General features: G+C 66.9%; 48 protein-coding genes, 1 pseudogene and 1 riboswitch (2 of these 50 cut by a window edge). Of the genes and pseudogenes, 22 read left to right on the top strand and 27 right to left on the bottom strand.

Translation table 11 applies throughout. The features are described 5' to 3' along the window. Positions 1-342, bottom strand: the 5' portion of a protein-coding gene (locus WS46_RS08820; RefSeq protein WP_059690170.1) for an Lrp/AsnC family transcriptional regulator. 120 nt of this gene lie to the left of the window's left edge; 342 of the gene's 462 nt are visible here — the first part of the coding sequence; the start codon lies at positions 340-342; its stop codon lies beyond the left edge, outside the window. A gap of 114 nt (positions 343-456) precedes the next feature. Between WS46_RS08820 and WS46_RS08815 the strand changes: the two genes are divergently transcribed. Beyond that, positions 457-1,095: a LysE family translocator gene (locus WS46_RS08815; protein WP_059690169.1), complete on the top strand. Its 639-nt coding sequence runs from the start codon at positions 457-459 to the stop codon at positions 1,093-1,095. Positions 1,096-1,129: 34 nt separating this feature from the next. Here WS46_RS08815 and WS46_RS08810 read toward each other — a convergent pair whose 3' ends face one another. Both WS46_RS08810 and WS46_RS08805 read right to left on the bottom strand, forming a co-directional pair. Beyond that, positions 1,130-3,058: a TonB-dependent receptor domain-containing protein gene (locus tag WS46_RS08810; RefSeq protein WP_059690168.1), complete on the bottom strand. Its 1,929-nt coding sequence runs from the start codon at positions 3,056-3,058 to the stop codon at positions 1,130-1,132. 315 nt (positions 3,059-3,373) lie between these two features. Further along, positions 3,374-3,567, bottom strand: a riboswitch (cobalamin riboswitch). 108 nt (positions 3,568-3,675) lie between these two features. Continuing rightward, the gene (locus WS46_RS08805; protein ID WP_059690167.1) at positions 3,676-4,719 is read right to left on the bottom strand and encodes an AraC family transcriptional regulator; all 1,044 of its coding nucleotides are present in this window, start codon (positions 4,717-4,719) and stop codon (positions 3,676-3,678) included. A gap of 169 nt (positions 4,720-4,888) precedes the next feature. On the opposite strand from WS46_RS08805, the gene WS46_RS08800 reads away from it, so the two are divergent. Genes WS46_RS08800 through WS46_RS08780 form a run of 5 tightly spaced genes read left to right on the top strand, consistent with a single transcriptional unit; the run spans position 4,889 to position 8,647 of the window. Then, positions 4,889-5,233, top strand: coding sequence for a hypothetical protein (locus WS46_RS08800; RefSeq protein ID WP_059690166.1), 345 nt, complete (start codon positions 4,889-4,891; stop codon positions 5,231-5,233). Continuing rightward, entirely contained in the window at positions 5,223-5,855 is a 633-nt protein-coding gene (locus tag WS46_RS08795; RefSeq protein ID WP_059690165.1) for a Dabb family protein, read from the top strand. Before WS46_RS08800 ends, WS46_RS08795 begins: the two co-directional genes overlap by 11 nt. 54 nt (positions 5,856-5,909) lie before the next feature. Then, positions 5,910-6,902, top strand: coding sequence for an NADP-dependent oxidoreductase (locus WS46_RS08790; RefSeq protein WP_059690164.1), 993 nt, complete (start codon positions 5,910-5,912; stop codon positions 6,900-6,902). A gap of 43 nt (positions 6,903-6,945) precedes the next feature. Beyond that, complete coding sequence (locus WS46_RS08785) at positions 6,946-7,821, top strand: SDR family NAD(P)-dependent oxidoreductase (RefSeq protein WP_059690163.1); 876 nt, start codon at positions 6,946-6,948, stop codon at positions 7,819-7,821. A 1-nt stretch (position 7,822) separates the two neighbouring features. Then, positions 7,823-8,647 (top strand): SDR family NAD(P)-dependent oxidoreductase, encoded by an 825-nt coding sequence (locus tag WS46_RS08780; RefSeq protein ID WP_059690162.1) that lies wholly within the window; start codon positions 7,823-7,825, stop codon positions 8,645-8,647. Between the two features lie 46 nt (positions 8,648-8,693). On the opposite strand, the gene WS46_RS08775 is transcribed toward WS46_RS08780, so the two are convergent. The 4 genes from WS46_RS08775 to WS46_RS08760 form a co-directional block, all read right to left on the bottom strand. After that, entirely contained in the window at positions 8,694-8,942 is a 249-nt protein-coding gene (locus WS46_RS08775; protein ID WP_059690161.1) for a hypothetical protein, read from the bottom strand. Positions 8,943-9,072: 130 nt separating this feature from the next. Beyond that, entirely contained in the window at positions 9,073-10,047 is a 975-nt protein-coding gene (locus WS46_RS08770; RefSeq protein ID WP_059690160.1) for a threo-3-hydroxy-L-aspartate ammonia-lyase, read from the bottom strand. Positions 10,048-10,101: 54 nt separating this feature from the next. Then, positions 10,102-10,740, bottom strand: a complete 639-nt coding sequence (locus WS46_RS08765; protein ID WP_059450358.1) for a transcriptional regulator — start codon at positions 10,738-10,740, stop codon at positions 10,102-10,104. Beyond that, entirely contained in the window at positions 10,737-11,258 is a 522-nt protein-coding gene (locus WS46_RS08760; protein WP_059690159.1) for a YbaK/prolyl-tRNA synthetase associated domain-containing protein, read from the bottom strand. The genes WS46_RS08765 and WS46_RS08760 overlap by 4 nt, the downstream gene beginning before the upstream one ends. Positions 11,259-11,671: 413 nt before the next feature. Between WS46_RS08760 and WS46_RS08755 the strand changes: the two genes are divergently transcribed. Then, the gene (locus WS46_RS08755) at positions 11,672-13,258 is read left to right on the top strand and encodes an isocitrate lyase (RefSeq protein ID WP_059525594.1); all 1,587 of its coding nucleotides are present in this window, start codon (positions 11,672-11,674) and stop codon (positions 13,256-13,258) included. Between the two features lie 53 nt (positions 13,259-13,311). Here WS46_RS08755 and WS46_RS08750 read toward each other — a convergent pair whose 3' ends face one another. Together WS46_RS08750 and WS46_RS08745 are read right to left on the bottom strand one after the other, a co-directional pair. Next, positions 13,312-14,028: an EthD domain-containing protein gene (locus tag WS46_RS08750; protein WP_059690158.1), complete on the bottom strand. Its 717-nt coding sequence runs from the start codon at positions 14,026-14,028 to the stop codon at positions 13,312-13,314. 50 nt (positions 14,029-14,078) lie between these two features. Next, a complete protein-coding gene (locus WS46_RS08745; protein ID WP_059690157.1) occupies positions 14,079-14,600 on the bottom strand; it encodes a nuclear transport factor 2 family protein in 522 nt (173 codons plus the stop codon). A gap of 210 nt (positions 14,601-14,810) precedes the next feature. Between WS46_RS08745 and WS46_RS08740 the strand changes: the two genes are divergently transcribed. The 5 genes from WS46_RS08740 (at position 14,811) to WS46_RS08720 (ending at position 20,259) form a co-directional block, all read left to right on the top strand. Continuing rightward, on the top strand, positions 14,811-15,311 hold the full coding sequence (locus WS46_RS08740; protein ID WP_059690156.1) for a nuclear transport factor 2 family protein: 501 nt from the start codon (positions 14,811-14,813) through the stop codon (positions 15,309-15,311). A gap of 52 nt (positions 15,312-15,363) precedes the next feature. Beyond that, positions 15,364-16,230: an SDR family NAD(P)-dependent oxidoreductase gene (locus WS46_RS08735; RefSeq protein WP_059690155.1), complete on the top strand. Its 867-nt coding sequence runs from the start codon at positions 15,364-15,366 to the stop codon at positions 16,228-16,230. A gap of 9 nt (positions 16,231-16,239) precedes the next feature. Then, positions 16,240-16,995 carry an SDR family NAD(P)-dependent oxidoreductase gene (locus tag WS46_RS08730; RefSeq protein WP_059690154.1) on the top strand — a complete coding sequence of 252 codons (756 nt, stop codon included), beginning with the start codon at positions 16,240-16,242 and terminating at the stop codon, positions 16,993-16,995. A gap of 97 nt (positions 16,996-17,092) precedes the next feature. Beyond that, a complete protein-coding gene (locus WS46_RS08725) occupies positions 17,093-17,869 on the top strand; it encodes a glucose 1-dehydrogenase (RefSeq protein ID WP_059690153.1) in 777 nt (258 codons plus the stop codon). A gap of 524 nt (positions 17,870-18,393) precedes the next feature. Continuing rightward, positions 18,394-20,259: a phosphoenolpyruvate carboxykinase (GTP) gene (locus WS46_RS08720; RefSeq protein WP_059690152.1), complete on the top strand. Its 1,866-nt coding sequence runs from the start codon at positions 18,394-18,396 to the stop codon at positions 20,257-20,259. A gap of 138 nt (positions 20,260-20,397) precedes the next feature. Here the strand turns inward: WS46_RS08720 and WS46_RS08715 are convergent, their stop codons facing one another. From WS46_RS08715 to WS46_RS08695, 5 genes are all read right to left on the bottom strand, one after another. Then, complete coding sequence (locus WS46_RS08715) at positions 20,398-21,303, bottom strand: NAD(P)-dependent oxidoreductase (protein WP_059690151.1); 906 nt, start codon at positions 21,301-21,303, stop codon at positions 20,398-20,400. Positions 21,304-21,381: 78 nt separating this feature from the next. Further along, positions 21,382-22,218 carry an SDR family NAD(P)-dependent oxidoreductase gene (locus WS46_RS08710; protein ID WP_059690150.1) on the bottom strand — a complete coding sequence of 279 codons (837 nt, stop codon included), beginning with the start codon at positions 22,216-22,218 and terminating at the stop codon, positions 21,382-21,384. Positions 22,219-22,255: 37 nt separating this feature from the next. Then, the gene (locus WS46_RS08705) at positions 22,256-23,014 is read right to left on the bottom strand and encodes an SDR family oxidoreductase (protein ID WP_059525573.1); all 759 of its coding nucleotides are present in this window, start codon (positions 23,012-23,014) and stop codon (positions 22,256-22,258) included. A 41-nt stretch (positions 23,015-23,055) separates the two neighbouring features. Next, positions 23,056-23,913, bottom strand: a complete 858-nt coding sequence (locus WS46_RS08700) for an SDR family NAD(P)-dependent oxidoreductase (protein ID WP_059690149.1) — start codon at positions 23,911-23,913, stop codon at positions 23,056-23,058. Positions 23,914-23,916: 3 nt separating this feature from the next. Then, positions 23,917-24,333 carry a nuclear transport factor 2 family protein gene (locus WS46_RS08695; protein WP_059690148.1) on the bottom strand — a complete coding sequence of 139 codons (417 nt, stop codon included), beginning with the start codon at positions 24,331-24,333 and terminating at the stop codon, positions 23,917-23,919. A 452-nt stretch (positions 24,334-24,785) separates the two neighbouring features. Here WS46_RS08695 and WS46_RS08690 point away from each other — a divergent pair, with 452 nt between their 5' ends. Together WS46_RS08690 and WS46_RS08685 are read left to right on the top strand one after the other, a co-directional pair. After that, positions 24,786-24,995 (top strand): hypothetical protein, encoded by a 210-nt coding sequence (locus WS46_RS08690; protein WP_059525742.1) that lies wholly within the window; start codon positions 24,786-24,788, stop codon positions 24,993-24,995. Positions 24,996-25,287: 292 nt separating this feature from the next. Beyond that, positions 25,288-26,784 carry an FAD-dependent oxidoreductase gene (locus WS46_RS08685; protein ID WP_059690233.1) on the top strand — a complete coding sequence of 499 codons (1,497 nt, stop codon included), beginning with the start codon at positions 25,288-25,290 and terminating at the stop codon, positions 26,782-26,784. 102 nt (positions 26,785-26,886) lie between these two features. Here the strand turns inward: WS46_RS08685 and WS46_RS08680 are convergent, their stop codons facing one another. Beyond that, positions 26,887-28,551 (bottom strand): acid phosphatase, encoded by a 1,665-nt coding sequence (locus WS46_RS08680; RefSeq protein ID WP_059525567.1) that lies wholly within the window; start codon positions 28,549-28,551, stop codon positions 26,887-26,889. Between the two features lie 413 nt (positions 28,552-28,964). Between WS46_RS08680 and ftsH the strand changes: the two genes are divergently transcribed. Together ftsH and WS46_RS08665 are read left to right on the top strand one after the other, a co-directional pair. Further along, a complete protein-coding gene (gene ftsH, locus WS46_RS08670) occupies positions 28,965-30,932 on the top strand; it encodes an ATP-dependent zinc metalloprotease FtsH (RefSeq protein WP_059525563.1) in 1,968 nt (655 codons plus the stop codon). 125 nt (positions 30,933-31,057) lie between these two features. Beyond that, the gene (locus tag WS46_RS08665) at positions 31,058-31,525 is read left to right on the top strand and encodes an OsmC family protein (protein ID WP_059525561.1); all 468 of its coding nucleotides are present in this window, start codon (positions 31,058-31,060) and stop codon (positions 31,523-31,525) included. Between the two features lie 7 nt (positions 31,526-31,532). Here the strand turns inward: WS46_RS08665 and otsA are convergent, their stop codons facing one another. From otsA to WS46_RS08650, 3 genes are all read right to left on the bottom strand, one after another. Further along, positions 31,533-32,939, bottom strand: coding sequence for an alpha,alpha-trehalose-phosphate synthase (UDP-forming) (gene otsA / locus WS46_RS08660; RefSeq protein ID WP_059525559.1), 1,407 nt, complete (start codon positions 32,937-32,939; stop codon positions 31,533-31,535). Between the two features lie 470 nt (positions 32,940-33,409). Continuing rightward, the gene (locus tag WS46_RS08655; protein ID WP_059690147.1) at positions 33,410-35,047 is read right to left on the bottom strand and encodes a methyl-accepting chemotaxis protein; all 1,638 of its coding nucleotides are present in this window, start codon (positions 35,045-35,047) and stop codon (positions 33,410-33,412) included. A 372-nt stretch (positions 35,048-35,419) separates the two neighbouring features. After that, a complete protein-coding gene (locus WS46_RS08650; RefSeq protein ID WP_059690146.1) occupies positions 35,420-37,447 on the bottom strand; it encodes a TonB-dependent receptor in 2,028 nt (675 codons plus the stop codon). A 462-nt stretch (positions 37,448-37,909) separates the two neighbouring features. Here WS46_RS08650 and adhP point away from each other — a divergent pair, with 462 nt between their 5' ends. Next, positions 37,910-38,938: an alcohol dehydrogenase AdhP gene (adhP, locus tag WS46_RS08645; protein ID WP_059690145.1), complete on the top strand. Its 1,029-nt coding sequence runs from the start codon at positions 37,910-37,912 to the stop codon at positions 38,936-38,938. Positions 38,939-39,007: 69 nt separating this feature from the next. Here adhP and WS46_RS08640 read toward each other — a convergent pair whose 3' ends face one another. The 3 genes from WS46_RS08640 to WS46_RS08630 form a co-directional block, all read right to left on the bottom strand. After that, positions 39,008-40,468, bottom strand: a complete 1,461-nt coding sequence (locus WS46_RS08640) for a sialidase family protein (RefSeq protein ID WP_059525551.1) — start codon at positions 40,466-40,468, stop codon at positions 39,008-39,010. Between the two features lie 460 nt (positions 40,469-40,928). Beyond that, the gene (locus tag WS46_RS08635; protein ID WP_059690144.1) at positions 40,929-41,360 is read right to left on the bottom strand and encodes a MarR family winged helix-turn-helix transcriptional regulator; all 432 of its coding nucleotides are present in this window, start codon (positions 41,358-41,360) and stop codon (positions 40,929-40,931) included. Next, positions 41,357-42,262 carry a serine aminopeptidase domain-containing protein gene (locus WS46_RS08630; protein WP_059690143.1) on the bottom strand — a complete coding sequence of 302 codons (906 nt, stop codon included), beginning with the start codon at positions 42,260-42,262 and terminating at the stop codon, positions 41,357-41,359. Before WS46_RS08630 ends, WS46_RS08635 begins: the two co-directional genes overlap by 4 nt. A 124-nt stretch (positions 42,263-42,386) precedes the next feature. Here WS46_RS08630 and WS46_RS36390 point away from each other — a divergent pair. Next, a pseudogene (locus tag WS46_RS36390) lies at positions 42,387-42,506 on the top strand (ABC transporter substrate-binding protein); the annotation flags it as partial. A gap of 42 nt (positions 42,507-42,548) precedes the next feature. Here the strand turns inward: WS46_RS36390 and tssE are convergent. From tssE to tssK, 6 genes are all read right to left on the bottom strand, one after another. Further along, positions 42,549-42,983 carry a type VI secretion system baseplate subunit TssE gene (tssE, locus tag WS46_RS08625; RefSeq protein ID WP_059690142.1) on the bottom strand — a complete coding sequence of 145 codons (435 nt, stop codon included), beginning with the start codon at positions 42,981-42,983 and terminating at the stop codon, positions 42,549-42,551. A gap of 13 nt (positions 42,984-42,996) precedes the next feature. After that, complete coding sequence (gene tssH, locus WS46_RS08620; RefSeq protein WP_059690141.1) at positions 42,997-45,702, bottom strand: type VI secretion system ATPase TssH; 2,706 nt, start codon at positions 45,700-45,702, stop codon at positions 42,997-42,999. 133 nt (positions 45,703-45,835) lie between these two features. Then, complete coding sequence (locus tag WS46_RS08615; RefSeq protein ID WP_059690140.1) at positions 45,836-46,321, bottom strand: Hcp family type VI secretion system effector; 486 nt, start codon at positions 46,319-46,321, stop codon at positions 45,836-45,838. Between the two features lie 94 nt (positions 46,322-46,415). Further along, positions 46,416-48,143 (bottom strand): OmpA family protein, encoded by a 1,728-nt coding sequence (locus tag WS46_RS08610; RefSeq protein WP_059690139.1) that lies wholly within the window; start codon positions 48,141-48,143, stop codon positions 46,416-46,418. Beyond that, positions 48,140-48,880, bottom strand: coding sequence for a DotU family type IV/VI secretion system protein (locus tag WS46_RS08605; protein ID WP_059690138.1), 741 nt, complete (start codon positions 48,878-48,880; stop codon positions 48,140-48,142). Before WS46_RS08605 ends, WS46_RS08610 begins: the two co-directional genes overlap by 4 nt. After that, the gene (tssK, locus tag WS46_RS08600; RefSeq protein WP_059690137.1) at positions 48,877-50,229 is read right to left on the bottom strand and encodes a type VI secretion system baseplate subunit TssK; all 1,353 of its coding nucleotides are present in this window, start codon (positions 50,227-50,229) and stop codon (positions 48,877-48,879) included. Before tssK ends, WS46_RS08605 begins: the two co-directional genes overlap by 4 nt. 574 nt (positions 50,230-50,803) lie before the next feature. Here tssK and tssB point away from each other — a divergent pair. From tssB to WS46_RS08580, 4 genes are all read left to right on the top strand, one after another. Further along, positions 50,804-51,316, top strand: a complete 513-nt coding sequence (gene tssB / locus WS46_RS08595; protein WP_059690136.1) for a type VI secretion system contractile sheath small subunit — start codon at positions 50,804-50,806, stop codon at positions 51,314-51,316. Between the two features lie 73 nt (positions 51,317-51,389). Next, positions 51,390-52,922, top strand: coding sequence for a type VI secretion system contractile sheath large subunit (gene tssC, locus WS46_RS08590; protein ID WP_059690135.1), 1,533 nt, complete (start codon positions 51,390-51,392; stop codon positions 52,920-52,922). Positions 52,923-53,007: 85 nt separating this feature from the next. Then, positions 53,008-55,347, top strand: a complete 2,340-nt coding sequence (locus tag WS46_RS08585; RefSeq protein WP_059690134.1) for a type VI secretion system Vgr family protein — start codon at positions 53,008-53,010, stop codon at positions 55,345-55,347. An 8-nt stretch (positions 55,348-55,355) separates the two neighbouring features. Then, positions 55,356-56,639: the beginning of a glycoside hydrolase family 19 protein gene (locus tag WS46_RS08580; protein ID WP_059690133.1), read on the top strand. It continues 1,341 nt past the right edge of the window; 1,284 of the gene's 2,625 nt are visible here — the first part of the coding sequence; it begins with the start codon at positions 55,356-55,358; its stop codon lies beyond the right edge, outside the window.

Raw genomic sequence — 56,639 nt, 5'->3', positions numbered from 1 at the left:
CTCGAGGTGCGCCATGCTGACGGCGACGAACCGCATCACGTAGGAATCCGCACCGGTCACGTGATGGCACTCGACCACTTCGGGAATCGTCTCCAGCAGCTTCAGGAACTTCGCCTTCGCCGGCTGCGGCACCGTGATGCCGATCAGCGCGCTCACCGGGTAGCCGGCCGCGGCCGGATTGACCCGCGCCGTGTAGCCGTCGATCACGCCGGCCGATTCGAGGCGCTTCACGCGTTCCGTCACCGCCGGCACCGACAGGTGAACCTGGCGCGCCAGCTCCGTGTAGCTGATGCGGCCGTTGGCCTGCAGCAGCGCGAGTATCTTCCAGTCGAGTTCGTCCATCGCGGCGGAGTTTTTAAGGTGAAGGCCCCATTTTTCCTTAAAAACCGTCTTCAGCGGCGACCGGACTTTCCCTACGATGCGGTTCATGTCATTGCATGTCGCGAGGAGCAGGCCATGCTGTTCATCAAGTCCGTCGTGATGGGGTTGTCGATCGCCGTGCCGGTCGGCCCGATCGGCATGCTCTGCATCCAGCGCAGCCTGAGCCGCGGCTTTCACGCGGGGTTCGCGACGGGCATCGGCGCCGCGTGCGCCGATGCGATCTACGGGCTGCTCGGCGCGCTGGGCGTCGCCGGCATCGTCACCGCGTTTCCGATGCTGACCGTCGCGCTGAAAATCGTCGGCGGCGCGTTCCTCGTGTGGCTGGCCTGGTCCATCGCGCGGCAGGCGCCGGCCGCGTCGGCGGCGGTGCAGGACGTGCCGCGCACGACCGTGCTGCGCGATTTCCTGACGACCTTCGGCCTCACGCTGTCGAACCCGATGACGATCCTGTCGTTCGTCGGGATCTTCGCGGCGCTCGGCCCGCAGGCGGGCACGCATGCAGGCACGATGGGGCCGACCGTGGCGTCGATGGTCGCGGGCGTGTTCCTCGGATCCGCGACGTGGTGGTTGTGCCTGAGCGGCGCGACCGCCGCGTTGCGAGCGAAGATGCCGCTGACGTTCATGCACGGGCTGTCGCGCGTGTCGGCCGTCGTGATCGCGGTGTTCGGCGCGATCCAGTTGATCGCGGGCATGCGCGGCGTCGTCTGGTCATGACGCGCGCCGCGGCACCGGTACACCGCGTGCGCGGTCAGAACGTGTAGCTGACCTTGCCGAACGCGGTGCGGCCGAGCGTGTTGTAGCCGTACGCGGTCATGTACTGACGGTCGAACAGGTTCGACAGCGTCGCCGACACCGTCAGGTGCGAATTGATCCTGTACGACGCGCGCAGGTTCACGGTCAGGTACGACGGCAGATACGTCGTGTTGGCCGGGTCGTCGAACGTCGTGCCGCCGTAGTTCAGCGACGCGCCCGTGCTCAGTGCGTGCAGGTTGAATTCGTCCCACGTGTGGTCGACGTTGACGCTGACCGTCTGGCGCGGCCGGCGGTTGAGCCAGCTGTCGTTGGTTTCGTCCTGCGGATTCAGGAAACCGACCGCGACGCTCACCGGCGTATAACGGCCGATCGTGCCCTTGTACGACAGGTCGATGCCGCGGATATGCGAGCGACCGATGTTCATCGGCGAGCGCGTCGCGGGGTTGTAGGCGATCAGGTTGTTGATGCGCGTGTCGTAGATCGCGGCGCTGAACGTGCCGTACGCCGTGTTCGCATCGAGCGCGGCCTCGACCGAATCGCTGCGTTCCGGGTTCAGGTCCGGGTTGCCGTAGCCCGGGTAGTACAGGTCGTTGAACGAGGGCAGGCGGAACGCGTTGCCGTACGACACGCGTGCCGTATAAACCGGCGTGATGGCCCACGACAGCGCGGCGTTGCCGGTGTTCACGGCCTTCCCGGCGATGATCTCGTGCCGCCCCGCGACGAACATCGTGACGCTGCCGAGCGTCGCCGACTGATGCAGCGAGAACGCGGAGTCGTTGCGCGTGGGCACGCCGTCCGGCACGTCGACGGGCAGGAAGGCCTGTTCGCGTGTGAAGTCGTACGCGACCTTCGTCTCGCCCGACAGCGGCAGGCCGAACAGCCGGAAGCCGTGTTCCTGATGGGTCAGCGACGTCGACGAACTGATGCGCTGCGAGTTGATCTGGTCGGTCGGAATGGTCGGGTCGCTCGCGTACAGGAACTGGCGGTCGTTCGCATAACCGAACGACTGGTCGAACTGGGTGTCGGGCGTGATGTCGAGATGGAACGCGATGCCGGTCGTCAGCTGATGATCGAGCTCGCGATTCGCAAAGCCGGCGTTGTCATAGGACAGGTCGGAGCGGTGATACAGCGCGAACGTCGAGATCGACCAGTTGTCGCGCGCGTAGCCGAGTCGCGCATCGAGGTCCTGCGCGTGATACGGATTGCGACCGTCCTCGTGCCCGTAGGCGAACGGCCGCGTTGCGTCGATGCCGGCCGTGTTGTAGCTGTGCAGGCCGAGCGTGTAGGTGAGGCCGCCGAGCGCGGCGAGCGGCCCCGTCGACGGCACGGTGCCCGACGTGCGCACCTGCGTGTCGAAGGTCTTGTTCGAGCCGCCGCCGAACGACACGGTCGTCTGGTTCGGCTGGCCGGCGGCGCGGCGCGTGAACAGTTGCACGACGCCGCCCATCGCGTTCGCGCCGAACGATGCGGCGGCCGGCCCCGAGATCACCTCGACGCGTTCGAACGCGTCGGTCGGCAGGTCGGCCCACGGCGCGATGCCGGTCGTCGGCGAGCCGATCCGGATGCCGTCGATGAACACCGCGACCTGATTGGCGGACGAGCCGCGGATGCTCACGGACGCCGACGAGCCGGGGCCGCCGTTTTGCGAGACGGTCACGCCCGGCAGCGTCGCGAGCGCCTGCGTGATGCTCGGGTCGCTCGGCGACAGCCGATCGAGATCGGCGCGCGTGAGCACCTGTGTCGTCGCATAGCGCTGGTCGAACGATTCGGGCAGGTGCCGCGTGTCGGTCACGCTGATCGTCGGCAGGTCGGCGGCTGCGGCGGGTTGGGGCGGCTGCGGGAGGGCCGTGTCGCCGGCGGCATGGGCGATCGGGGCGAACAGCGCCGTGGCGGCGGACGTGGCGAGAAAGTGGCGAAGGTTCATGAGGCAATGAGCGTGATCGTGTTGCAGGTACGGCGAGCGTAAGCGGGTGGCGGTGCGTACCGCCCGGGTTCGTATCCGTCTATCGCGAGACCGGACGGCTTGGGCGGTCGTCGCGCGGATCGAACGACACGGCACGGCACACGCGTGCGGACACGCCGCGCCCATGGCTGGCGCGACGGCACGACGCTTCCGGCGAGGAAGCGGAGGCGGAAAGACTGGACATCTGAAGGGTCCTGAGGTCGGGCCGTCCATGCAACGGGGGCGACCGCCAAAGGCGGTGCCTGGCGCTCCGGGACACCCCGCCCGGCGCGGCTGCTTGGACCTCGGGTCGATGGCAGGTCTCCTGGCTCGCGGGTCGCTATTCGCACCGGCCTTCCCGGTTTCCCAGTGGCTTGGAGTAGTGCGGATTCGCCGCTCACAGTTGCGGGGGCAGCCGCAGATTCGAGGCGCTGCCTCTCCTGCGTTCCCTTTTGATCCCGTCTCCGGGAACCATCAGCGCGCAAGCGTAATGGCGAGCGCTCCGGCGCGTCAATCGGCGAAGCGCGCGGGGATGCGAAAAAACGTCAGTGCTCGCCGGATTCTTTCCAGATCCTCGCTTGCGAGACATGAGGATCCCTTTACATCTGAGGAAAGGGCGCGCTGGCCGCGCGGCAATCGCGGCGGAACCGGCTCGGCGCGACGCCCGTCCATCGCACGAACGCCCGCCGGAATGCTTCCTCGCCGCCGAACCCGAGATGCGCGGCGATCCGCGCGACCGGCCAATCGGACTCGCGCAGGCAGCGCCGCGCGACGTCGGCGAGACACTGCTCGCGCAACGCGTGATAGCCGCTGTCTTCGGCCGCCAGTCGCCGCCGCAACGTCGCCTCGCTGACGCCGAGCCATGTCGCCAGTTCGGCAAGCGCGGGCAGCGCCTGCTCGCGCGCGAGCGCCGCGTCGAGAAAGCCGCGCACCTGCTGCGCCCATGCCACGACGGCCGGCGCCGCATCGATCAGACGAAACGGAAAATCGACGAGGAACGCGGCCAGCTCGCCCGGCTGGCGGATCACGCGGGCATCGAGCCGCGCGGCGTCGAATGCGAAACCATAGGTTTTACGGCCGACGTCGACCGGTGCGTTGAACAGCCCGAGCAGCGGCATCGCGTCGTCGCGGCGCGGATGGCCGAGCCAGACTTCGTCCGGTCGCAGCGGCTGCCCGATCAGCCAGCCGAACTGCTGCAGATAGCAGAACAAGCCCGTCAGGTCGACGAGGCACGCGGCCGGGCTGCGCGTGCGGCGCAGCGAATCCATCCGAAACGTCGCGCGCCCGTCGCGCACCGCAAGCGACAGCGCACCGGCGCGCGGCGTCAGCATCTCGCAGAATTCGGCCGCGCAGCGGATCGCATCGGCGAGCGTCGCGCAACTGAGCAGGCAGCGGCACATCAGGTCGACTTCCTGCTTGCGCATCGGCGGATGGCCGTTGCCGCGCGCAACCTGCGCCTCGAGCCGCTCGATCGCGTCGCGGTACAGCGCGACGAAGCCGCCGGGCGTCGTCGACGCGACGTCGGCGGCCGGCGTCGTCGGTCGTTCCGCCGGCGGTGCGCCGCTGCGCGTCAGCTCGTCCAGCAGGCGGGCGCCGAGGCCCGGCAGCATGCGGCCGCGTGCCGGCATTGCGCGCTGTTTCATCTCTCTCCCGATCTGAGCGTTACGACAGGGGCCGTTGAGCGGGCCGGTAGGGGTTCGCCGGCCGTCGCCACGCAAGAATGCTATCCACGCCGGCCGCTTCCGGCCTCGCCGGAACGGCGTAGGCGACCGGCATCGCATTGCGCCACGAACTTCCCGAGACGACCCGCGAATGATCCAGATCGTAGACGAAATCACCCTCGCGCCCGAGCGCATTCCCGACGTGCTGGCGCTGCTGCGCGACCGATATTTGCCGGGCCACGCGGCGCGCGGACTGACGGCGGCCGGCCGCTGGGTGTCGCCGCCCGTCGCGGTGCCGGGGCAGCCGAGCACGCTGTGGCTGACGTGGCAGGTTGCCGATGCGCCGGCGTACTACCGGATGCGCGCGCTGACCGACGGCGACGTGGTCGCGTTCTGGATGGCCGTCGACGCGCTGTGCGACGCCCGCCGCCGCCATGTGATGACGGACGCCGATGCGCCGCTGCCTGCGCTGACGGAGGTCGAGCATGCGGCATGACACGGCGCAGATATTCGTTTCGGCGACCGACGATGCCGGCGCGTTCGAACGTGCATTGCGCGACGCCGCGCAAGCGTTGCCCGGCGCGACCCGCGTGGCGCTCGCGCGCAATCTGGACGGGTGCTGGAACGCGGGCGACTACACGCTCGACGTGCTGCGCGACGAACGGGCGGCCGACCGCGCGCCGGACTTCACCGCGCTGGCCCGCATACCGGGCGTCGTGCGGATCGACGGCGCCGCATGCCGGGCGATCGGCGGCGGCCTGCGCGAGCCGGCGCTGCGCGACGGCGTATGGCGCACGCTGATGCTGCGCGTGCGGCCGAAGGCCGACGAAGCACAGGTGCGCGACCTCGAGCGCGAACTGCTGCGCATGCCCGCGTTCATGCCCGGCATCCGCAACTGGCGGCTGAGCCGGATCGTGACGCCGGGTGCGTGGACCCACGTCTGGCAACAGGAATTCGCGCACGCCGGCGATCTGCTCGGCGAATACCTGCTGCATCCGTATCACTGGGGCTGGGTCGACCGCCGCTTCGACGCCGAAAGCCCCGACTGGACGGTCGATGCGATCTCGCACGCGTTCTGTCCGCTCGCGTCGAGCCTGCTGGCCGACACGGCCGCGTGACGCGCGGCGCATGCGACCCGCCGCCATGCAAACGACAACCCTGGAGACACCACCATGCGAGCCTTGCTGATCGACCGCGTCGGCCATTCCGACGCGCTGCGAATGGCCGACGTTCCCGCACCGAGGCCGGGCCCCGGCGACGTGCTGATCCGCGTCGCGTACGCGGGCGTCAATCCCGCCGACTGGAAATGCCGCGAAGGCTATCTCGGCGCGTTCATGCAGATCACGTTTCCGTTCGTGATCGGCTTCGACGCGGCCGGTGTGGTCGAGGCGGTCGGCGAGGGCGTGGAAGGTTTCGTGCCGGGGATGCGCGTGTTCGCGCAGACCGACGTCGGCGCGGGGCGCTGGGGCGCGTATGCGGAATACGTCGCGGTGCGGCACGACTCGGTCGTGCGCTTGCCCGACGCGGTCGGCTTCGCGGAAGCGGCCGCCACGCCGACGCCCGCGCTGGCCGCATGGGCCGGCCTGTTCGACGACGGCGCGCTGCGTGACGGGCAAACCGTGCTCGTGCACGGCGGCGCGGGCGCGGTCGGCACGTTCGCGATCCAGCTTGCCGTGCAGGCGGGCGCGCGCGTCGCGGCGACGTGCTCGGCCCGCAATCGCGCGCGCGTCGCGGCGCTCGGCGCGGCGGCGAGCATCGACTATCGCGCGCAGGACATCGCGGCGGCCGTGCGGGCGTGGGCGCCCGGCGGCGTCGATCTCGTGCTCGATGCGGTCGGCGGCGACACGCTGCCCGATGCACTCGACCTGCTGGCACCGGGCGGCACGCTCGTGAACATCATGACGCTCGCGGCCGGCGATGCGGAGCGGCTGGCCGCGCAGGGCGCCGAAGCCGCGCGGCGCGGCCTGCGCACCGCGATGACGTACAGCCGGATGCCGAGCGGCGCCACGCTGGCGGCGATCGCGGAACGGCTCGGCCGGGGCGTGCTGCGCGTGCCGCGCTTCGACAGTTTCCCGCTCGAACAGGCGGCGCGCGCGCTCGATCTCGTTCAAACGGGCGACGCGAAAACCAAGTTCGTGCTGCACGTTGCGGATATCGCGGGCTGACACGGAACGGTCCGCGCACGACACCCCCTTTACCGGAGACATCATGACCGACACCCGAACCGCGACGCTCGCGGGCAAATGCGCGCTCGTGACCGGCGCGAGCCGCGGCATCGGCCGCGCGATCGCGCAGCGCCTCGCGTCGGAGGGCGCGACCGTCGTCGTGACGGCACGCAGCCTCACGCAATCCGCGACGACCGCCGGCACGCTCGCCGAAACGGTCGCGCTGATCGAGCAGGCGGGCGGCCGCGCGATCGCGCTGGCGGCCGACCTGTCGAACCCGGCCGAGCGCGACGCGCTCGTCGGCCGCGCGGCGCAGGCGGCCGGCGGCCTCGACATCCTCGTGAACAACGCGGGCGTGGCCGACTACGCGCGCGTCGACGCGATGCCGATGACGATGTTCGACACGACGATCGAGCACTATCTGCGCATCCCGTTCGCGCTGAGCCAGGCCGCGATTCCGCTGATGCGCGCGCGCGGCGCCGGCTGGATCGTGAACGTCGGCTCGGTCACGGCGCTCGCGCCGCCGCGGCCGTTCGACGATTTCTCGCGCGCGGGCGGCGCGACCGTCTATGCGGCGGTCAAGGCCGCGCTGTCGCGCTTCACGCAAGGGCTCGCGGCCGAGCTCGAAGCCGACGGCATCGCGGTGAACCTGGTCGCGCCGAGCACCGCGATCCGCACGCCGGGCGCGGCCCGCTACATCCCCGAAGGCTATCCGACCGAGGACGTCGCGTATCTCGCGGAAACCGCGCTCGCGCTGTGCAGCCTGCCGGCAAGCGAGCGCACGGGCCTCGTCGCGCACAGCCTGCATTTCCCGCTGTCGCAGGGGCTCGCGGTGCGCTCGCTCGACGGCCGCTCGCCGTTGCCGCCGCCCGTGGTTCCCGCGTACGCGCATCCGCGCATCGACCCGACAGGACTTTGACATGACGACTTCGATTCGCTTCGACGGCGGTACCGCCGTGATCACCGGCGCGGCCAGCGGTATCGGCAGCGGGCTCGCGCGCCATGCCGCCGGGCTCGGCATGCGCGTGGTGCTGGCCGATCTCGACCCGGCGAAGCTCGACGCATTCGCCGCGACGCTCGACACCGACGTCCTGTGCGTGCCGACGGACGTCAGCCGCCCGGAAGCCGTCGACGCGCTGGCCGACGCCGCGTGGCGGCGCTTCGGCGGCGTCGACCTGCTGTTCAACAACGCGGGCGTGATGGCGACCGGCTTCAGCTGGGAAATCACGCCGGAACGGTTCGAGCGCAGTTTCGCGATCAACGTGCACGGCGTGCTGAACGGGATTCGCAGCTTCGTGCCGCGCATGCTCGAGCGCAACGTGCCCGCGCGCATCGTCAATACCGCGTCGGTCGGCGGGTTCCTGCCGAGCCCGTTGATGTCGCCTTACTCGGCGACGAAATTCGCGGTGGTCGCGCTGACCGAATCGCTGTACGGCGAACTGAAGATGCTCGGCGCGCCGGTCGGCGTGTCGCTGCTCGCGCCGGGCCCGGTGCAGACGGGCATCTTCAACGCCCCGTTCGGTGCCGCGCACGACCGGCCCGAAGTGCAGGGCTTCGTCGACACGATGCGCGCGATGCTGAACGCGCACGGGCTCACGCCCGACGCATTCGCGGCGCGGGCGTTCGACGGCATTCGTGACGGGCGTTACTGGCTGATTCCGCAGCCGGAGACGATCGACGGCGCGCTGCAGCGGCGCACCGCGGACATCCTCGCCGCGCGCGATCCGTCGCTGCCGTCGTTGTGACGGGGGGACGCGGGCCGGCCGACCGACGCGGCCGGCTCGCGCAAGGTTACATGTGCGTGCCGGCGCGCGTGCGGCCGCCTGGATCGCCGCCGCGGTCGGGCGGCGTATTGTTCTGATCGATCTTCGCGAGCACGAGGCCGGCATGCGGCAGCGCGGCGGGCGAACGGTAGGCGGCCTGAGCGACCGGGTCGTGCGGCGACGTGGCGGAAAAAACGGATGGCGTCGCGCCCGGTTGAGCGAATGCCGTGAGGGATGCTGCCGCGAGGGCGGCGGCGACGATCGCGTGCGTGTTCATGGCAACTCCTTCTTCACGACTGACTGCGGGACAACGCATTCAGTCTAGGGCGCGAAACTTAACGCGTCGTGAAGGAGCGGCGGCGCGCGGATGACAGGATGTTCATGCGGTCATCGGCGCGCCGTGACGGTCACGCGGATGCGGCGACCAGCGCGCAGAAGTTCTCGAGATCGACGTTGCCGCCGCTGATCACGATGCCGACGCGCTTGCCTTTCAGTTCGTCCTTCATCCGGCGCGCGGCCGCGAGCGACAGGCAGCCGGTCGGCTCGACGACAATCTTCATACGGGTCGCGAAGAAGCGCATGCAGTCGACCAGTTCCGCGTCGGTCGCGGTCAGGATGTCGTCGACGTCGCGCCGCAGGATCGGGAACGTCAGGTTGCCGAGGTGCTGCGTCTGCGCGCCGTCGGCGATCGTGCGCGGCGTGTCGATGTGGACGATCGACCCGGACCGGAACGATTGCTGTCCGTCGTTGCCGGCTTCCGGCTCGACGCCGTACAGCTTCGCTTGCGGCGACAGCGCGCGCGTCGCGAGCGCCGTACCCGACAGCAGGCCGCCGCCGCCGAGCGGCGTGAACACGGCGTCGAGCGGCCCGACTTCGTCGAACAGTTCCTTCGCCGCCGTGCCCTGGCCCGCGATCACGTCCGCGTGGTCGTACGGCGGCACCAGCGTGAGCCCGTGCTGCTCCGCGAGCGCGCGGCCGATCTGCTCGCGGTCCTCGGTATAGCGGTCGTAGGTCACGACGTTGCCGCCGTAGCCGCGCGTCGCGGCCATCTTCGCGGCCGGCGCGTCCTGCGGCATCACGATCGTCGCCGGGATGCCGAGAATGCGCGCCGACAGCGCGATCGCCTGCGCATGGTTGCCGGACGAGAACGCGACGACGCCGTTGCGGCGCTGCGTCGCGTCGAAGCGCGACAGCGCGTTGAACGCGCCGCGGAACTTGAACGCGCCCATGCGCTGCAGGTTCTCGCACTTGAAGAACACCTGCGCGCCGAGCGCTTCGTCGATCGTTCGCGACGTCATCACGGGCGTGCGGTGCGCGTGGCCGTCGAGCCGTGCCGCGGCGGCCGCGACGTCGTCGTAGGTGGGGAGGGTCGGAGTATTCATGAGTCGCTCGTCGGAAGAGTCGGTCAACAGGGCGCGCGTCCGTCACGCGCAGGGTCATTTCGCATCGTTGTATACGGTGGCGCGCGACACGCCGAGGTGCTGCGACACGATTTCCATCGCGCGCCGCACCTCGAGGAAGCCGTCGGCCTTCAGCGTCTGCATCAGCTCGCGGCGCTGGTCGGTCTTCAGCTCGCGCGGCGTGGTCGCGAGGCGCGTCGCGAACGCGTCGATGCGCTGCCGGATCGCATCCGCGCCGGCCGGGTCGAGCGTTTCGGCGACCGGCGCGCCTTCGGTGCTGCAGAACTGGTTCAGCATCCCCTGGAAACCGCGGAACAGCGTGACGTCCGCGTTCAGGCACAGCGCGGCCACATAGCGGCCGCTCGAATCCTTGATGCCGATCGACGTGCTTTTCGCGGTGCGGCCGTCGGCGAAGCGGTTCGCGTAGTTCGCGAGCACTTGCGGGAAGTCGTCGTCCTCGATGCGCGCGAGCCCGAGTTCGGTCGCCGGATCGCCGATCGCGCGGCCCGACAGGTTGTTGTGGATCGCGAGGATCGCGTGCTCCGGCGTGCGCAGGTCGTGCACGACGACTTCGGTGAACGGCGCGAACATGGCGCCGAGCCCTTCGGCGATGCGCAGCACCTGCTCGATCAGCGACGCCTGTTCCGACTGCGGCCTGGGGCGGGGCGTGGTCATGTATTGGCCTCGCGCGCGGGCGCGTCGGTCGTTTCCGGGCGCGTGATGTCGGCCATCAGCGGGCGGGCGATCCGCACGTAGTCGGACGCGTCGAGCACGACCGAGCGGTCGAGGCGGCCCGCGTTGAACGCGATTTCGTCGTTGAGTTCGATCAGCGCGGGGTCGACGACGAGCGTCACGTTCGGGTCGAACACGAACGGCGGCACGGCGCCCATCACGCAGCGCGTGACCGTGGCGGCGAGTTCGGGCGGCGCGAGCGTCGCCTTGCGGCGGCCGACCGCGTCGGCGACCTTGCGGAAATCGATCTTCAGATGGCCAGGGATGACCGCGAGCGCGGTGATGTCGCCGCCGTCCTTGAACGTGCAGAGCATCGCCTTCGCGCCCTGTTCGGGACGCGTGCCGCGAATCGCGGCGATCACGTCGCATTTGCCTTCGGCCGGGTGGTCCAGCACGCGGAACCGCGCGCCGGAGGTGTTCAGCAGCTCGCACAGCGCGTCGAAAACGGGATAGTCGCTCATGTCGATCCGGGCAGGAGGGGGCGCATCGCGGTACGCGGGGGACGACGCGCTTCGGTTCGTCGTCGATGAATTGTCCAAGTATAGACGTTTTGTCATGCGCGTGGCAAAGGCCCGAAGCATGGGCCGCCGCGTTTGTCGTCCCACCAACTGCCGAAAGGCCGTTTCATATCGCGGAATGCGTGGAGAATTCCCGCCGCACGGCCGTCCCGCCGCTTGAAAACCTGTTTTGCATCGCAAAACGCATTGCTTATCTCATTGAAAAACAAGCGAAATTTATATCTTATGTCTTATATAAGACTTCGCCGAAAGCGCATCGGGCGGCGTTACCATTGAGTCCATGCAGTTCGCTTCGTCACACGGAGCGGGCACGCTGAACCCTTTACTCAAATGCGCTTCGTTCCCAGGAGATTGACATGTCCCAATATCAAGACGACATCAAGGCAGTGGCTGGCTTGAAGGAAAACCACGGCAGCGCGTGGAATGCCATCAGCCCCGAGTATGCCGCCCGCATGCGTGCCCAGAACAAGTTCAAGACGGGCCTCGACATCGCCAAGTACACCGCGAAGATCATGCGCGCCGACATGGCCGCGTACGATGCCGATCCGGCCAAGTACACGCAGTCGCTGGGTTGCTGGCACGGCTTCATCGGCCAGCAGAAGATGATCTCCATCAAGAAGCACTTCAACAGCACCGAACGCCGTTACCTGTACCTGTCGGGCTGGATGGTCGCCGCGCTGCGCTCGGAGTTCGGCCCGCTGCCGGACCAGTCGATGCACGAAAAGACCTCGGTCAGCGCGCTGATCCGCGAGCTGTACACGTTCCTGCGCCAGGCCGACGCACGTGAACTCGGCGGCTTGTTCCGCGAGCTGGATGCCGCCAAGGATGCCGCTGCGAAAGCCGCCATCCAGGAAAAGATCGACAACCACGTGACGCACGTCGTGCCGATCATCGCCGACATCGACGCCGGTTTCGGCAACGCCGAAGCGACGTACCTGCTGGCCAAGCAGTTCATCGAGGCGGGCGCGTGCTGCATCCAGATCGAGAACCAGGTGTCCGACGAGAAGCAGTGCGGCCACCAGGACGGCAAGGTGACCGTGCCGCACGAGGACTTCCTCGCGAAGATCCGCGCGATCCGCTACGCGTTCCTGGAGCTGGGCGTGGACGACGGCATCATCGTCGCCCGTACCGACTCGCTCGGCGCCGGCCTGACCAAGCAGATCGCCGTGACCAACGCGCCGGGCGACCTGGGCGACCAGTACAACGCGTTCCTCGACTGCGAAGAGCTGTCGGCTGACCAGCTGGGCAACGGCGACGTCGTCATCAAGCGCGACGGCAAGCTGCTGCGTCCGAAGCGCCTGCCGAGCAACCTGTTCCAGTTCCGCGCGGGCACGGGCGAAGCACGTTGCGTGCTCGATTGCATCACGTCGCTGCAGAACGGCGCCGACCTGCTGTGGATCGAAACGGAAAAGCCGCACATCGCGCAGATCGGCGGCATGGTCAGCGAAATCCGCAAGGTCATCCCGAACGCGAAGCTGGTGTACAACAACAGCCCGTCGTTCAACTGGACGCTGAACTTCCGTCAGCAGGCGTACGACGCGATGAAGGCAGCGGGCAAGGACGTGTCGGCATACGACCGTGCGCAGCTGATGAGCGTCGAGTACGACGAGACCGAACTGGCCAAGCTCGCCGACGAGAAGATCCGTACGTTCCAGGCCGATGCATCGCGTGAAGCAGGCATCTTCCATCACCTGATCACGCTGCCGACGTACCACACCGCCGCGCTGTCGACCGACAACCTCGCGAAGGAATACTTCGGCGACCAGGGCATGCTCGGTTACGTGGCCGGCGTGCAGCGCAAGGAAATCCGTCAGGGCATCGCGTGCGTCAAGCACCAGAACATGTCCGGCTCGGATATCGGCGACGACCACAAGGAATACTTCAGCGGCGAAGCAGCACTGAAGGCGGCGGGCAAGGACAACACGATGAACCAGTTCTCGTAATCGTCATACCCGCGGCACGACGCCAACCCGTTCATGACGGGTTGGCGTTTTTTTTATCCGCGCACGGCCTTCACGACGTACTGGCTCGTCGGCACCACGTCGATCTTGTCGAAATCAATGAAGCGTCCGCAGCTGTCCATCATTTCCGCGACGTTGCGCTGGAATTTCTCCTCGTCGCCGACCGCATCGAAGAACGCGTACGGATCGGTCATCGCGGCGGCCGGGAAGCATTCCTCGACGATCGCGTCGTAGCCGGGCGCCGCATGCGTGAGCACGCGCACGACCACGTTCTGCACGTACAGGAAATTGTCCTGCGTATCGATCGCGACGCGCGTGTGATGGCCGTGCCATACGTCGAGCCATGCTTCGTGCGTGAGGCGCGGCGGGCGCTTCAGGAATGCGAGCTGCGAGAAGCCGCTCGTGCGCTCGCCGGGCTGCGCAGGAAAGCGCGTGTTCGGAATCGGCTGCGACTCCGTGACGAGATACGCGGCCATGTGCGGGACGATCGCGCGCACCGCGTCGTCGAACGGCTGACGGAACATCGGGTTCGCGCTGTCGATCCACATCGCGACGATGCCGTCGATGCCCGGGTGCGTGTTGGTCTGCTTCAGGCCGGCGGCCGGCGCGACATCGGCGTCGGCAACGTTGACCTGCACGCCGTGCGCGCCTAGCGACAGCAGCTTGTCGGCGAGCTGCGCGCGCACGCTGCGGCTCCACTGCTCGGGCGCGGCCTGTGCATCGCGCCACAACACGTAAATGACTTTCTCCATTGCTCCGGCTCCAAAGGGAATGACGAGGTCGGCGGCGCTGCCGCCGGGTTTCAGGAAGCGCTGACGGCCGGATCGGTCGCACCGGATGCGTCGCGCGCGCCCGGTGCGAAGCGGTTGGCGGTCAGCGTGAACGACGGCGGAATCGGCGACGTGACGGTTTCGAACAGGCGCTCGTGACGCGTCGCATGAATGCGCCACACGCCGTCGCGCTTCACGTACTGGTCGTCGTAGAACGCGGTGCCGTGCAGCAGGTAGTTATCCTCAAGATTGATCGCATGATCCTCGAGAAACCACACGCCGCACGCGTGATCGGCGGACACCAGCGTGAGCTCGGGGTGGTGGCCGTGATGCATCGTCAGGAAGGTCGGCTTGCCGATCAGTTCGCGCAGGCTGGACACGAACGCGTCGCGGCCGTCGTACGCATAGCGGCCGCCGTACAGGCGCGCCTCGCAATCCTCGGTCATGCATTGCGCGAGCAGCGACCAGTCGTGCGTGTCGACCGCGCGGAAATACCGGTACTTCAGCTTGCGGATCTGCTCGTACTCGTGGAGCGTGCGGGTCGTCTCGTCCATCGCCGTGTCTCGTGGTGGTGTCGTTCGATGGTAGGAACGAAGCCGCCTGCATCACATCGTCTGTTCGGACGAACGCCGCGGGGGCTGCGTTCAACCTTGCCGATACACGGAATCGGGGTTCATCCAAACAGGTGATGGCCGGCCTTCCTTGCGCCTGTAACGTGGCGTCGACGCGGCTTCGATCCGCGCACACGAGACCAAGGAGACGGCATGACCCCGATCGAACGAATGGAAGCGCGCGTGCGCAGGCTGGAGGACGCCGACGCGATCCGCCGCCTGAAGGCGCGCTACTTCACGTGCTGCGACCGGAAGGATCCGCAAGGGATGCGCGACTGCTTCGCGCCCGGCACCGTGCACATCGACTACGGCCGGATCGGCACGTTCGACCACCGCGACGCGCTCGTCGACGTGTTCGAGCGGCTCGGCTGCCACCCGCACATCGTCGAGATGCATCACGGCGTGAATCCCGACATCACCGTGCTCGACGACACGCATGCGCGCGGCACGTGGGGCCTGCATTACCAGATGCTCGACACCAACGCGCGCACGCTCACGCAGCTCGGCGCGACCTACGACGACGAATACCGGAAGGTCGACGGCGAATGGAAGATCGTGAGCACGCGCTGCGTCGTCACGTCGACGCTCTCTGCCAGCTACGACGGCGATGCGCCGGGCGTGCTGTTCGCCGGCGCGCAGCCGCCTGCCGCGTGACGACGCGCACTACCCACGCAGGTTGAAAAGCAATCCTCAGGAGACATCGAACATGGCACAGAACAACGAGGCGCCGGTCGCCGTCGTGACGGGCGCGTCGCGCGGCGCGGGCAAGGGCATCGCGCGCGCGCTCGGTGCGGCCGGCATGACCGTCTACGTGACGGGCCGCTCGCAGAACGAAGGCGACGCGCCGCTGCCCGGCACGATCCACGAAACGGCGCGCGAGATCGACGCGCTCGGCGGCCGCGGAATCGCCGTCGCGTGCGACCACGCGGACGACGCACAGGTGAAGGCGCTGTTCGAGCGCGTCGAACGCGACAGCGGGCGGCTCGACATCCTCGTCAACAACGCGACCTACCTGCACGACCAATTGATCATGCCGGGCCCGTTCTGGGAGAAGTCGCTCGACCTCGTGAACATCCTCGACGTCGGGCTGCGCTCGGCGTACGTCGCGAGCTGGCACGCCGCGCCGCTGATGGCGAGGCGCCGCAGCGGGTTGATCGCGTTCACGTCGTCGTTCGGCGCGAGCTGCTACATGCACGGCGCCGCGTACGGTGCGCAGAAGTCCGGCGTCGACAAGTTCGCGAAGGACATGGCCGTCGACCTGAAACCGTTCGACGTCGCGGCCGTGTCGATCTGGATGGGGCCGCTGCGCACCGAACGCACGACGCGCGTGTGGGACGAGCATCCGGATCTCTACAAGGAATTCTCGCTCGTTGCCGAAAGCCCGGAATTCACCGGCCGCGTGATTCATGCGATCCACGCCGATCCGCAGCGCATGGCGCTGTCGGGGCAGGTGCTGGTCGGCGCGGAAGCCGCGCTGCAGTATGGCATCGCGGATGTCGACGGCAAGCAGCCGCCGTCGTATCGCGAACTGCTTGGCGGGCCGGTGCAGGCTCATCCGGCGATCGTCGCTTAAGGAGTGCAGATGGGCATCCTCGAAGGCAAGGTCGCGCTCGTGACGGGCGCGGGGCAGGGCGTCGGGCAAGGCGTCGCGCACGCGCTCGCGGCCGAAGGCGCACAGGTGGCCGTGGTCGGCCGCACGCGCGACAAGCTCGTCGCGACCTGCGACGCGATCCGCGCTCGCGGCGGTATCGCGGAGCCGTTCGTGTGCGACGTGATGGACGCCGCGCAGATCGCGCGCTGCGTCGATGCGGTCGTCGAGCGGTTTCGCGGCGTGCAGATCCTGATCAACAACGCGCAGGTCGTGCCGCTCGGCCGCCTGCTCGACGTGAGCGACACGGATTTTCTCGCGGGCCTCGAGTCGGGGCCGATCGCGACGCTGCGAATGATGCGCGCGTGCCATCCGCATCTGAAGGGCGATGGCGTGATCGTCAATTTCGCGTCGTCGGCCGCGGTGCGCTGGGACGCGTCGGGCTATGGCGCCTACGCGGCGACCAAGGAAGCGATTCGCGCGCTCACGCGTGCGGCGGCATGCGAATGGGGCGCCGACGGCATCCGCGTGAACGCGGTCGCGCCGCATGCGCTGTCGCCGGGGCTGAAGGGCTGGATCGACGCGAATCCGGACGAAGCGGCCGCGTTCTTCCGCACGATCCCGCTCGGCCGCGTCGGCGACTGCGAGCAGGACATCGGGCGCGCGATCGTGTTTCTCGCGAGCCGCGACGCCGCGTACCTGACGGGCGCCACGCTGCCGCTCGACGGCGGGCAGGCGTACTGGGGCTGACGGCGAACGCGAAGCACATCAAGGGCCGGCACCGATGCGCGTGGCAGCGCGTCGCGGCCGGCAAACCGGAATCGGAGAGCATCGAGGAGAGAGCGACATGGGTCGACTGGAAGGAAAGGTGGCGATCGTCACGGGCGGCGCGCGCGGGATGGGCGCCGCGACATGCAGGCTGTTCGTCGAGCAGGGCGCGCGCGTCGTGATCGGCGACGTGCTCGACGCGGAAGGCGAGGCGCTTGCGCGCGAACTCGGCGACGCGGCACGCTTCATGCGACTCGACGTGAGCGACGAGGCGAACTGGGCGCGTGTCGCCGATGCGACCGTCGAGCAGTTCGGCCGCATCGACGTGCTCGTGAACAACGCGGCCGTGCTGATGTTCGGCGCGATCACCGAATTGTCGAAACGGGATTTCGAGCGCGCGGTATCGATCAATCTCGTCGGCACCTTCGTCGGCATTCGCACGATCGCGCCGCGCATGATCGCGCAGAAGAGCGGGTCGATCGTCAACATCTCGTCGGTGGACGGGCTGCGCGGCGTGAACGCGCTGGCCGCCTACGTATCGAGCAAATGGGGCGTGCGCGGCCTGACGAAGGTGGCGGCGCTCGAACTCGGCCACCAGGGCGTGCGCGTGAATTCGATCCATCCCGGTGGCGTCAACACCGCGATGTCGAATCCGACCGGCGCGCCGCTCGACGAGATCAACAAGCACTACACGCACGTGCCGCTGCAGCGCGTCGGCTTGCCAGACGAAATCGCGCGCGCGACGCTGTTTCTCGCGAGCGACGAAGCGTCGTACTGCAACGGTGCCGAACTGTCCGTCGACGGCGGGATGGCGGCAGGCGCGTATTACCCCGGATTGCCGGGCGCGCCGTTTTGAGCGGTAGCGCACACGACGCATGCGCGATGGATGTTTGTGTGCGCAACCTAATTCAGGGTTTGCCTGAGTAGCGAAAACACGAATCTGCGCCGCGATCGTTCGCGTGCATCGCATGCGAACCTGTCGCGCGATTTTTCCGTTTTCGCGAAACCCTTGCAGGACGGACGTTCCAGCCGTTTCGTCCCCAAAGCTCACGCGTCGGTGCAGTGAAAAGGACGCGCCGGCAAGCGGCATGCCGGCGTGTCGTCACAGTTGTTTCTTGTTGCAACGCAACGCCCGCACGATAACGGCGATGGTATGCTGGCCGGCATGGAGTTGTACGGCAGGTTGCTTGCATGGCGAAACTCGCGTTCGCACGCTCATACGAGACATCACATTCTCTCGCCCGCATCGCGGCATCGACACGCGCTCCGCTCGCGTGTCCCGCCTTGCGCGTCGCTGCTTCCTGCGCTCCGATCGCATTCCCCATCTCGCGGGCGCGTCCCGCATCCCCCATCCCCGCCCAATAGTCTGGAGACATTTCCATGTCGCAAAACAATCTGGCCGAAGCGACGCACGGCCCGCTGATCGCTCCCCCGGCATTCGTCAAGCATCGCAAACTGATCGACTGGGTGTCGCGTATCGCGGCGCTCACGGAGCCCGACCGCGTCGTCTGGTGCGACGGCTCGCAGGAAGAAAACGACGCGCTGTGCCAGGCGATGGTCGATCAGGGCACGCTCACGCGCCTGAATCCGGCGAAGCGCCCGAACTCGTATCTCGCGCAGTCCGATCCGTCCGACGTCGCGCGCGTCGAGGACCGCACCTTCATCTGCACCGAATCGCCCGACGACGTCGGCCCGACCAACAACTGGATCGCGCCGGAAGAAATGCGCGAGACGCTGAACGGTCTGTTCCGCGGTTCGATGCGCGGCCGCACGCTGTACGTCGTGCCGTTCTCGATGGGCCCGCTCGGCTCGCCGATCGCGCACGTCGGCGTCGAGCTGTCGGACAGCCCGTACGTGGCCGTGAACATGCGGATCATGACGCGCATGGGCCGCGACGTCTATGACGTGCTCGGCGAGGACGGCGAATTCGTGCCGTGCGTGCACAGCGTCGGCCATCCGCTCGAAGCGGGCCAGAAGGACGTGCCGTGGCCATGCAACCCGGTCAAGTACATCGTGCACTTCCCCGATACGCGCGAGATCTGGAGCTTCGGCTCGGGCTACGGCGGCAACGCGCTGCTCGGCAAGAAGTGTTTCGCGCTGCGCATCGCGTCGACGATGGGCCGCGACCAGGGCTGGCTCGCCGAACACATGCTGATCCTCGGCGTGACGTCGCCGGCCGGCAAGAAGTATCACGTCGCGGCGGCGTTCCCGTCCGCGTGCGGCAAGACCAACTTCGCGATGCTGATCCCGCCTCAGGGTTTCGACGGCTGGAAGGTCACGACGATCGGCGACGACATCGCGTGGCTGAAGCCGGGCCGTGATGGGCGCCTATATGCGATCAATCCGGAAGCCGGTTTCTTCGGCGTCGCGCCGGGCACGGGCGTGAAGACCAACCCGAACGCGATCGCGACGCTGAAGGAAAACGTGATCTTCACGAACGTCGCGCTGACGGAAGACGGCGACGTGTGGTGGGAAGGCCTGACCGAAACGCCGCCCGCGAAGCTGACCGACTGGCAGGGCAACCCGTGGACGCCGGAGATCGGCAAGGAAACCGGCCGCAAGGCCGCGCACCCGAACTCGCGCTTCACGGCGCCGGCATCGCAATGCCCGTCGATCGACGCGGACTGGGAAAATCCGGCCGGCGTGCCGATCGACGCGTTCATCTTCGGCGGCCGTCGCTCGACGACCGTGCCGCTCGTGACCGAGGCGCGCGACTGGATCGAAGGCGTGTACATGGCCGCGACGATGGGCTCGGAGACGACCGCCGCGGCTGCCGGCCAGCAGGGCGTCGTGCGCCGCGACCCGTTCGCGATGCTGCCGTTCTGCGGCTACAACATGAGCGATTATTTCGCGCACTGGCTGAAGCTCGGCAAGCAGATCGAAGGCGCCGGCGCCACGCTGCCGAAGATCTACTGCGTGAACTGGTTCCGCAAGGACGCGAACGGCAAGTTCGTGTGGCCGGGCTTCGGCGAGAACATGCGCGTGCTGAAATGGATGCTCGATCGCCTCGAGGGCAACGGCGGCGGCGGCGACCATGCGTTCGGCGTGTCGCCGGCCTATGACGACCTGCACTGGGACGGGCTCGACTTCACGCGCGAGCAGTTCGAGGCGGTGACGTCGATGAACGCCGGCGAATGGCGCGAGGAACTGAAGCTGCATGCGGCGCTGTTCGACACGCTGAAGCTGCGTCTGCCGGCCGAACTGACCGACACGATGAAGAAGATCGAGCAGCGCATCGGCGGCTGACGATCCGGGTCGAAGCAACGAAGCAACGAAGTAACGAGGTAGTGGCATGAACGTCCCGCCGCCGGCATGCATCGCCGGCGGCGGGACGTTTCGTTTCTGCTTCGTTTCAGCGTTGCGCGTGTTGCGCCGGCGGTGCGCTTACGAGCCGCAATGCGCGACCACTTCGTTCACCGCGCGCTGCACGTCGCCGCGCCGGTAGCGCAGCAGCGCGATATCGGCCGGATCGGGTTCGTACGACACGACGTTGCCGCGCCCCGTGTAGATCGCCATGTCGGGCAGCAGCGGATGCTCCTGATCGAGCGACGGCACCGGCTGCGGATTGCCGGCCGCGCGGAAGAAGGCCGCGAAGTAGTCGGCGAAGCTCAGGTTCTCGTCGCCGACGAGATACGCCTTGCCGGATGCGCCGCGTTGCAGCGCGCCCCAGATCGCTTCCGACAGCGATTGCGTCGAGATGAAGTTGCTGCCGCCGGCCGGCCCGTACACCGGCAGGCCGGCGAGCTTGCCCTGCGCATAGCCCGTGTACGCGGCGAACATCTCGTTGCGCAGCCCCGGCACCGACCCGACGACGAACGGCGCATTGACGCTGCACACCGCGAACGAAGGCGACGCGAGCGCGCGCACGCGTTCGTCGGCGAGATGGCGCGAGCGCACGTACGGCACCGTGTCGACGAGCGCCGGCGCGACCTGCGGATAGAAGCTGCCGACCAGCACCGCGCGCTTCACGCCCGCATCGCGCGCGAGCGCGAAGAAGCGCGGCACCGCGTCGACGTTCGCGCGTTCCCAGTGCGCGGCTTCGTCGGTGCCGGGCGGCAGGTGACGGATGTCGTTGCCTGCTGCGAACACGATTGCGTCGAACGGCGCGAGATCGTCGCGCGTGACGGTGCCGGCCACGTAGTCGCGCAGCAGCACGTCGAATTGCGCGAGTGCGCTGCCCGGCGCGGGCAGCTTGCGGGCGGCGAGCGTCACGTCGTTGCCTTGCGCGTGCAGATGCAGCGCGGCGTGGCCGCCGATGAGGCCGGTGCCGCCGATGATCAGGATTTTCATGGTGTCTCCGAGGGCGGCGCTGGCGCGCCGCATGAATTGAACCGACGATTGAACGGGTGAAGCCGCGCGGATCGGCGCTCAGAAATTGAAGCCGTTGCCCGTGACGACCGGCATGTTGGTCCAGAAGCCGTTCGGGTCGCGATACCAGCCGGCCGCCGCGAGCGCGCCGCCGTCCACGTGCAGCGTCGTGCCGGTGACCCACGCGGCGAGCGGGCTCGCGAGGAACAGCGCGGCGCCCGCGATGTCGCCGGCCGCACCGAAGCGCCCGAGCGGAATCCAGCGCGGGATGTGCGCGCGATGCTCGGCCGCGACCATCGCGCTCACGGGCACCTGCGGCGTCTCGGTGGTCTCCGGCGCGATCTGGTTCACGCGAATGCCGGCCGGCCCGAGTTCGAGCGCGAGGCTCTTCGTGAAGCCGGTCAGCGCGGCCTTGAACGACGCATAGACGCTGCAGTTCGGAATCGCGCGGAAGCCTTCGATCGACGACACGCCGACGATGCTGCCGCCCGCGCCGCGCTTGCGCAGCAACGGCAGCATCGCGCGCGTGACGACGAACACCTGGCGCAGGTTCACGTCGAACAGCCGCGCGATGTCGTCGTCGGTATGGTCGTCGAACGGCTTCGCGATCTGCAGGAAATCGCCGACGTTGTTGACGAGCACGTCGAGGCCGCCGAAGCGTGCGTCGATCGTTCGCGCGAATGCGTCGACCTCGTCGCGACGCGTGACGTCCACGGTGCCCACGAGCGCGTCGACGCCCGCGGCCTCGAGCGCCTGACGCACGTCCTGCGCGCGAGCGGGGTCGAGCTCGGCCACCGCGACGCGCGCGCCCGCCGCGCCGAATGCTTCCGCGCACGCGCGGCCGATGCCCGCGCCGCCGCCGGTGACCAGGACCGTCTTGCCGGTAAATGAAATCATCACAACACTCCTTCGAACGGAAAAGCCGCGAGCCGCATCACAGCGACGAAACGAGTTGCGCGTTGTCGATCCGCAGCTCTGCGCCGTTCACGAAGCGCGACTCGTCGGATGCGAGGAACAGCACGAGATTCGCGACGTCCTGCGGGTCGCACATGCGTGCCATCGGATCGTTGCCGATGCCGAGTTCGGCCGGATCGAGGCCGGGCATCAGCGCCTGCGTCATCGGCGTCCAGATGCCGTCCGGGTGGATCGAGTTGCAGCGGATCCGGTAGCCGCTGCGCTTGCAGTGCACGGCGACGCTGCGCGCGAGCGCCGTCACCGCGCCTTTCGAGCCGGTGTATGCGCACATCATCGGCAGGCCGCCGAGCGCGGCGACCGACGACATCATCACGATCGAGCCCGGCGTGTCGTTGTGCTTCATCGCGCCGATCGCGTACTTGCAGCCGAGGAAATAGCCGTCCGCGTTGACGCGCAGCACGCGCCGCCAGGTGTCGAGGCTCGTGTCCTCGATCGAGCCGACCGGGCAGATCGCCGCGTTGTTGACGAGTACGTCGAGCCGGCCGAAGCGATCGAGCGTCGACGCGATCGCGTGCCGCCAGCCGTCCTCGTCGGCGATGTCCTGACGCACGAACAGCGCCGTATCGCCGATGTCGCGCGCGAGCGCGCGGCCCGCATCCTCGTCGATGTCGGTGAGCACGACGCGCGCGCCCTCGGCGGCCAGCAGCAGCGCATCGGCGCGGCCGACGCCGCTCGCCGCGCCGGTGATCAGCGCGACCTTGTTTGCGACTCGATTCATCTTTGGGTCGATTTCCTGTGACGTTGAAAGAAGGCGGGCGCTCATGCGGCGCCCGGCGCGCGGCCGGCCTTGACCGCATCGAGCGCGGCCGCGCCGTAGATCTGCGCGATCGTGTCGTCGACGCGCGGGTTGGTGCGCAACTCGTGGCCGCCGTCGACCGCGAAGCTCTGGCCGGTGACCCAGCCCGACTCGGGGCCCGCGAGGTAGCGCACCGCATGCGCGATCGCATCCGGTTCGCCGAGCGTGCCGAGCGGAATCTGTTCGAGGAAGCTGTCGACCAGCGCACGGTCGTCGAACATCGGGGCGGTGGCTTCGGAGCGCGTGAGGCCCGGCCGCACCGCGTTCACGCGGATCTTCGCGCCGGCCAGTTCCTCGGCCGCGCCGCGCACCAGCGCCTCGAGCGCGGCCTTCGCGGTGCAGTACGCGGTCAGCCAGCGGAAATTGATCTGTGCGGCCGTCGACGAGATGCAAACGATGGCGCCGCCGCCGCTATCGGCGAGCCGCGGCGCGGCGTGACGGATCGCGGCGAACGCGCTGTGCAGGTTCAGGTCGATTTCCGCGCGGAAGCTGTCGGCGTCGTGCATCAGCAGCGGGCGGAACCCGGCACCGCCGACGGTCGGCACGACGATGTCGAGACGGCCGTCGAGCGCCCACGCGGTATCCAGCGCGGCCTGCAGGTCGGCGTCGTCGCAGGCGTCGCCGGCGTGGATCGCGACGCGGCTGCCGGGCACCGTGTCGGCAAGGCGCCGCTGCGTGCGTTCGAGCGCGTCGCGGCGGCGGCCCATCAGCACGACGGCCGCGCCATCGGCGGCGAGCGCGTGCGCGCAGGCCGCGCCGATGCCGCCGGCGCCGCCCGTGACGAGCGCGGTGCGGCCGGCGAGGGGAAGGGGCGAGCGCATCGTTCAGCCCTCCAGCGGCAGGTCTTGCGACCAGTCGACGTGCAGCGTGCGCGCGGCGAAGCGCCACGTGCCGCCGTCGAACACGCAGCGGTCGCGATAGCGCAGCCCCCAGTCGAGCTTGCGCTTCACGCCGTCGCGGACATACACGTGGCACGCGACGCCGTAGGTCTCGACATCGGCTTCGCCGCCGTCGAGCGTGACGAGCTGGTTGTGCACGTGATGCTGAGTGGTCTCGTAGCGCTCGATCGCGCTCATTCCGGCGACGATCGCATCGCGGTCGTCGAAGCGGAAACCGGGGCCGTCGAGCTGCGCATCGGCGGTGAAGAGGGTGGCGAGGCGCGGCCAGTCGCGCCGGTCGACGGCCTGCGCGTAACGGCACGCAAGTTCGTGCAGCGCGTGGCGGGGATTCGAATCGGTCATGCGGTACTCCCGTGAGTGAACGGAAAGCGTCTGCCGCGCCGCGAGCGCGGACGCGGCGGCATTGCGACGTCGACGCGCAGGTTCGCATCGGACCGATCGATCCTCATCATCCATACGGAGCAGGGTACGGATCGGGGAAAACACCGGGATCGGCGGTGGCGCAGCGTCCGATGTTGCGATGCGGCGGCTGACGCATGGCATTCGTCCGACGGTGACGCGGCTCGTCGCAGCAAGGCGGGGCAGACGGTTTGCAGGTCCTTCGGTCGAACCGACCGCGCGTCAATGCTGCGACGCGACACGCCGCATGAAGCCTGCTTCGCGTTTGTCCCTAGTCGAAACGGACGATGGCCGGCGAGCCGGCGCTGGCTACCGTGCAGTCATCCGGTGCCGCTGCATGTGGCCGGTCGCCGGACACGAACCGCGATAGCGGCCAACCGGAGGGGACGACGATCATGAGACTCACGATTCGCAAGCTGTGCGTATTGGCGATGGGCACGTTCGCGGCCATGGCAATGGCGCGATATGGCGCCGAGCAGGTCCCGTCGCCGCCGTATGCGGCCGGCATCCTGCAATGCCGCTCGGTCGACTCGAACGGCCTGCCGACCGGTTGCGTACCGATCGATCCGTCGCACTTCGGCTTCGCCGCGCTGCGCGGTATGTGACGCCGGCGCGGCCGTGCGCCGCGCCGCTTCGATGTCGCCCGGAGGCCGTCGCGATGCGGCGGCGTCCTGGCGGAACGACCGGGTGGAGCACCGCGATACATGCGTCGCGTGGCGCCCATCCGGTTTTCCGTCGTCGTTTGAATCTCCCGCCCACGACACCACGCGCGGCTCGCCTGCGCACGCTCGAACGCGCATCGACAACGCGCTGAGATCCATGTCGGGCGGCCTGCCCGCGGTGCTTCGCCGCGACCACCGTCTTTCACCGATTCCCTTCACGCAGAACCATTACGCGATGTCATCCGACTATTCCCTGACCCGCCCCCTGAACATTCGCGACGTGCCTCGCTGGGATGCCGAACACGACGTCGTGATCGTCGGCTTCGGCGCGGCCGGCGCGTGCGCGGCGATCGAAGCCGCGAGCGCCGGCGCCGACACGCTGATCGTCGAGCGCGCATCGAGCTACGGCGGCACGAGCGCGCTGTCCGGCGGCGAGATCTACCTCGGCGGTAGCGGCGGCACGCCCGCGCAGCGGCAGGCCGGCTTCAGCGACGATACCGAGGACCTGTACCGCTACCTGATGCTCGCGGGCGGCCGGGACGCGGACGAGGCGAAGGTGCGTCTCTACGCGAACGAAAGCCTCGCGCATCACGACTGGCTCGTCGCGCAGGGCCTCACGTACAAGAACACGTTCATCGCCGAGCGGATCGTCGAACCGGAAACCGACGACTGCCTGATCTGGTCGGGCAGCGAGGAGGCCTGGCCGTTCAGCGAGGCCGCGAAGCCGTGCCCGCGCGGCCACACGCCGCAATGGCCGGGCTGGGGCGGCGGGCAGATGCTGATGCGCGTGCTGGCCGAGCGCGTGCAGGCGCTCGGCGTGTCGACACGCTACGACACGCGCGCGCTGGCGCTGATCGTCGACGATGCCGGCGCGGTGCGCGGCGTCGTGCTGCGCGCATACGGCCAGACGGCATGCGTGCGGGCGCGCCGCGCGGTGATCCTGTGCGCGGGCGGCTTCGCGATGAACCGCGACATGGTGCGTCGGCACGCGCCGCAGTTGCTGCGCTCGGACGAACCGATCGGCAGCCCGGGCGACGACGGCTCGGGCATCCTGCTCGGGCAGAGCGCGGGCGGGGCCGCGATCCACATGGACCAGGGTTTCGTCAGCCTGCCGTTCTACGCGCCCGAATCGCTGATCCACGGGATCTTCGTGAACGCGCGCGGCCAGCGCTTCATCAACGAGGACGGCTATCACGGCCGCACCGGCCATCACGCGTTCCACCAGGCCGACGACCGGATCTACCTGCTGGTCGACCAGGCGACCTACCAGGAGCCGCCCGCGATCGCGCGGATCGGCATCGCGGCGGCGGGCGAGACATGGGAGGAAGTCGAACGCGACCTGCAGATGCCCGCGGGCACGCTGACGGCGACCGTCGACGTCTACAACCGCCACGCGGCCGAAGGCGTCGATCCGCTGTTCCACAAGGCGAAGAAGTGGCTGAAGCCGCTGATCGAGCCGCCGTTCGTCGCGCTCGATTGCCGGATCGACTATGCGTTCTATCCGCATTTCACGCTGGGCGGGCTCGATACGCTGCCGACCGGGCAGGTGCTCGACGCCGCGCGCGTGCCGGTGGCGGGCCTCTATGCGGCCGGCCGCACGAGCTGCGGGCTGCCGCGCTGGGGCGCGGGGTACAGCTCGGGGCTGTCGCTGGCCGACGCGACGTTCTTCGGCCGGCAGGCCGGCCGTCACGCCGCGCGTTCGGCGAGCGAGGCGCTGCGCAGCGCCGCGTAGCGTCGCCTTTACCCTTTACGAGAAAGCACGACGCCCCGGGCAACCGGGTTGCGCCGGGGCGTCGTCGTTTCAGGCGGACGTCGGTGACGCGTCGACAGGCCGTCAGCCGAGATCGAGCGCGTTCGTCAGGTCGCCGGGCGGCGTCGCGCCGCGCGACGCGAACGCCTTGTCGCGCGCGGCGACGCCGTCGAGCGGCGCGAGCCCGTGCACGCGGCTGATGAAACGCAGGATCGAGTTCGTGTCGTACATCGTGTGGTCGACGTAACCCTTCTTCGCGAACGGCGAGATCACGAGTGCCGGAATCCGCGAGCCGGGGCCCCAGCGATCGCCGACCGGCGGCGCGACGTGATCCCACCAGCCGCCGTTCTCGTCGTGCGTCATCACGATCACGGTGTTCGCCCACTGCGGGCCGCGCCGGATGCGTTCGATCACGTTCGCGATGTGGCGATCGCCGGATTCGACATCCGCATAGCCCGCGTGCATGTTCAGGTTGCCTTGCGGCTTGTAGAACGCGACGGCCGGCAGGCGGCCCGCGTCGATGTCGGCGATGAAGTGGTTGGTCGACGGCTCGTCGCCGAGGCCCGCGTCGCGCAGGTGCTTGCGGCGCGCGTCGGTGCCGGGCGCGTAGTTCGCGAAGTAGTTGAACGGCTGATGGTGGTACTGGAAATCCGGCACCATGCCCGTATCGCGGTGCTCGAGCGCGTATTGCCACGCGCCGCTGTACCACGCCCAGTCGACGTTCTTCTCCGACAGGCGGTCGCCGATCGTCGCATGGCCCTGCGGCGGGATCACGCGATGGTCGGCCGGATCCGCGTATGCGGCGTTGCCGGGATCGGCCGGCGGCACGTAGCTCGGCTGGTACGGCGGCGCCATCGTGTTGACGCCGTAGCCGTCGGGCGTCAACGGCCCGTCGACCGCGAACTTCGGCGGGCCCTCGAGCGCGGACGCTGGCGAATCGGCGGCGAGCGTTAGCCGCGTGCCGGCCGGATCGTCGCCGTCGACCTTCGACAGCAGCTTCGCCGCGTGCGGATGCTTGTGTGCATCCGGATAGATCGGCGGCTGCGCGGAAATCAGGAACATGTGGTTCAGCCACGAACCGCCGAAGGCCGCCATGAAGAAGTTGTCGCACAGCGTGTATTGCCGCGCGAGGTTCCACAGCCGCAGCGTGTCGGCCGAATTGCGGTAATGGCCCATCACGAGGCCGCCCGAATCGGCCCACGCGGCGAACTGGTTGTTGCGGCCCGCGGCGATCTGCATCTGGTTCTGATAGAAGCGATGCCACAGGTCGCGGGTGATCACGCCGTTCGGCAGCGGCTTGCCCTGCGCATCGGCGATCCGGAACGGCGCGTTCGGCAGCTTGTCGATGTCGCGCTCGGCGATCGCGTAGCGCTTGCCGTCCACTTCCTGCGCCTGCGGCACGAGTCCGCCCCAGATTTTCGGCAGCACGGGCAACGGCGTCTTGCCGTCGCGATCGAGCTGCTGCGCATGCTCGGGCCGCACCTCGCTCAGCGGGTAGCGCACACCGGGAAAGTCGCCGTACAGGTTCGCGAAGCTGCGGTTCTCCGCATAGATCACGACGATGTGGCGCACCTGCCGGCGCAGCGCTTCGTCGAGCCGCAGGTCGGCGGCGGAGCGCGGCGCGCTGCCCGGCGTGGTCTCACAGCCGCCGAGCGCGACACCCGCGCCGAGCGCGGCGAGGCCGCCGAGCATGCGGCGGCGGTCGGGATCAACGGGAAGGTCGTCGGGGCGATCGGGGGTGTCGTTCACGTCGTGAGCTCCTCGGATGGGCGGTTGTCGTTCGATGCGCGGCAGCGTCGCGCGGCCTGCCGCGACGCGGGACGGGACGCAACGGCCGGCGTCGCGCCCGGGCGGGGCGATGCCGGCTGTCACAAAAATGTCATGAGCGCGACTATAACGCGCCGGGCCGCGTCGACGAAAGCTGTTTGTCGGACGATGCGGGACGCCCGCGCGCGAACTAGACTTGAATCACGGGCGGCGCATTGCCGTGCGTCGTCCGCGCGAACGGCGCGTGGCGCGCCTTCGCGGTGTCATTCATGCGACGAAACGAGGCGACGATGACGCGGATGCATTCCGTATGCGCGTGGCTCCCGATGCCGCGTGCCGGCCCGGCGCGCGGGCACGCATAAGCGCGCAGCGGCACGACCGGCCGGCCCGATGCCATGGACAGGAAATTCGACTTCGCAGGATTACTGATCGCGGCGGGCTTCTTCGTGCTGTTCGCCGCGCAGTTGCTGATGCTGCGTCCGGCGTCGACGCTGATCGCATACAGCGATTTCCATCGGCTCGTCGCCGCGCGGCTCGTCGACGATCTCGAGATCGGATCGACGACGATCACGGGCACGCTGACGATGCCGCAGGCCGGCGCGATGCTGCCGGCATCCGATGTCGCGGCCGTGAAGTCGGGCGGCACGCCGCCGCGCTTCGCCACCAACCGCGTGACCGACCCGCAGCTGATCGACACGCTGAGCGCCGCCGGCATCCGCTTTCACGGCGCGTCCGACACCGGCTGGATCGCGTCGCTCGCGTCGTGGCTGGTGCCGCTCGTCGCGTTCGTGTTCATCTGGAACCTGATGCTGCGCAAGCGCGGCGGGCTGCAGGATTTCACCGGAATGGGCAAGAGCCGCGCACGCGTCTACGTGCAGCAGGAAACCGGCATCACGTTCGACGACATCGCGGGCATCGACGAAGCGAAGGCCGAGCTGCAGCAGCTCGTCTCGTTTCTGCGCGATCCGGATCGCTACCAGCGGCTCGGCGGCAAGATTCCGAAGGGCGTGCTGGTCGTCGGCGCGCCCGGCACCGGCAAGACGCTGCTCGCGCGCGCGGTGGCGGGCGAGGCGGCCGTGCCGTTCTTCTCGATCAGCGGCTCGGCGTTCGTCGAGATGTTCGTCGGCGTCGGCGCGGCGCGCGTGCGCGACCTGTTCGAGCAGGCGCAGCAGAAGGCGCCGTGCATCGTGTTCGTCGACGAGCTCGATGCGCTCGGCAAGGTACGCGGTGTCGGGCCGATGTCCGGCAACGACGAGCGCGAGCAGACGCTCAACCAGCTGCTCGTCGAGATGGACGGCTTCCAGGCCGGCTCCGGCGTGATCATCATGGCCGCGACCAACCGGCCGGAGATTCTCGATCCCGCACTGCTGCGCCCGGGCCGCTTCGACCGTCACATCGCGATCGACCGGCCCGACGTGAACGGCCGCCGCCAGATCCTCGGCGTGCACGTGAAGCGCGTGAAGCTCGCGGCCGACGTCGACCTCGGCGAACTCGCGTCGCGCACGCCGGGCTTCGTCGGCGCCGATCTCGCGAACGTCGTCAACGAGGCCGCGCTGCATGCGGCGGAACTCGGCAAGCCGGCGATCGGGATGGACGACTTCGACGAGGCGATCGATCGCGCGCTGACCGGCCTCGAGCGCAAGAGCCGCGTGATGAACGCGCAGGAGAAACTGACGATCGCCTATCACGAGGCCGGCCATGCGCTCGTCGCGGAAAGCCGAGCGCATTGCGATCCGGTGAAGAAGGTGTCGATCATTCCGCGCGGCGTGGCCGCGCTCGGCTATACGCAGCAGGTGCCGACCGAGGATCGCTACGTCCTGCGCCGCAGCGAGCTGCTCGACCGGATCGACGCGCTGCTCGGCGGGCGTGTCGCGGAAGAACTCGTGTTCGGCGACGTGTCGACGGGCGCGCAGAACGATCTCGAGCGCGCGACGGCAATGGCGCGCCACATGGTCATGCAATACGGGATGAGCGAGCAGATCGGGCTGGTGAGCTTCGACGACGGCGATGCGCGCACCGGCATACCCGGCGCATGGCATGCGGGCGAGGCGCGCTGCAGCGAGCACACCGCACGGATGATCGACGACGAGGTGCATACGCTGCTGACCGATGCGCATGCGCGCGTCGCGTCGACGCTCGGAGAACGTCGCGATGCGCTCGAGCGCATCGCACGACGGCTGCTCGCGTGCGAGGTGCTCGAACGCGATGCGTTGCAGGCGCTGATCGACGGGCGCGAGGCGCCGGGCGCCGCGCCATCCACGACCGATCTCGGGCCGGGCGCGGGCGCGAATGCGCCGGAGCAGGCGTCGGCGATCGAGCGCGATTTCGTCGCCTACGGGCCGCCGCGCGAACCCGAACGCTGAAGTGCGAGCCTGTCGCGCAGCCGGCTGATGGCCACGAGCGTGCCGCGCCGTCGCTGCGATTCAATCTCGCCGGCGAGGCGTTGCGCCGGCGTTTCGTTTCCCCTTTTTCCAGTCACGGAGTCGCCATGAGCGAGGCGCACGTATCGGTTGATGTCGCGCAGCATGCGCGTTTCAGTTTCGAAGTCACGTTTGCCGGCACGGAGCTTTCGCCGGTGCTCACCGACGAGCCGCCGCCGCTCGGCGCCGGCCGCGGTCCGAATCCCGTCCGGCTGCTGGCCGCGGCGGTCGCGAGCTGCCTCGCGGCGAGCCTGTTGTTCGCGCTCGAGAAACAGCGCGTCGATCCGCAGCCGGTCACCGCGCATATCGACGTCGACATGGTGCAGAACGAAGCGGGCAGGGTGCGCGTGGGCGCGATGGCCGTGACGCTGTCGGTCGGCAAGGCGTGGGCCGATCTCGCGGCGGCGACGCGCATGCTCGACCGGTTCGATGCATATTGCGTGGTGACCGAGAGCATGCGCGAAGGCATTCCGATCTCGGTGGCGGTACGGGATGTGAACGGCGCGGTGCTCGACCGCGAGACGACCGGCGTGTGAGCGTGCGTCAGGACGCGGTCGCGGCGGCGACTTCCGCCGCTTCGGCGAGCGCGTCGAGAAAGCGCGTGCGCCACCAGTGCACGTCGGTCTTGCGCACGATCGCCATCAGCGCGTCGTGACGCTGGCGGCGCTCGTCGAGCGGCATCGTGAGCGCGCGCTGGATCGCCTGCGCGGTGCCTTGCGTGTCGTATGGATTGACGAGCAGCGCGGGCTTCAGTTGCTCGGCCGCGCCCGCGAAACGCGACAGCACGAGCACGCCCGGATCGGCTTCGTCCTGCGCGGCGAGAAACTCCTTCGCGACCAGGTTCATCCCGTCGCGCAGCGGCGTGACGAGTGCGACGCGGCTCGCGCGGTAGAGGCCCGGCAAGCGCTTGCGCGCGACCGTGCGGTGGATGTAGCGCATCGGCATCCACTCGAGTTCGCCGTAATCGCCGTTGATCGCGCCGCACAGGCTGTCCATCTCGCGCCGCAGGTCGTCGTATGCGCCGAGATCCTCGCGGCTCGGCGCGGCGATCTGGATCAGCGTTGCGCGGTCGCGGTTCTCCGGATATTGTTCGAGCAACTGACGAAATGCGTGCACGCGCTGCGGCAGCCCCTTCGTGTAGTCGAGCCGATCGACCCCGACGAGCAGCTGGCGGCGCGAATATTCGTCGCGCATCCGCTCGAACATGTCGATGCCGTCGCGATTCTCCGCGAGCGCCGCGAATTCGTCGACGTTGATGCCGATCGGGAACGCACCGGCCGACAGCGTGCGGCCGAACGCGTGCAGACGGCCGTCCGGCAGCCGCGCGGCGCCGGCTTCGGCCTCGACGTAATGCTCGAAGTGAAGCAGATCCGATTCGGTCTGGAAGCCGACGAGATCGTAGGCGAACAGCGAGCGCATCAGCCACTCGTGCTCCGGGATCGCGGCCATGATCGGCGGCGGCGGCATCGGAATGTGCAGGAAGAAGCCGATCGGATTCGTGCAGCCCGTCGCACGCAGTTCGGCGGCGAGCGGAATCAGCTGGTAGTCGTGGACCCAGACGACGTCGTCGGGGCGCAGCAGCGTGCTCAGCTTGCGCGCGAACAGCTGGTTCACGCGCCGGTAGCCGTCCGCGAAGCGGCGGTCGAACTGCGCGAGATCGAGGCGGTAGTGGAACACCGGCCACAGCACGTTGTTCGAGTAGCCGAGGTAATACGCGTCGTAATCCTGCGGATCGAGATCGATCGTCGCGAGCTGGATGCCGCCGACATTCTGGATCTGCACGTCGTCGCCGTGCGCGGGGCGTTCGCCTTCGCCACGCAGCCTGCCGCTCCACCCGAACCAGACGCCGCCCGATTCCTGCAGGCTGTCTTTCACGGCCACGGCAAGCCCGCCTGCCGCGGCTTTACGGGGATCTGCAATGCGATTGGATACGACGACGAGTCGGCTCACCAGCTCTCCTGCGAATGGTTGGGGAAGGTTCGTGCGGCCAGGGCGCGAGGCGGACGCCGCCATCGACGCGTGGCGCGATGGGGCCGCGATACGAGCGGACGGGAATCAGGGCATGCGATTCGCCGTTCGAACGTGGAGTGCTTTTTTAAGCATACTCGTCATTCGGCTGATTTAAAAGTGCATGACCGCGATCGGCGAATTCGCACGTCGGTTCATTACTTGCCGTGTCGCGTATGGGGCGGGACCGGAAATTGCGATCCCGGAGAAAGGGGATCGTATTCCGCGTCGATCGACATTGCTTTGATCAAGCGTGATGCGCGTGGTCGACGCGCCAGAGAATGCGTGCCGCGCGACACCTGGCGTTTCAGGTTCGAACGGGCACGACGACCGTCGCACGCAGGCGGGGGCGATGCGCGGCCGGACCGCGTACCGCGCGCCCGCGCATCGTGTTTCGAGCGACGCGTGACGCGTTACGCAGCGGCAGCATGCCAGTGCGATGCGCCGTCGGCCGCATGCGTGCGTGCGCGTGCCGACGCTGCATGTTCGCCGGCCGGCATCCGGAACGCGGACACCGTCTCCGACAGATCGCGCCCCTGCGCCTCGAGCGATTTCGACGCGGCCGCGGCCTGTTCGACGAGTGCCGCGTTCTGCTGCGTCGTCTCGTCCATCTGCGTGATCGTCAGGTTCACCTGATCGATGCCGCGGCTCTGTTCGGCCGACGCGGCCGCGATTTCACCCATGATGTCGGTGACGCGCGCGACGGCCCGCGTCACCTCCGACATCGTCTTGCCGGCTTCGCCCGCGAGCGCCGAGCCGTCCTGGATCGTCTGTACCGATGCCGAGATCAGCTCCTTGATTTCCTTCGCGGCGGTGGACGAACGTTGCGCGAGACTGCGCACCTCGCTCGCGACGACCGCGAAGCCGCGGCCCTGTTCGCCCGCGCGTGCCGCCTCGACGGCCGCGTTCAGCGCAAGGATGTTGGTCTGGAATGCGATGCCTTCGATGATCCCGGTGATGTCCGCGATTTTCGACGAGCTGTGGCCGATCTCCGTCATCGTATCGACCACGCGGCCGACCACCGCGCTGCCGCGCAGCGCGACGTCCGACGCGTTCGCGGCGAGCGTGCTCGCCTGCTGCGCGTTCTCCGCGTTCAGGCGCACCGTCGACGTGAATTCCTCCATCGTCGCGGCGGTTTCCTGCAGCGATGCAGCCTGTTCCTCGGTGCGCTGGCTCAGGTCGAGATTGCCCGATGCGATTTCGCCCACCGCATGCGCGATGCTGTTCGACGAATCGCGCACGCGACCGACGATGTCGATCAGCCGCGCATTCATCGTGCGCAGCGCGTCGAGCAGGTCGCGCGTCTCGTCGTTGCCGCTCACGCTGATCCGGCTGCCGAGATCGCCGTTGGCCACCGTGCGCGCGACGTCGACCGCCGCGACGATCGGTGCGGTGATCCTGCGCGTCAGCCACAGGCCGCCGCCAGCCGCCACGACGAGCGCGATTGCGCAGATGGCGAGCAGCAGGTTGCGCTCGATCGCGTAGCGATCCGCGAATGCCTGCGCGATCACGACTTCGCGCTCGTGCGTATAGGTTGCGTACGCATCGGTTGCGCGAACCAGTTGCGCGAGCAACGGACGGCAGCGATTGTCGATATCGGCGGTTGCCTCGTCCTTCTTGCCGGCCTGCGCGAGCCCGACGATATTCAGCGCAACCGGCCCGTAGCTCGCTTCGATGCGCCCGATCTCGGCGACCAGTTCGCGCGCGCGATCGGTCGTGTCGGTCGCGTTCGCCATCATGTCCTTCAGCTTCGCGAGACGGTCCTGCACGTCCTTGTGCGCCTGCTGCACTTCGGCCAGTTCGATCTGGATGTCGGCAGGCGTGGTCACGAGCACCAGGTTGCGCGCGGCGATCGCGCGCCGGTCGACCGCCGTACGGATTTGCGCGGACAAGTTTGCGCGCGCGTTGACGCCGTTCATGTACCGGGAAAACTCGTCGTTCGTATCGGACAGCGCTTTCAGCGACATGCCCGACACGATCACGACGACCACGGCGAGCAAACCGAAGCCGCCAAGCAGTTTTGTCTTGATGGTTATTCTGGCGATTTTCACGATGCGCCCCCGTGCGAGTGGTTGGTGATGGGAATTTATTGTTCGACCGCGTGCAGGCCCGTGCCGTCATTAACGGGAATGTCGGATATTTCTTTACCCATCGAAAACCCTGATATTTATTCTTTTTCGCTGGAATCCCGCGCCGGTCGGGCGTTCTCGATCCGGAGAAACGCTCGGGAATCATCGATGATCATCGCGTTCATACGCGGATATAAATATCCACTTTTTTGCAGAAAGTTAATAAGTTCCGGTCGGTTTCTCAAATCGTCCGATTGGCATGTTTCTCGATTTACGGGTGAATCGCGCATTTACGGCCGGACGTTCGGGAACGCCCGATCCGGCCCGCGGCCGGCGCCGCGGGCCGTCCGGCGATCAGAACGTCGTGCGCAGGCCGGCCATCACGCTGCGGCCGCCTTGCGGCGCGAAGCCGCGCACGACCGAGGTCGCATAGCGGATCTCCTGGTTCGTCAGGTTGTCGCCGCGCAGGTACGCGAGCCAGTGCGTCGCGCCGACACGGAACTTGTACGTGAGCATCATGCCGAGCGACGTGTAGCCGTCGGTCGCAAAGTCGTTGTCGGGCACGCGGTGCTGCGACCACGCGTGCGTGACCTGCGCGCGCGCGCCGAACGGGCCGTAGCCATAATCGGCCGCGAGCGTCGCGCGCAGCGGCGCGATGCGCGGCAGCGGCTGGCCGGTGTCGACGTTGCGTGCATGCGTGTAGTCGGCGGTCAGTTCCAGGTCGACCGTGTGACCGTTCCGGGAGAACGCGCGCCACTTGCCGTCGAGTTCGACGCCGTAGAATTCGGCGCGCACGCCGCGATAGATTGCTTCGTCGAGCGTATCGCCGGCGCCGGGGGCGACCGGTTCGCCGTCTTCGTTCACGATGCGGCCCGTGTTGTACTCGGTCAGATAGTTCGAGAAGCGGTTGTAGAACACGCCGACGCTGCCGCGGTTCGGGCCGCTTGCATAGCGCAGCGACAGGTCGGTCGACACGGCCTTTTCCTTCGACGCGTTCGGGTTGCCGATCAGGAACTGGCCGGTCGCGTCGTGCGGGCCGTTCGAATACAACTCGTAGAAGGTCGGCGCGCGTTCCGTGTACGCGACGTTCGCCGCGACCGACCACACGGGCGTCAGCGAGAACAGCGCGCCGGCCGATACGCTGCCGGCATTGAAGTCGCGCGGCTGTGCGAGCGCGAATTTCTCGACGCCGGCCGGATCGGGATCGACCTTCACGTGCTCGAAGCGCCCGCCGAGGCTCAGCTTCAGCGCGGGGGCGACCTGCCATTCCTCGAGACCGAACAGCGCGACGCTGTTCGTGCGCGTGGACGGCACGAGCAATTCGTCGCCGAGCGCCGAGAACGTGTTCTGGCCAAACTGCACGCCGATCGCGCCTTCGAACGGGCCGATCTTGCGATGCCGCGCCTCGATGCGCGCCTCGTAGCCGCGGTTGCGGAAGGTGGTGGCCGTCGCGCCGTTGTCGACTTCCTTGTGGCGATAGTCGGTGTACGCGAAGTCGAACTTCAGCTTCGTGAATGGGCCGCTCAGGTTGCGTACCTCGGACGCGAGCGCGAGGCGTTCCTGACGCATCCGCAGGCGCACGTCGTCCTCGGCGACGGAGCCGTAGTTCGACTCGTAGCCGCTGTACGACAGGCCCGCGAAGCCATCGGCCCACGTGTACGACGCGCCGAGCGCGCCGCCATGCACGCGGCCGTCGCTGTTCGGCACGTTGCCGTACGGTTGCGGCGTGTCGGGGCCGTCGATCGCCCGTTGCTGGCTGCTGCGCGCGTAGCCGGGAATGCGCAGCTTGCTCGTTTCCCGGTCGAATGCGTCGACATGGAACGCGAAGCGGCCGTTGCCGCCTTCGACCTGCGCGGCGCCCGCGCGCATCGAATTGGCCCCGCCGTAGCGCGCGTCGAGCGCGCCCGTCACGCCTTCGATCGCCTCGCGCGGAATCCGGTTGTCGATCGTGTTGACGACACCGCCGACCGCGTTGCCGCCATACAGCAGCGCGGCCGGCCCGCGCACGATCTCGACGCGTTCGATCGACAGCGGATCCTGCGGCACCGCGTGGTCGTACGACAGCGACGACGCGTCGTAGGCGGCGACGCCGTTCTGCAGCAGCCGGATCCGGTCGCCGTCCATCCCGCGGATGATCGGGCGGCCGACCATCGGGCCGTAGGTGGTGGTCGACACGCCGGGCAGGCCATCGAGCGTTTCGCCGAGCGAATCGGCCTGGCGGCGCGTCAGCGCGTCGCCGGACAGTTGCACGGTCGGCGAGATCAGTTCGGTGTCGCCGAGCGGGTTCGCGGTCACGAAGATCGGCGCGAGCGGCGTGGTGTGCGTCGGCGTCGACGAGGCGGGCGTATCGGCTTGCGCGTGCGCGACGGCGGCGAACAGCATCAGCGAAACGGGCGGGAGCGGGCGAAGCGGTAGACGAGGGAGGTCGCGCATGGTCGGTGAATCGGTTGGAATCGGATCGGGGAAACGAGTCATGCGGGTCACGCCTTGGATACGATATATTGTTGCGTCTGCGGCGCGCAGTGACCCGCTTGGATATGACTCGGCGTAACCCGGCCACCCGGATGGAACGGCTGCAGGTGGACGAGCTCGCGAAATGATATGTTATATCATTTCTAATTCCAAGCGGAACGGCGGTGGGCCACGGGGTTTCCGACAACCTGCCGAAATGGCTGAGAAAACAGAGGCGGTACGTCAAACCGGCAGCGGGGCCGGCGACGCGGGGAACCATGCCTCGCGATGAATCCGCCGCCGCGCACGATTTCTGCCCCGTTGATGCGTATCAATGCGTTGCGGTTTCGAGCCCGGATACTGGCGCGGTCATCGACCAGACAGGAGCGACGCATGACTCAAACCATGAAAGCGGCCGTGGTGCACGCGTTCGGCGAACCGTTGCGCATCGAGGAAGTGCCGATCCCGACGCCGGGCGCAGGCCAGATCCTCGTCAACATCAAGGCGTCGGGCGTCTGCCATACGGACCTGCACGCCGCCGACGGCGACTGGCCCGTGAAGCCGACGCTGCCGTTCATTCCCGGACACGAAGGCGTGGGCATCGTCGCGGCGGTCGGCGCGGGCGTCACGCACGTGCGCGAGGGCGACCGCGTCGGCGTGCCCTGGCTCTACACGGCATGCGGTCACTGCGAGTACTGCCACACCGGCTGGGAAACCCTTTGCCACGGGCAGCAGAACACCGGCTATTCGGTCAACGGCAGCTATGCGGAATATGTGCTGGCCGATCCCGACTACGTCGGCCATCTGCCGGCGCAGGTCGCGTTCGACGAGATCGCGCCGATCCTGTGCGCGGGCGTGACGGTCTACAAGGGCATCCGCGTCACGGACACGCGTCCGGGCCAGTGGCTCGCGATTTCCGGTATCGGCGGGCTCGGCCACGTGGCCGTGCAATACGCGCGCGCGATGGGTCTGCACGTCGCGGCGATCGACGTGTCGTCGGCCAAGCTCGAACTTGCGCGCCAGCTCGGCGCACAACTGACGATCGACGCGTCGACCGACGATCCGGCGAAGGTCATCCAGAAGGAGATCGGCGGGGCGCATGGCGTGCTGGTCACGGCCGTGTCGCGCAGCGCGTTCGCGCAGGCGCTCGGGATGGTGCGGCGCGGCGGCACGGTGGCGCTCAACGGCCTGCCGCCCGGCGATTTCCCGTTGCCGATCTTCTCGACCGTGCTGAACGGCATCACGGTGCGCGGCTCGATCGTCGGCACGCGGCGCGATCTGCAGGAATCGCTCGACTTCGCGGCGGACGGACTGGTGCGCGCGCACATCCATCGCGACCGGCTCGGCAACATCAACGACATATTCGCGCGGCTGCGCGACGGGAAGGTCGATGGCCGCATCGTGCTGACCGACATGCATTGACGCGCATGCGGGCACGCTGCCGCGACGCGAGGGGCGTCGCGGCAGCGCTGCGTTGCGCTCATGCGCGTATCACGGCGCGAAGAACACGTCGGTGCGGTTCGTCAGGTTGCCCGCGTTGGTCTGGACGAAGAACGGGTGGAACGACGACGACGGCAGCACGTCGAGCCCCTGGTAATCGCCGATGAAGAAGCCTTCCGCGTTCGGCGCGAGCTTCATGTCGAACGGGCCGCCGACGCGCCGCTCGTCGGCGAACGTGGTGCCGCCGTCATGCGAGATCTTGCGCCAGAACCCGGTCGGCAGCGTCGTCGTGTTGCCGGCCTGCAGGTCGCGGAAGTCGTAGTAGGTGACCATCACCGAGCCGGCATTGTCGACGCGCACCGACGGATTGAACGCGGCACGCCCGGTCGGCGTGTTCACTTGCAGCGGCGCGCTCCAGCTCGCGCCGCCGTCCTTCGACGTCGACAGCGCGATCTCGTCGTAGTTGCCGCCGTTGAAGCGGCTGTCCTGCCAGACGACGTACAGCTGCCCCGATGCCGGATCGATCGCGGGCTCCGGAATGATGTCGCCGGTGCGTACCGGTTCGCCGGTGTTCGGATCGGTCACGCCGACCGTCTGCAGCCCGGCGATCACCTGCGGCTTCGTCCAGGTCGCGCCGTCGTCGGTCGACTTGATGAACGCGACCTTGCCGGCCGCCTTGCTGAACGGCGGCTGGATCAGGTCGAAGAAGTCGTAGAGCGTACCGGTTTTCGGGTCGACGACGATCTGGTTGCCGATCGTCTGCTGACGCGACGGCACGTTGACGATGACCTTCGCTCTGCTCCACGTCTTGCCGCCGTCGACCGTCTTCGAGAAGAACGTCGGCCCGCGATATGCCTGCGTGTGCAGGTTCGCGTACGGGTTGCCGTTCGGCAGCTCGAGGCGGTCCCACACCGCGTAGGCCGTGCCGGCCTTCACCGGGTTCGCCGTCACCGATTCCTTGTCGTTGAAGAACTGCGTCGTCGGTTCGTCGTTCGCGATCAGCACGGCCGGGCTGCTCCACGTCTGTCCGCCGTCGGTCGACACCGAGGCCGCGACCGCATTGCCGTTGTTCGACTGGTTGAACGAGATCGATACCGAATACGCGGTGCCGTCGGGCCCGAACGACACCCACGGATCCGACGCGCGCTCGTACTTGAGCCCGCCCGGCGCGCAGGCGCTGAACGGTTGCGGCGTGCGCGCCCAGGTCGCGCCGCCGTCGAACGTATAGCCGGCGACGAGCCCGTGGGCGCCGCCGTTCGACCAGCGATCCTGCTGCCATACGCCGATCATGTTGGTCGGGTTCGCCGGATTGACCGAGAGCCATGGTTCGACCTCGGCGTTCACGTAGTTCGTGCCGGGGCCGCCGATGGTGCAGGCGGCGAACGGGCTCGGGCCGGACACGACCACGGGGTCGGCATGCGCGGCCGCGGCGGCGGCCATCGCCATTGCCGTCGCGGCGGACAGGCGGGTGAGGCGGGTGACAAGCGAGTGGGACACCATCGTGCGTCGCATGGGACTGCTCCTCGTTCACGTGCGGCGGCGATGTCACGGCACAACGGCACGTCGCGCGCCGGTACGCGGCGGCAATGGATGCCGTGCCACGCGTCGGATCGTGTCGTTCAGGAAGCCGCTTCAGTCATCGCAATCCGCGTGTGCTGGATGCCGCCAGCACGTCGGTCAAGACACCTGTTCGTTTTCGTTACTTGTCGGGTGCGTCCCGGGATACGGACGCGACGGGAAGGCAGTCCGTGCATACGACGAATGCGTCGAAGTGGATAGCAATGTAGGCGATCGATATGCGGCGCGGCAGGCAATTTTTTGTAACAGGACGTAGCCGGAAAGCGTTGCCGAAGCAGCGGATCCGGAACGCAAAATTTTCCGCCTGAAAGTTCGGAAACCGAATCGAAAGCGCGAATCGGAATCGCTATCGATTACGCGGTATCTTGCCGATGCAGCGCACCGCCGGCGCCGTTCAGCGATCGGCCGGAAAGCGGTCCTGCAACGCGTGGAGCCAGCGCGCGACGACGTCGAGTTCCTCGTCGGAAAATCCGTCGCACAGCTTGCCGTTCAGCTCGCGCAGCACCACGCGCGCGCGCTTGAGCGCCGCGTGTCCTTCGTCGGTCAGGAACAGGCGCGTTGCCCGCCCGTCGTCCGAATCGGCGTGCCGCGCGAGCAGGCCGGCCTTCGCCATCCGGTCGGCGAGCCCCGTCATCGCGGACGGCGCAAGTTGCAGCGCCGCGCCGACTTCGCCGATCAGCGCGCCGTCCTGCCTCGCGAGGCAGAACAGCACGCCGGCCTGCGCGGCGCTGGCGCGCGCATCGGTCTCGGCCTTGCGGTCGACCCAGCGCTGCACGCGCCGCTGGCCGATGTTCAACAGGAAAAACAGTCGTCGGTCTTCGCTCAAGCTTGGTTCCCGGCTGCAATGGAAAGGGACGGGCGACCCGCGTCGAGCGCCTGCGCGAGCCAGTCGGCGACTGCCGGCCACAGCACGGTGCCTGGCCGGCTGCGGAAGAAGCCCATGTGTCCGACCGGTCCGCTGCCCGCGGCGTCCGGATCGATCTGACGGCGTTCGACGGCCGCCCGGGTCAGGTAGCTTACCAGCAGGTCGATCGCGGGCGGATTCGCCCACGGATCGTCGTCGAAGCCGAGCGCGAGAATCGGCAACTGCTGCTTCGAGAAGCGCTCGGCTGCGCCGAGCGTCGGATCGTCGAAGAAGTAGCGCGGCAACGTGGTCCAGCGGCTCCACTCGCGGAACACGCCGGCGGGGAGGTCCTCACCGAGCCCGAGCCGCTTGCCGGGCACATAGCCGAGCAGTGCGGACGCGAGCGGGCCGAGCACGCGCAGGATCAGCCGCACCTTCAGCCGTTCGGTCGCGCGGGAAATCAGCCGCGTGCTGCCGGCGTGCGCGGCGACGAGCACGGCCGCGCGCAGGTGCGCGGTGCCGGCCGACAGCCCGATCGCATGGCCGCCGACGCTGTGCCCGACCGCCACCAGCGGCAACCCCGCGTACGCATTGCGCGCCCACGCGATCGCGGCACCGACGTCGAGCTCGACCCAGTCGCGCATGCTGGCATGCAGCGCGCTCAGCCGCGCGGGCCGCGACGCGCCGATGCCGCGATAGTTGTAGGTCAGCGCCGAGAAGCCGCGTTCGGTCAGGAAGCGCGCGAAGCCCGCGTACAGCCGCTCCGGCACGGCGGTGGCCGGATGGATCAACACCAGCGCGCGCGGCGACGCGTCCGGCGACCACAGCGTGCCGCGCAGCGTATAGCCGTCGGCGGCGCAAAACTCGACAGGTTCCGACGTCATGGCCGTCCTCGTTCGGGTAGGTATTTCGTATGCGAAATATAGTTCGGGATTTATTTCGTGCGCGAAATATCTGTCGAGGAATCATTCGAACGACTTGCCGTGAAGCCCGGTGGACGGTGTTCCCGGCGTGCTGAAGGATCTGCCGTACACGATTGAGTGGAAGCACTTCCAGGCGGCCACGCCCGTCGGCGAAAGCCTGAACGGCAACGCGATTGACGTCGGCGTCCTCGGCCGCTCCTTGCTGAAAGCAGGCCACACTTTGGTGATGTCGCGATTTGTGGAACGGTCAATATCTGCCGGATTTCGCCTGTTGCATTCGCTCCAACCGCATCCGCCCGGGCGGCTCGAAGTACGTGCCGAACCGAACGAGTCCGGCCTTCTTCAGATGGCACGTCATTTCGAAACTCACGAGCACGCCGGGGTCGTCGTTCTCGAGTATCTCGACGTCGATCGAACGGATGCGTGGCTCGAATTTCAGCAGCGTCGCTTCCATCTGCTCCTTGAGCATGTGCGCGGACGCCGGCAGCGCCTTGTAGATGTTCGTCAGGTCCGGCAGACCGTAGTCAGGCAGATGCTCGAGCGCGCCGGCGCGCGTGTTCAGGATGCGCCGCACGTTTTGCTGCACGCTCAGGCATTCCAGCGTTCGGTCGTCGTACGCATCGAGCGGTTCGCCACCGATCTGCCCGAGCAGCATGTCATAAAGGGATGGGCCTGCCGGCACGGTGTCGCTCCTGTTATGCGATCATCGCCGCGGGCGCCGGATGGCCGACGACAGCGTTGTCGCGATCGACGAAGTCGATCGTCACGTTGCCGTCGGCCGAACTCGCGAGCAAGATCCGGGCCGGTGTGTTGCCGGCAGCCATACGCGCCAGCAACTCACGGGACACGGCGGGCAGAATGCGCTGATTGAGGAATGCATCGACATTGCGCGCGCCGGATTCGCGAGCACGGCACAGCTCGGCCATTGCGCCGATCAGCGAGTCGTCGCACGTGAGCTCGACCTCATGCTGCCTGCGCAAGCGGTCGGCGATCTTGGCGAGCTTCAGACGTACGATCGAAGCGAGTGCGGTCACGTCGAGCGGCCGGTAAACCAGTGTCTGGAAGCGCGCGAGCAGAGCCGGCTGGAAGTGCGACACGAGTTGCGGATGAATGGCCCGGATCAGGTCGGCTTGCGATGTTTCGGCATCGTCGGCAGTCGTCTCGTCGATCTGGACGCTACCGAGGTTGGACGTCATCAGGATCACGCAATTGCGGAAATCGATCTCGCGCCCTTCGCCGTCGCGCATCATGCCGCGGTCGAACACCTGATAGAACAGGTCGAGCACGTCGCGATGCGCCTTTTCGACTTCGTCGAGCAGCACGACGCTGTACGGGCGTTGCCGCACGGCCTCGGTCAGGATCCCGCCGCGGCCATAGCCGACGTAGCCGGGCGGAGAGCCTTTCAACTGCGACACCGTGTGCGATTCCTGGTACTCCGACATGTTGATCGTCGTAAGCGCACCTTGTCCACCGAACAGCAGGTCGGCCAGAGCCAGCGCCGTTTCGGTCTTGCCTACACCCGATGGCCCGGTGAGCAGGAAGACGCCGAGCGGCGCATGCTCGTTCTTGAGTCCCGCTTTCGCGGTACGCAGGCTTTCGGCCAGTGCAGCCAACGCGTCGTCCTGTGCGACCACGCGCGTGGCGAGCTGAGCTTCGAGCGCGAGCAGGCTCCGCAGTTCATCCTCGACCAGATTGCCGACCGGCACGCCGGTCCACTCGGCGACCACGCGCGCGATCGCCTGGGCGTCGACGTCGGCGAAGATCAACGGCGCCTTGCCCTGCACGCTGGCGAGCGCGTGGCGTGCGTGCGCCAGCGACGCGTCGTCGCGCTTGGATGGATCGAGGTCGCGTTGTTCGTGCAGCGCCTGAACGAGCTTGCACTCGTGCTCATAGCGCGCGTGCAAATCAGCCAGCGTTGCCTTCGCGTTTGCGAGCGCTGCGTCAAGCGCGGCACGGCGTGCGTCCGCACCGTCGATACCGGCTTGCTGATCGGCTTCGAGCATGTCGACTTCCAGTTCCAGGGCGGAGACCGCGGCCCGGGCGCGCTGCAGCTCCGCCGGCGGGGATTCCAGACCCATGCGTACGCGGGCGGCGGCCGTATCGATCAGGTCGACCGCCTTGTCCGGCAACTGCCGCGCGGGAATGTAGCGGCGCGAGAGCTTGACCGCGGCGACGAGCGCCTCATCCCTGATGTGCACATTATGGTATGTCGCGTATCGGCTCTTGAGCCCTCGTAGCATCAGGCACGCTGTGTCGTCGTCGGGCTCATCGACCTTGATCATCTGGAAACGGCGCTCGAGCGCGGCGTCGCGCTCGAAGTATTCCTTGTACTCGGACCACGTAGTGGCCGCGATCGTGCGCAGCTCGCCGCGCGCGAGCGCGGGCTTGAGCAGGTTCGCGGCGTCGGCGCCGCCGGCGGCATTGCCCGCGCCGATCAGCGTGTGCGCTTCGTCGATGAACAGCAGGATCGGCACGGGCGACGCCTGCACTTCGTCGATCACGTTCTTCAGGCGCTGCTCGAATTCGCCCTTCACGCCGGCGCCGGCCTGCAGCAAACCCAGGTCCAGCGTGAGGATGCGTACATTTCGAATCACGTTCGGCACGCTTCCCTCTGCGACGCGCAGCGCGAGGCCTTCGACGAGCGCGGTCTTGCCGACACCGGGCTCGCCGACGAGGATCGGATTGTTCTTGCGCCGCCGCGCGAGCACGTCGACCATCTGCTGGATCTCGCGATCGCGGCCGAACACCGGATCGATCCGGCCGTTGTGGGCCTTGTCGGTCAGGTCGATCGCGAAGCGGGCGAGTGCGTCGCCCTCGGTCGTCCGTCGGGGCGCTTGCGTTTCGGTAGCCGTGGGCGTGCCCGCACGCGCATCGTTAGACATCGCCGTGACCGGCTCGCCGGCATCGGCTTCGTGTCCGTCGAGCCTGCTTTCGCAGGAGCGGTGCGCGAGACGCGGCAGGAGCCGCTCAATCTGTGCGCTGCTGACCGACAGCAGCGGCCATGCATTCTGAGCGCGCAACACGTGCGGCGCGTCGACGATCGCTTGCAACAGGTTACCTGACCGGATCGACGCATCGTCACCCTCGGGCGATGCGCGAAGCCACGCGTCCTGCAGCATCGTTGCCAGTTGCGGCGAAAGCGCCGGCTTGCCGCGCAGGTTGCGGGGCAGGTGCTCGATCGCGGCGATCAGCGCAATCCAGACGGCATCGATGTCGATCCCGTAGTGTCGCAGGACCGCCGAAATGTCGCCGTCGCCTGCCTCGATCAGCTTCAGCAGCCAGTGTTCGACGGTGATTTCGTCCGAAAGCCGACCCTGGCATAGGCTCGCGGCCGCCTCGAGTGTTTTCGCGCAGTGCGGATTGAGCTGGCGGAGCAAGTGAGTGGTGTCTCGCAGAGTCATGACAGGGCGGTCGGGATTGGGGCGGCGGCAGCCGTTGGGCGCGCCACCCGCGGATATAAAAAGGCCAGCCTGAATCGGTCAGGCCGGCAAGGAACCGCCAGGGAGCCAGTCGGTTCCGACCATTCGGTCAGGATCAGGAACGCTCGCTCCACGTATCCTTGTGGATGATGTTGCCGTCCTTGTACGACCAGGTGATCGTCTCGTAGCGCAACTCCACGTTCTCGAGGTGGTTGTGCTTCTCGTAGTCCGGGTTCTTGATGTCGTGCATCACCGGATTCACGGCGACGACCTTCACGTTGTCGAGCTTGGTGTTGAAGTACTCCTTTTCCTTGCCCGCGTCGTCGATCTTGTACCACTTGATCTCAACCGACTTCAGCGTCTGGCCGCTTGTTACCGCCTTGTACAGGTACGGCGTCGACGCGTCGGTTTCCTTGGTCAGCGTGATCGGTTTGTGTACGCGCGTCCCAGTCAGCTTGCCCGTGTTGCCATCGGTCGGGATGTGCACGCCGTGACCGAATTCGACGAGCTCGACGCTGCCTTCGCGGCCCTGAACCGTCACCGATCCCTTGATGTCGGCGCCACCGTCGTCCTTGAGCCACATATATGCCGGAATTGCCATCTTTCACTCCATTTTTCGTACTACTACCAATACCCGGAGTCAGCCCCCGAGCCTCAGAATCCCGAAGTGGTTTGCTCCGGGGGTAAAACTGTTTCTATTTGCCGACGTCCGGGATCAGCGTGATCTCGACGCGTCGGTTTCGCGCGCGCCCGTCGGGCGTGTCGTTGTCCGCTATCGGCCGCGTCACGCCGTAGCCCTGGATGGCGAACTGCGTGGCCGGAATACCAGACGCGTCAATCAGCCAGTCGCGCACGGCTTGCGCGCGCGCCGTCGAAAGCTTGAGGTTGCTATCCGGATTACCGACGTTGTCGGTGTAGCCCGCGACGAGAATCCGTTTGTCGGGATGCGCCTTGATCATGTCGAGCGCGCCGACCATCGCGCGCGTGGTGCCCGACTTCAGTCGGGACTTGCCGCTGTCGAACAGCGACATGCTGTCCAGCGTGACGACGGCGGGTGGCGGCGGGGCGGGGGGCGGTTCGTAGGAGGCGATCGCGTCGTTCAGCGCCGGCATCACGTGCATGCCCCGGTACATGCCGAACGATAGGCGCAGCGGAACACCCGTGCGCGCATACAAGTCGAGCCGGTCGCGATCGGCGATGAGGACCTTCAATGCGTCGCGCTTCGCGGCATCGTGCGCGGCCGGGGTCATCGAATACCGATCGAGATCGGTGCTGATACGCGTCAGCAACGCCTCATTATTTTTTGCGGCGCCCCAGAAGGCGACAGCGGCCGCACACGCCAGCAACGCGAGCGCATGAGCGATGGCCGCCATGCGTGGCGATATCCAATGCCGGTGAGGCATCGCCTCGATCAACGGTTGCGGCAGCGGCCACGGCAGTGGCGAGGCGCTGGCATCGGCCCGCATCACCCGGGTCTGCATCTCGACGTCACGTTCCCAAGGGTTCCCCGTTCCGCTCTCGGGGCCGCAGTCGATCCAGCCGGCGCCGAACAGTGTCGAGGGCGTCGCCGGATGATGACGATCCGTCAGTGCGCCGATCACGACCCGCTGCGTCCATCCGATGATCGATGCGAGGGCCGCGGTGCGAACCGCCGTGGTCTGTTCTCCGGCGGCGTGCTGCATCTCGTTTTCGGCGGCACGGATCACCGGTTCGAAACGGCCCGCGTCCACCAGGCGGGTAGCGAAGGACACCCCGTACCACTGCGGTATCGCGGGACTGGCGGGGCCGGTCGTAAGCCGCTGATAGACCGCAACATACCCGGGCAATCTCACGCCAAGCATGCGCGCCGCATCGGCGAACGCCTGCCGTACGGCACGCAGCTGTTGTGTCAGCATGTCCGTTCCCGTATGCAGGGCGGGCGCGACCGTCAGCACGACGCCGTCCGGCGCGCGTCCATCGCGCCACTGCCTGACCGCCACGGCCAGCCGTGGCAGATCCTGCACGCGGTCGACGCGCAGCCAGATCCCGCCGTCGCCGACGTGCGCATGTCGTGCCTCTCCAGCTCGGTTGAACAGCGCCGACAAGCCGTCGCCCGTCACGAGCACCAACGGCATGCGCGTGCGAAGTTTGACGGGGATCTCCACGGTCGCCTCACCGAGCGCCGCAAGCATGTGTGCGCTTTGCTCACGCACGCGGAACAACTGGTGGCTGCGCCACCCGATAAGCGCGACGGCAACGAGCCCGATGATCGCCGTGAGCGTCCAGACCATGCCGCGCTCGAGCGGCAGCACAAGCCAGATCAACGCAAGCGCCGACGTGGTCGCGAACACGGTCATCACTCGGAACGGGTAGCCGAGCCCCTCGTGAGGATGGTCGGGTGCCGGCGCCGATGTCGCGGACAGGACAGGCAGGTCGGATTTCACGGCCGGGCGACCTTTGCGGATACGAGTTGCGCAACCTGCATGTCGAGCCCCGTGGCCCATGCACCCCAGACGATCGCCGCGGCTATGCAAGCGAAACCCGCGATCGCCCACGGGGACAGCCGGTAGAACCAGTCGGACAGGCGCAGGCCGGCGCGATCGGTGATGAACGGCCGGTCCGACGATGGGCGGAGCTTGTTCAACCGGGCATCCAACGAATCGATCAGCGCCGCGCGCTTTGCTTCCCCCTCGAGCGCATCACGGGCGTAGCGGCCGACGAAACCGCACCCGAGGATGGCCGAATAACACTCGAGCAGATCGGTCTGCGGCGGTGTTTCTCGCATGCGCTCCTCGAGCCGGTCGAACACGCGCTCGCCGGCATCGTGCAGATCGAAGCGCTCGACCTGCAACGGCTTCCCGGCCCATTCGGACCTTACATCGAGCGGCAGATGCCGCAGCGCCACCTCGTCGAGCAAGCCGCATTGCGCGATTAGCGCCTCATTGCGTACGTCGTCCGGATAACCGCGCTGCTGCAGCGCGGTCGAGAATTGGTTGATGAGCTGTCCGCAGTGTTCGCGCAATTCGTCCGCATCGCGCGTCCGGCCGCCCGGCGCAAGCGTCGTGACGAGCAGCGCCGTATTGCTCAGCAGGTCCCGGATACCGCTACCCGGCACGCGGCCTGCGCCAGGCGCTTCCTGCGGGAGGGCCGCTTCACTACGGCCAGAAGTCAGGGCGTTCATGAGCGAAGCACCGCGTAGAGTTCGAGCGAGGCGTCGGGCACGGACGCCGGCAGGTAGATCTGACAGGCGCGCGCGGCGAGCATCCGGGCATGCGCCGGATCATTCGAATCGAGCGCGAAATACTGGTTGTCGAGCCGCACCGGAATCGCGGCCGGTACACGCTGTACGGCCTTGAGCGGAATGCCGAGCAGCGCGGAATTGACGATGTGTTCGACTTCGTCCGGCGCGCCAATCTTGCAGAGCCGCGGGAACTGCTCGACGAGCGTGAAGGCGGGTGTCGGCGCATTGACCGACAGGTACCAATCGGCAGCGTCTTCGACGATCCGCTCGTCGAGGAACTGCCCGGTCCACGTCGTCGGGCTCTGGCGGGTGAGGCCGATCGACACGACGCGCGACGGAATGATCGCGTCGAGCAGGTCGCGAATCATCGCTTCGAGCTTCGTGAACACTTTGTCGGCACGCGCGTGGTCGTACGCCGGAATGTCCGTGAGATCAGACGAAGTCGAGAAGGTCATCAGCGCGCTGGCCAGTTGCGCGAGCGTGGCGTACAGGTGCTCCGGCGATCGGCCCGGGTGGGTGGCGAACAACCTCAGTTGCGGCCACGCGGCATGGATGCAGTGAAGCAGCCAGAAGAGCTGTACATCGGCGACACCGTATTCGGCGACCTGATCGATGCGCTCGCTGCGGCGCACGCCGAGCGCGAGACTCTTGGCATGCAGGATGTCCGCCAGGCGATTGATGCGCTCAAGGTGCAGTGGATGACTGCCGAGCGTCAGGCACGGCGGCACGAACCGTTGATCGACCTGGAATTGGCCATTTGTTCCTCGCGTAAGCCGTGCGATCGCGCAAACCGTGTCGTCCGCATGCGACTCGAAGTCGAACAGCAGGCGCACCGCGTGGCGCTCGGCCGCGATCTCCGTTTCGCCCGTCCCGTTCAGGTCCGTGACCTTGACGAACTCCCGGTACGAGCGGCGTGGGCGCGCGAGTGTGGCCTCGTCGAAGCGGCAGTTGTTGCCGTTCGCATTCGGCAGTGCGAGCGCGGCGAGCACGACAACGCTCTGCTGATCGGCGGGGACGCCTTGAGTCAGATCGCGCGCGGAAGGCAGCGGATCGGCGAGGGTCGTATCGATCGGCGTGCCGTCCGTAAACCGAAGCTTGAGTCGCGTGAGCTTGATGCGGCCAGTGGCCAGCGCTTCCTCGTCGACCTCGACGCCCAGTGTGCCCCACGGTTGCGCGAGCGCAGCCGTCGCGAATTGATGGAGCGCAAATTCGGCCCAACGCTGCTGCTGTTGGAAATGCTGCTGCGTCAGGATGAGCCCCTCGTGGAACAGCGGTTTATCGATCCGCATGAGTATGGTCTGTTTGTTCGTTATCGGGTCAAGGGCGTAAGCCTATACATGATCTTCATCGCGTAGTGAAATAGCCAAGTAGTTTGGTTTACTAATTGGGCGTCGTGGCGGAAGGTGAGGCGGAAAAACAGTGATGGCACATTTGTTTGGTTTTTTCTTATTGAGATTACGGAATTATTGCCATTTGGAGATAGTGGTTCGGGCGTTGCCTGACGGGCATGTGTTGCGATGTGAAATACCGAGATAATTGATCGCTTGTGCGATTTCGCTAGGATTTGTCTGAATTGATGTTGATAAACGTTAAATATAAAAAATTAGACACGTAATTTGACGTTTTATTGAGCTTTTATTTCGAGGCGAATACGCAACGGGCTTTGACGTGTGCCGTGTTTCCCATGTATAAGTCCCGTTCGATTTCGCCGTACGAACGGAGACCACACGATGAATAATCGATCGGGACACACCGTGCATCAGGTGCGTGGCACACGTGCGCAAGGTAGCGACCACGTCGACATCGTGCCGGATGCGGTGTGCGTCTGCGCCGTGCTCGACCATTAACAACTAAGGATTACAAATGGATAGCTTCCAGAGAGAAATTCCGAAAAGTCGCGTTTCAATTACCTTGGATCTGCATACGGGCGGCGCCCAGAAGAAGATCGAGCTGCCGCTGAAGCTGCTCGTGGCGGGCGACTTCAGCGCGGGCCGCGAGCAGGCGCCGCTGGCCGACCGCAAGAAGGTCAACATCGACAAGAACAACTTCGATGCGGTCCTGGCGGACTATGCGCCCGATCTCAAGATCGCCGCGGAGAACACCCTGGCCGGCGATGGCTCGGAATTGCCGGTAAATCTGTCGTTCCGCTCGATGAAGGACTTCGAGCCGGAACAGGTTGCGCGCCAGATCCCGGAACTGCAGGCGATGTTGGCGATGCGCAATCTGATGCGCGATTTGAAGAGCAACCTGCTCGACAACGGCACGTTCCGTCGCGAGTTCGAGAAGATCCTGAAGGACAAGCGCCTGTCTGACAAGCTGCGCGGCGAGCTGTCGCAGATCGCGACGGCCGCGACGCAACCGGAAGGCCATGCCTGAACGCGGCCGGCCCAAGCGAGCCTTTACCGCATTCCGCAACCAGATCGCGTTACATACGCAGACAGGACAAGCAATGAAACAGAACGAATCCCGTCAGGGGGCAGCCGAGACCGTTGTGCTCGAAAACGACAGCGTCTACGCCGCGCTGTGCAACAAGATCAACCTGAAGACGGTCGCCGAGGCGCGTCCGCTCGAAGCGTTCCGCGATAACGACACACTGTCGGAGGCATCGGCCGACGAACGCGTCGCGCGCGGCATGGACGCGCTGCTCAACCTGATCGCGAAGGAAAGCAAGCCGGTCGACCGTCTCGACAAGTCGTTACTCGATTTCCATATCGGTCAGCTCGACCGGCAGATCAGCCGCCAGCTTGACGCCGTGATGCATACGCCGGAATTCCAGGCGCTCGAGGGCCGTTGGCGCGGTCTCAAGATGCTCGTGTCACGCACGGACTTCCGTAAGAATGCGCGCATCGAAGTGCTGGACGTATCGAAGGATGCGCTGCAACGCGATTTCGAGGACACGCCGGAACTGATCCAGAGCGGCCTGTATCGCCTGACGTACATCGAGGAATACGACACGCCGGGCGGCCAGCCGATCAGCGCGATGATCAGTGACTTCGAGTTCGAGAACTCGCCGATGGACGTGGCGCTCCTGCGCAACATCTCGAAGGTGGCGGCCGCCGCGCACATGCCGTTTATCGGCTCGGTCGGCGCAGCGTTCTTCGGCAAGCAGTCGATGGAGGAAGTGGCGGCCATTCAGGACATCGGCAATTACTTCGATCGCGCCGAGTACATCAAGTGGAAGAGCTTCCGCGACACCGATGACGCACGCTATGTCGGCCTGACGATGCCGCGCGTGCTGGGGCGCCTGCCGTACGGCAAGGACACGACGCCGGTACGCGCGTTCAACTACGACGAAGCCGTGAAGGGCCCGGACCACGACAAGTACCTGTGGGTCAACGCCTCCTTCGCGTTCGCGGCCAACATGGTGCGCAGCTTCGTGAACAACGGCTGGTGCGTGCAGATCCGCGGCCCGCAGGCTGGCGGCAAGGTCGAGGACCTGCCGGTCCACCTGTACGACCTCGGCACCGGCGTGCAGCCGAAGATCCCGACGGAAGTGCTGATTCCGGAGACGCGCGAGTTCGAGTTCGCGAATCTGGGCTTCATTCCGCTGTCGTTCTACAAGAACCACGACTTCGCGTGCTTCTTTTCGGCCAGCTCGACGCAAAAGCCCGCGCTGTACGAGACCAAGGAAGCGACGGCCAACAGCCGCATCAACGCACGCCTGCCGTACATCTTCCTGCTGTCGCGGATTGCCCACTATCTGAAGCTGATCCAGCGCGAGAACATCGGCACGACCAAGGATCGGCGTCTGCTCGAGCTCGAGCTGAACAGCTGGATCAAGGGTCTCGTGACCGAGATGAAGGATCCGGGCGACGAGCTGCAGGCCTCGCACCCGCTGCGCGACGCGAAGGTGACAGTCGAGGACATCGAGGACAACCCGGGTTTCTTCCGTATCAAGCTCTTCATCATCCCGCACTTCCAGGTAGAGGGTATGGACATCGGGCTGTCGCTGGTGTCGCAGATGCCGAAGGCCAAGAGCTGATTTGACGTTTGTCGCATGAGCCGCCGGGGCCGTCATGGCCCGGCGTTGTTGTCCGTCCCTCTCGCGCGTTCATGAGAATTCCTGCATGTCGATGATCCTGCCTACCCAGTCTTATGAATTGAAGCTGGCGCCACATCCGGCGCCAACGTCCGTCCTCAAGTTCGCGGGGCGGGATGCCGTGAGCGAGCTGTATCGCTACGACATCGAGTTCACGAGCCCGATGGCCGGTATTCCGATGGATCAGATGGTCGGTCGCCCGGCAAAATTCATCATCGCCCCGGTCGATCCGAACATGGACTATCTGCGCAGGATGTTCGGCGAGCGGGCGGCGCAATTCAGCAAGATGCCGCCGGCGTACACGATCCACGGCGTTATCACGGAGTTCGATGAGCTCGGCACCTCGGCGGACGAGACGCACTATCGGGTCCGGCTCGAGCCGACGCTCGCCGATCTGAATCGGGGCGTGACGAGCCGGCTGTTCCAGAAGCAGTCGGTCGAGGAGATCGTGACCGATACCCTACGCCATTACGGCTACCGGGCCGGCGTCGACTTCCAGTTCCAGCTACGCGGGAAGTACAAGCGGCACGAATACATCACCCAGTATCACGAGACCACGTTCGCCTTTATCCGGCGCCTGTGCGCGGAAGAGGGAATCTGGTTTCGCTGGGAGCAGAAGAAGGATCACGCGGTGCTGGTGTTCGGCGATGATCTCGATGCGTACGCGCGCAAGCAGCGTACCGTGTCGTATCGGCGCGACTCGGGGCTGGAGAGCGCCGGCCGGGACGCGATCAAGACGCTCGAGAAGCGGACCCGGCGCGTGCCTGAAGCCGTGCGGCTGCACGATTACAACCACCGGCAGGCCGGTGTGTCGCTGCTCGTCGAGGAAAACGCCGCGCGAGCGGACAAGTCGACGAACGGCATCGACTATCGCTGGGGCGAGCATTACGAGACGCCGGAGGAAGGTCAGCAGATCGCCCGTCGGCGCCACGAGGAGTATCTAGCCGCGCAGATCACCTTCAACGGCACGGGCAATCCGTTCTGGCTCGAAGCGGGCGAGGTGATGCGCGTCGACCCGGTTCAGGCCGATGCGAAGCACGGGATCTTCATCACGTCGGTCGAATCGCGCGGCGGGCGCAGCGACGCGTATTGGGTGAGCTTCGAGGGAATTGCGTCGGACCGGGTCTGGCGTACGCCGATGGCCTCGATCGAGCGACCGGCTATCGACGGCATCCTGCCGGCCCGCATTACGTCACCGGGCGACTACAAGTACGCGTACCTGACCGAGCAGGGCTGGTACGTGATCAAGCTACCGTTCGACCTCGATGAGTGGAGTCCGGGTGGCACGAGCCGGCCGGTGCGGTTCGCGAAGCCGTATAGCGGCGACAACTATGGGCATCATTTCCCGCTGATCGACGGGGCGGAGGTGGCGATCGTCTTTACGGACGGCCATCCGGATCGGCCCGTGATTATCGGCGCGATGCACGACAGCCTGCATCCGGATCTCGTCAACAACCTGAATCACACCCGGAACCTGATCCGCACGGCCGCGCAGAACGAGTTGCGGATGGAGGATAAGGAAGGCGTCGAGCATATTCATCTGACGACGCCGTTTCAGACCAGTGAGCTCAATCTCGGGCACATGGTCGATGGGGAGCGCAAGGAGCGAGGCCGAGGTGCCGAGCTTCGCTCAGACGGCCACGTCGCCGTGCGCGGCGCGAAGGGGATGCTGTTCAGTGCCGAGGCACAACCTGGCGCGTCTGGTCAACAGCTCGCCATGCAGGACGGAGATGCAACGTTTGAGCAGGCTGAACAAATCCTGCGTTCCCTCAATGACACCGCGAATGCTGCGAAGGCGCTTCAGGCCGAAGTCGAGCAGCAGCGCACCCTGATCGAGCAGAAGCTGAGCAAACTTCAGAAGTCGGTCATCGTCGCAACCGCGCCGGAGGGCATCGGTATCGCCAGCGGTCAGCACGTGCAGGTCGCCGCTCGCAGGCAGATGTTTGTGACTGCCGGTGAGGGGGTCGACATCGGCGTCATGAAGCGCATCACGATGGCCGCTGGCGAAGCGCTTTCCTTTTTTGCGGCAAAACTAGGCATCCGGATCCTGGCAGCGAAGGGGAAGGTACAGGTTCAGGCCCAGGGCGATGGGATGGAACTGATGTCGCTGCAGAATCTTGTGGCGAGTTCATCAGATGGCGAGGTGATCGTCACGGGTCGCAAGGGTGTCACGATCGGCGACGGGGCGGGAGCATACATCAAGCTCTCGGGCGGCAAGATCATCCTCGGCAGTCCAGCCGGAGAAATTGAGCTCAAGGGCAACCTGAAAATCGACGACCCGGACGGCGGCAGTTTCAAATTTCCGACGTGGTCCGACGTGCCACTCAACGACGTGAAGAACGCCACGAACTTCGGATTCTCTGAATAAGCTCATCCATGACAACTCAACCCGCACCGAAGAAACCGCAAGCGCCTACGCCGGCACCAGCCAAGCTGAAGTCACTGCCGTTCGCGTTTCCGTTCCTGCGCAAGGGGCAGGGCCAGTCCAAGGCCTCCGCGCAGTTCACGGACGAGCATGAGATCTATCGGCTGCTAGCCGAGCATGAGCCGGCTGGCACGTATCTCGTGGGCCGCAAAGGCATGTGGCACGGTGGAATTCACGTCACGGAAGCGGGCGCCGGACAGTCGCTGGATCTCGAGGCGGGATTGCGTTGCATTGCCGACGGCGTACTGATCGCGTATCGCGCCGACAAGACATATCCACTCAGTGAGATAGCCGCGATCGGGAGCGAATCGCCCGATCAGGCACCGTACAGTACCGGCTTTGCTCTAGTGCGGCACACGATGGAATTTCCGCGGGGCAGGAAGCTGACGTTCTACAGCCTGTACATGCACCTGATGTCGTACGAGGACTACGCGAACTTCCCGAAGCGCGACAAGCCATCATACTGGCCGCGGCAATGGCGGGTGACACAGTACGCGCAGGATAAGCCATCGTCTGGTCGAAACGGGCAGGTTCCCGATTCGGCGCAGCAGGGACTGCGCGTTCGCGAGACTCCGAACGGCACTCCGATTGGCATTCTGCCCCAGGGGGCCACCGTTGGCATCGGGAAGATCGAGACGAAGCACGGAAAGCGGTGGGGGCAGTTGACGGCTCTTCACGGAACATCACTGTATCCGCAAGAAGCAGGCGGATACGTCGAGCCGTCAAGTGCAATTGATCAGTGGGTCTATCTCGGTCAGGAAAACGGTGGGCCGGTTGTCGAGGAGACTATCCAGGACTCGATTTTCGATCGGGTGATTGTGGTGACGGACCAAACCAAGCCAGGCGACACGCCCGGCATTCCGATCAAAGCGGGGGAATTGATCGGTCACCTTGGTCGATACGACTCGCTGAATCAATGCACGTCCGGAACCCGGATGGCGCATATCGAAGTGTTTTGCGACGACAGTATCCAATCGTTTCTCGAACAAGGCCGGGCATGGGTCAACGAGCACGGACCGCATAAAGAGGACTGGTCGGCATTGGGCCTGCCATCGGAGCCAACAATCCTGCGGATCGCGCCAGGCACGGTGCTGTATCAACGTACCCAGAATAACAAGTTCGTTCCAGGCGCTGATCCGCAGTCGAGAAAGACGGACGCGGTTCAGGTGTATTCGCTCGCCGAACTGGCGCGTGACCCGAAGCGACGAATCCCCGAGCCGAATCCGAATCCTAAT

This window comes from Burkholderia sp. RF4-BP95, from assembly GCF_001521985.1.
Taxonomy (GTDB): domain Bacteria; phylum Pseudomonadota; class Gammaproteobacteria; order Burkholderiales; family Burkholderiaceae; genus Burkholderia; species Burkholderia diffusa.
The sequence above is the reverse complement of the archived record's forward strand: the minus strand, read 5'-3'. Positions and strand labels throughout refer to the sequence as shown.

What these genes read in the sequence shown, in the direction of transcription:
- WS46_RS08795 (WP_059690165.1), top strand. Translation starts at nt 5,223, where the DNA reads ATGCGGCATGACACGGCGCAGATATTCGTTTCGGCGACCGACGATGCC.
- WS46_RS08765 (WP_059450358.1), bottom strand. Translation starts at nt 10,740, where the DNA reads ATGACCACGCCCCGCCCCAGGCCGCAGTCGGAACAGGCGTCGCTGATC.
- WS46_RS08740 (WP_059690156.1), top strand. Translation starts at nt 14,811, where the DNA reads ATGACCCCGATCGAACGAATGGAAGCGCGCGTGCGCAGGCTGGAGGAC.
- WS46_RS08715 (WP_059690151.1), bottom strand. Translation starts at nt 21,303, where the DNA reads ATGAAAATCCTGATCATCGGCGGCACCGGCCTCATCGGCGGCCACGCC.
- WS46_RS08700 (WP_059690149.1), bottom strand. Translation starts at nt 23,913, where the DNA reads ATGCGCTCGCCCCTTCCCCTCGCCGGCCGCACCGCGCTCGTCACGGGC.
- WS46_RS08640 (WP_059525551.1), bottom strand. Translation starts at nt 40,468, where the DNA reads ATGCGACGCACGATGGTGTCCCACTCGCTTGTCACCCGCCTCACCCGC.
- WS46_RS08730 (WP_059690154.1), top strand. Translation starts at nt 16,240, where the DNA reads ATGGGCATCCTCGAAGGCAAGGTCGCGCTCGTGACGGGCGCGGGGCAG.
- WS46_RS08775 (WP_059690161.1), bottom strand. Translation starts at nt 8,942, where the DNA reads ATGAACACGCACGCGATCGTCGCCGCCGCCCTCGCGGCAGCATCCCTC.
- WS46_RS08735 (WP_059690155.1), top strand. Translation starts at nt 15,364, where the DNA reads ATGGCACAGAACAACGAGGCGCCGGTCGCCGTCGTGACGGGCGCGTCG.
- ftsH (WP_059525563.1), top strand. Translation starts at nt 28,965, where the DNA reads ATGGACAGGAAATTCGACTTCGCAGGATTACTGATCGCGGCGGGCTTC.
- WS46_RS08650 (WP_059690146.1), bottom strand. Translation starts at nt 37,447, where the DNA reads ATGCTGTTCGCCGCCGTCGCGCACGCGCAAGCCGATACGCCCGCCTCG.
- WS46_RS08720 (WP_059690152.1), top strand. Translation starts at nt 18,394, where the DNA reads ATGTCGCAAAACAATCTGGCCGAAGCGACGCACGGCCCGCTGATCGCT.
- tssC (WP_059690135.1), top strand. Translation starts at nt 51,390, where the DNA reads ATGAAACAGAACGAATCCCGTCAGGGGGCAGCCGAGACCGTTGTGCTC.
- tssH (WP_059690141.1), bottom strand. Translation starts at nt 45,702, where the DNA reads ATGACTCTGCGAGACACCACTCACTTGCTCCGCCAGCTCAATCCGCAC.
- WS46_RS08690 (WP_059525742.1), top strand. Translation starts at nt 24,786, where the DNA reads ATGAGACTCACGATTCGCAAGCTGTGCGTATTGGCGATGGGCACGTTC.
- WS46_RS08760 (WP_059690159.1), bottom strand. Translation starts at nt 11,258, where the DNA reads ATGAGCGACTATCCCGTTTTCGACGCGCTGTGCGAGCTGCTGAACACC.
- WS46_RS08615 (WP_059690140.1), bottom strand. Translation starts at nt 46,321, where the DNA reads ATGGCAATTCCGGCATATATGTGGCTCAAGGACGACGGTGGCGCCGAC.
- WS46_RS08750 (WP_059690158.1), bottom strand. Translation starts at nt 14,028, where the DNA reads ATGGAGAAAGTCATTTACGTGTTGTGGCGCGATGCACAGGCCGCGCCC.
- adhP (WP_059690145.1), top strand. Translation starts at nt 37,910, where the DNA reads ATGACTCAAACCATGAAAGCGGCCGTGGTGCACGCGTTCGGCGAACCG.
- WS46_RS08605 (WP_059690138.1), bottom strand. Translation starts at nt 48,880, where the DNA reads ATGAACGCCCTGACTTCTGGCCGTAGTGAAGCGGCCCTCCCGCAGGAA.
- WS46_RS08770 (WP_059690160.1), bottom strand. Translation starts at nt 10,047, where the DNA reads ATGAATACTCCGACCCTCCCCACCTACGACGACGTCGCGGCCGCCGCG.
- WS46_RS08805 (WP_059690167.1), bottom strand. Translation starts at nt 4,719, where the DNA reads ATGAAACAGCGCGCAATGCCGGCACGCGGCCGCATGCTGCCGGGCCTC.
- WS46_RS08705 (WP_059525573.1), bottom strand. Translation starts at nt 23,014, where the DNA reads ATGAATCGAGTCGCAAACAAGGTCGCGCTGATCACCGGCGCGGCGAGC.
- WS46_RS08790 (WP_059690164.1), top strand. Translation starts at nt 5,910, where the DNA reads ATGCGAGCCTTGCTGATCGACCGCGTCGGCCATTCCGACGCGCTGCGA.
- WS46_RS08785 (WP_059690163.1), top strand. Translation starts at nt 6,946, where the DNA reads ATGACCGACACCCGAACCGCGACGCTCGCGGGCAAATGCGCGCTCGTG.
- WS46_RS08810 (WP_059690168.1), bottom strand. Translation starts at nt 3,058, where the DNA reads ATGAACCTTCGCCACTTTCTCGCCACGTCCGCCGCCACGGCGCTGTTC.
- WS46_RS08815 (WP_059690169.1), top strand. Translation starts at nt 457, where the DNA reads ATGCTGTTCATCAAGTCCGTCGTGATGGGGTTGTCGATCGCCGTGCCG.
- tssB (WP_059690136.1), top strand. Translation starts at nt 50,804, where the DNA reads ATGGATAGCTTCCAGAGAGAAATTCCGAAAAGTCGCGTTTCAATTACC.
- WS46_RS08695 (WP_059690148.1), bottom strand. Translation starts at nt 24,333, where the DNA reads ATGACCGATTCGAATCCCCGCCACGCGCTGCACGAACTTGCGTGCCGT.
- WS46_RS08710 (WP_059690150.1), bottom strand. Translation starts at nt 22,218, where the DNA reads ATGATTTCATTTACCGGCAAGACGGTCCTGGTCACCGGCGGCGGCGCG.
- WS46_RS08725 (WP_059690153.1), top strand. Translation starts at nt 17,093, where the DNA reads ATGGGTCGACTGGAAGGAAAGGTGGCGATCGTCACGGGCGGCGCGCGC.
- WS46_RS08780 (WP_059690162.1), top strand. Translation starts at nt 7,823, where the DNA reads ATGACGACTTCGATTCGCTTCGACGGCGGTACCGCCGTGATCACCGGC.
- WS46_RS08630 (WP_059690143.1), bottom strand. Translation starts at nt 42,262, where the DNA reads ATGACGTCGGAACCTGTCGAGTTTTGCGCCGCCGACGGCTATACGCTG.
- WS46_RS08665 (WP_059525561.1), top strand. Translation starts at nt 31,058, where the DNA reads ATGAGCGAGGCGCACGTATCGGTTGATGTCGCGCAGCATGCGCGTTTC.
- WS46_RS08800 (WP_059690166.1), top strand. Translation starts at nt 4,889, where the DNA reads ATGATCCAGATCGTAGACGAAATCACCCTCGCGCCCGAGCGCATTCCC.
- tssK (WP_059690137.1), bottom strand. Translation starts at nt 50,229, where the DNA reads ATGCGGATCGATAAACCGCTGTTCCACGAGGGGCTCATCCTGACGCAG.
- WS46_RS08685 (WP_059690233.1), top strand. Translation starts at nt 25,288, where the DNA reads ATGTCATCCGACTATTCCCTGACCCGCCCCCTGAACATTCGCGACGTG.
- WS46_RS08745 (WP_059690157.1), bottom strand. Translation starts at nt 14,600, where the DNA reads ATGGACGAGACGACCCGCACGCTCCACGAGTACGAGCAGATCCGCAAG.
- WS46_RS08585 (WP_059690134.1), top strand. Translation starts at nt 53,008, where the DNA reads ATGTCGATGATCCTGCCTACCCAGTCTTATGAATTGAAGCTGGCGCCA.
- WS46_RS08755 (WP_059525594.1), top strand. Translation starts at nt 11,672, where the DNA reads ATGTCCCAATATCAAGACGACATCAAGGCAGTGGCTGGCTTGAAGGAA.